This window comes from Bradyrhizobium sp. AUGA SZCCT0177 (assembly GCF_018130125.1).
Lineage (GTDB): Bacteria > Pseudomonadota > Alphaproteobacteria > Rhizobiales > Xanthobacteraceae > Bradyrhizobium.
Map to the genome: position 1 here is coordinate 1 of NZ_JAFCMA010000004.1, position 57671 is coordinate 57671.

Annotated in this window: 46 protein-coding genes and 3 pseudogenes; 36 read left to right on the forward strand and 13 right to left on the reverse strand. The window is 57.9% G+C overall.

Annotation, left to right across the window (positions count from 1 at the left end):
- Positions 1-377 precede the first annotated feature (377 nt).
- The 3 genes from pdxR to JQ597_RS38230 all read right to left on the reverse strand — a co-directional run bounded on the left by pdxR (position 378) and on the right by JQ597_RS38230 (position 3726).
- Entirely contained in the window at positions 378-1844 is a 1467-nt protein-coding gene (pdxR, locus tag JQ597_RS05610) for a MocR-like pyridoxine biosynthesis transcription factor PdxR (RefSeq protein ID WP_212263257.1), read from the reverse strand.
- Positions 1845-2016: 172 nt separating this feature from the next.
- On the reverse strand, positions 2017-3360 hold the full coding sequence (locus JQ597_RS05615) for an FAD-dependent oxidoreductase (protein WP_249147521.1): 1344 nt from the start codon (positions 3358-3360) through the stop codon (positions 2017-2019).
- 57 nt (positions 3361-3417) lie between these two features.
- A complete protein-coding gene (locus tag JQ597_RS38230) occupies positions 3418-3726 on the reverse strand; it encodes a ferredoxin family protein (RefSeq protein ID WP_212263258.1) in 309 nt (102 codons plus the stop codon).
- A gap of 356 nt (positions 3727-4082) precedes the next feature.
- Between JQ597_RS38230 and JQ597_RS05625 the strand changes: the two genes are divergently transcribed.
- The 12 genes and pseudogenes from JQ597_RS05625 to JQ597_RS05680 all read left to right on the forward strand — a co-directional run bounded on the left by JQ597_RS05625 (position 4083) and on the right by JQ597_RS05680 (position 17460).
- Positions 4083-6284, forward strand: coding sequence for a molybdopterin-containing oxidoreductase family protein (locus JQ597_RS05625; RefSeq protein ID WP_502754265.1), 2202 nt, complete (start codon positions 4083-4085; stop codon positions 6282-6284).
- Positions 6285-6824: 540 nt separating this feature from the next.
- Positions 6825-7280, forward strand: coding sequence for an SRPBCC family protein (locus JQ597_RS05630; RefSeq protein ID WP_212263260.1), 456 nt, complete (start codon positions 6825-6827; stop codon positions 7278-7280).
- Positions 7281-7476: 196 nt separating this feature from the next.
- Positions 7477-7725 carry a molybdopterin converting factor subunit 1 gene (gene moaD / locus JQ597_RS05635; RefSeq protein WP_212263501.1) on the forward strand — a complete coding sequence of 83 codons (249 nt, stop codon included), beginning with the start codon at positions 7477-7479 and terminating at the stop codon, positions 7723-7725.
- Complete coding sequence (locus JQ597_RS05640) at positions 7725-8207, forward strand: molybdenum cofactor biosynthesis protein MoaE (protein WP_212263261.1); 483 nt, start codon at positions 7725-7727, stop codon at positions 8205-8207. The genes moaD and JQ597_RS05640 overlap by 1 nt, the downstream gene beginning before the upstream one ends.
- Before the next feature lie 819 nt (positions 8208-9026).
- Entirely contained in the window at positions 9027-9512 is a 486-nt protein-coding gene (locus JQ597_RS05645) for a (2Fe-2S)-binding protein (RefSeq protein ID WP_212263262.1), read from the forward strand.
- 88 nt (positions 9513-9600) lie between these two features.
- Positions 9601-11940 carry a xanthine dehydrogenase family protein molybdopterin-binding subunit gene (locus JQ597_RS05650; protein ID WP_212263263.1) on the forward strand — a complete coding sequence of 780 codons (2340 nt, stop codon included), beginning with the start codon at positions 9601-9603 and terminating at the stop codon, positions 11938-11940.
- A gap of 14 nt (positions 11941-11954) precedes the next feature.
- Positions 11955-12749 carry an FAD binding domain-containing protein gene (locus tag JQ597_RS05655; RefSeq protein WP_212263264.1) on the forward strand — a complete coding sequence of 265 codons (795 nt, stop codon included), beginning with the start codon at positions 11955-11957 and terminating at the stop codon, positions 12747-12749.
- A gap of 785 nt (positions 12750-13534) precedes the next feature.
- The gene (locus JQ597_RS38450; RefSeq protein ID WP_212263265.1) at positions 13535-13771 is read left to right on the forward strand and encodes a hypothetical protein; all 237 of its coding nucleotides are present in this window, start codon (positions 13535-13537) and stop codon (positions 13769-13771) included.
- 698 nt (positions 13772-14469) lie between these two features.
- Positions 14470-14940 carry a DUF1097 domain-containing protein gene (locus JQ597_RS05665; RefSeq protein ID WP_212263266.1) on the forward strand — a complete coding sequence of 157 codons (471 nt, stop codon included), beginning with the start codon at positions 14470-14472 and terminating at the stop codon, positions 14938-14940.
- Positions 14922-15618 (forward strand): annotated as a pseudogene (locus tag JQ597_RS05670) (molybdopterin cofactor-binding domain-containing protein); the annotation flags it as partial. The gene JQ597_RS05665 and the pseudogene JQ597_RS05670, both read left to right, overlap by 19 nt.
- Before the next feature lie 429 nt (positions 15619-16047).
- Positions 16048-17043, forward strand: coding sequence for a SphA family protein (locus JQ597_RS05675; protein ID WP_212263267.1), 996 nt, complete (start codon positions 16048-16050; stop codon positions 17041-17043).
- Positions 17044-17247: 204 nt separating this feature from the next.
- Positions 17248-17460 carry a TOBE domain-containing protein gene (locus JQ597_RS05680; RefSeq protein ID WP_212263268.1) on the forward strand — a complete coding sequence of 71 codons (213 nt, stop codon included), beginning with the start codon at positions 17248-17250 and terminating at the stop codon, positions 17458-17460.
- A gap of 59 nt (positions 17461-17519) precedes the next feature.
- Here the strand turns inward: JQ597_RS05680 and JQ597_RS38455 are convergent, their stop codons facing one another.
- From JQ597_RS38455 to JQ597_RS05700, 4 genes and pseudogenes are all read right to left on the reverse strand, one after another.
- Entirely contained in the window at positions 17520-17852 is a 333-nt protein-coding gene (locus JQ597_RS38455; RefSeq protein WP_502754267.1) for a hypothetical protein, read from the reverse strand.
- A gap of 363 nt (positions 17853-18215) precedes the next feature.
- Entirely contained in the window at positions 18216-18734 is a 519-nt protein-coding gene (gene moaC, locus JQ597_RS05690; RefSeq protein WP_212263269.1) for a cyclic pyranopterin monophosphate synthase MoaC, read from the reverse strand.
- Between the two features lie 3 nt (positions 18735-18737).
- A pseudogene (locus JQ597_RS05695) lies at positions 18738-19112 on the reverse strand (beta/alpha barrel domain-containing protein); the annotation flags it as partial.
- A 45-nt stretch (positions 19113-19157) separates the two neighbouring features.
- A pseudogene (locus JQ597_RS05700) lies at positions 19158-19457 on the reverse strand (aldehyde dehydrogenase family protein); the annotation flags it as partial.
- A gap of 181 nt (positions 19458-19638) precedes the next feature.
- Between JQ597_RS05700 and JQ597_RS05705 the strand changes: the two are divergent.
- Positions 19639-20523 (forward strand): LysR family transcriptional regulator, encoded by an 885-nt coding sequence (locus JQ597_RS05705; RefSeq protein ID WP_212263502.1) that lies wholly within the window; start codon positions 19639-19641, stop codon positions 20521-20523.
- A 532-nt stretch (positions 20524-21055) separates the two neighbouring features.
- Here the strand turns inward: JQ597_RS05705 and JQ597_RS05710 are convergent.
- On the reverse strand, positions 21056-22570 hold the full coding sequence (locus tag JQ597_RS05710; protein ID WP_212263271.1) for an aldehyde dehydrogenase family protein: 1515 nt from the start codon (positions 22568-22570) through the stop codon (positions 21056-21058).
- 133 nt (positions 22571-22703) lie between these two features.
- Here JQ597_RS05710 and JQ597_RS05715 point away from each other — a divergent pair, with 133 nt between their 5' ends.
- The 18 genes from JQ597_RS05715 to JQ597_RS05800 all read left to right on the forward strand — a co-directional run bounded on the left by JQ597_RS05715 (position 22704) and on the right by JQ597_RS05800 (position 46065).
- Entirely contained in the window at positions 22704-23156 is a 453-nt protein-coding gene (locus JQ597_RS05715) for a winged helix-turn-helix transcriptional regulator (protein WP_212263272.1), read from the forward strand.
- A gap of 812 nt (positions 23157-23968) precedes the next feature.
- The gene (locus JQ597_RS38460) at positions 23969-24088 is read left to right on the forward strand and encodes a hypothetical protein (protein WP_212263273.1); all 120 of its coding nucleotides are present in this window, start codon (positions 23969-23971) and stop codon (positions 24086-24088) included.
- Positions 24089-24190: 102 nt separating this feature from the next.
- Positions 24191-25036 carry an IclR family transcriptional regulator domain-containing protein gene (locus JQ597_RS05725; RefSeq protein WP_249147558.1) on the forward strand — a complete coding sequence of 282 codons (846 nt, stop codon included), beginning with the start codon at positions 24191-24193 and terminating at the stop codon, positions 25034-25036.
- A gap of 685 nt (positions 25037-25721) precedes the next feature.
- On the forward strand, positions 25722-26852 hold the full coding sequence (locus JQ597_RS05730) for a cytochrome-c peroxidase (protein ID WP_212263275.1): 1131 nt from the start codon (positions 25722-25724) through the stop codon (positions 26850-26852).
- Positions 26853-26874: 22 nt separating this feature from the next.
- Positions 26875-27207 (forward strand): plastocyanin/azurin family copper-binding protein, encoded by a 333-nt coding sequence (locus tag JQ597_RS05735; RefSeq protein ID WP_212263276.1) that lies wholly within the window; start codon positions 26875-26877, stop codon positions 27205-27207.
- A 35-nt stretch (positions 27208-27242) separates the two neighbouring features.
- Entirely contained in the window at positions 27243-29951 is a 2709-nt protein-coding gene (locus JQ597_RS05740) for an EAL domain-containing protein (protein ID WP_349628789.1), read from the forward strand.
- A 211-nt stretch (positions 29952-30162) separates the two neighbouring features.
- Positions 30163-31035, forward strand: coding sequence for a hypothetical protein (locus tag JQ597_RS05745; RefSeq protein ID WP_212263277.1), 873 nt, complete (start codon positions 30163-30165; stop codon positions 31033-31035).
- 192 nt (positions 31036-31227) lie between these two features.
- On the forward strand, positions 31228-32103 hold the full coding sequence (hchA, locus tag JQ597_RS05750; protein ID WP_212263278.1) for a glyoxalase III HchA: 876 nt from the start codon (positions 31228-31230) through the stop codon (positions 32101-32103).
- A gap of 735 nt (positions 32104-32838) precedes the next feature.
- The gene (locus tag JQ597_RS05755) at positions 32839-34809 is read left to right on the forward strand and encodes a methyl-accepting chemotaxis protein (protein ID WP_249147560.1); all 1971 of its coding nucleotides are present in this window, start codon (positions 32839-32841) and stop codon (positions 34807-34809) included.
- Between the two features lie 703 nt (positions 34810-35512).
- A complete protein-coding gene (locus tag JQ597_RS05760; protein ID WP_212263279.1) occupies positions 35513-36163 on the forward strand; it encodes a DsbA family oxidoreductase in 651 nt (216 codons plus the stop codon).
- Positions 36164-36354: 191 nt separating this feature from the next.
- Complete coding sequence (locus JQ597_RS05765) at positions 36355-37332, forward strand: NAD(P)H-dependent flavin oxidoreductase (protein ID WP_212263280.1); 978 nt, start codon at positions 36355-36357, stop codon at positions 37330-37332.
- Between the two features lie 253 nt (positions 37333-37585).
- Entirely contained in the window at positions 37586-38257 is a 672-nt protein-coding gene (gene acuR, locus JQ597_RS05770; protein ID WP_502754272.1) for an acrylate utilization transcriptional regulator AcuR, read from the forward strand.
- Between the two features lie 195 nt (positions 38258-38452).
- Complete coding sequence (locus JQ597_RS05775) at positions 38453-40360, forward strand: propionyl-CoA synthetase (RefSeq protein WP_212263281.1); 1908 nt, start codon at positions 38453-38455, stop codon at positions 40358-40360.
- Between the two features lie 570 nt (positions 40361-40930).
- Entirely contained in the window at positions 40931-41914 is a 984-nt protein-coding gene (locus JQ597_RS05780; RefSeq protein ID WP_212263282.1) for an MDR family oxidoreductase, read from the forward strand.
- Positions 41915-42055: 141 nt separating this feature from the next.
- Positions 42056-42568: a cupredoxin domain-containing protein gene (locus JQ597_RS05785; RefSeq protein WP_212263283.1), complete on the forward strand. Its 513-nt coding sequence runs from the start codon at positions 42056-42058 to the stop codon at positions 42566-42568.
- Positions 42569-42578: 10 nt separating this feature from the next.
- On the forward strand, positions 42579-44039 hold the full coding sequence (locus tag JQ597_RS05790) for a cbb3-type cytochrome c oxidase subunit I (protein ID WP_212263284.1): 1461 nt from the start codon (positions 42579-42581) through the stop codon (positions 44037-44039).
- A 3-nt stretch (positions 44040-44042) separates the two neighbouring features.
- Positions 44043-44645 carry an SCO family protein gene (locus tag JQ597_RS05795; protein WP_212263285.1) on the forward strand — a complete coding sequence of 201 codons (603 nt, stop codon included), beginning with the start codon at positions 44043-44045 and terminating at the stop codon, positions 44643-44645.
- Between the two features lie 619 nt (positions 44646-45264).
- Positions 45265-46065 carry a formate/nitrite transporter family protein gene (locus tag JQ597_RS05800; RefSeq protein WP_212263286.1) on the forward strand — a complete coding sequence of 267 codons (801 nt, stop codon included), beginning with the start codon at positions 45265-45267 and terminating at the stop codon, positions 46063-46065.
- A 257-nt stretch (positions 46066-46322) separates the two neighbouring features.
- Here the strand turns inward: JQ597_RS05800 and JQ597_RS05805 are convergent, their stop codons facing one another.
- From JQ597_RS05805 to JQ597_RS05825, 5 genes are all read right to left on the reverse strand, one after another.
- Positions 46323-47171, reverse strand: coding sequence for a lanthanide ABC transporter permease protein PedC (locus JQ597_RS05805; protein WP_212263287.1), 849 nt, complete (start codon positions 47169-47171; stop codon positions 46323-46325).
- Positions 47168-47917 (reverse strand): lanthanide ABC transporter ATP-binding protein PedB/LutE, encoded by a 750-nt coding sequence (locus JQ597_RS05810; RefSeq protein ID WP_212263506.1) that lies wholly within the window; start codon positions 47915-47917, stop codon positions 47168-47170. The genes JQ597_RS05805 and JQ597_RS05810 overlap by 4 nt, the downstream gene beginning before the upstream one ends.
- A gap of 65 nt (positions 47918-47982) precedes the next feature.
- Entirely contained in the window at positions 47983-48969 is a 987-nt protein-coding gene (locus tag JQ597_RS05815; RefSeq protein ID WP_249135775.1) for a YVTN family beta-propeller repeat protein, read from the reverse strand.
- Positions 48970-48992: 23 nt separating this feature from the next.
- A complete protein-coding gene (locus JQ597_RS05820; RefSeq protein WP_212263289.1) occupies positions 48993-50174 on the reverse strand; it encodes a lanthanide ABC transporter ABC transporter substrate-binding protein PedA1 in 1182 nt (393 codons plus the stop codon).
- Positions 50175-50219: 45 nt separating this feature from the next.
- Positions 50220-50852 (reverse strand): response regulator transcription factor, encoded by a 633-nt coding sequence (locus tag JQ597_RS05825; RefSeq protein ID WP_212263290.1) that lies wholly within the window; start codon positions 50850-50852, stop codon positions 50220-50222.
- A gap of 1495 nt (positions 50853-52347) precedes the next feature.
- Here JQ597_RS05825 and folE point away from each other — a divergent pair.
- From folE to JQ597_RS05850, 5 genes are all read left to right on the forward strand, one after another.
- Positions 52348-52974 carry a GTP cyclohydrolase I FolE gene (folE, locus tag JQ597_RS05830; RefSeq protein WP_212263291.1) on the forward strand — a complete coding sequence of 209 codons (627 nt, stop codon included), beginning with the start codon at positions 52348-52350 and terminating at the stop codon, positions 52972-52974.
- A 245-nt stretch (positions 52975-53219) separates the two neighbouring features.
- Positions 53220-53576, forward strand: a complete 357-nt coding sequence (locus tag JQ597_RS05835; protein WP_212263292.1) for a dihydroneopterin aldolase — start codon at positions 53220-53222, stop codon at positions 53574-53576.
- The gene (locus tag JQ597_RS05840) at positions 53573-54340 is read left to right on the forward strand and encodes an SDR family oxidoreductase (protein WP_212263293.1); all 768 of its coding nucleotides are present in this window, start codon (positions 53573-53575) and stop codon (positions 54338-54340) included. The genes JQ597_RS05835 and JQ597_RS05840 overlap by 4 nt, the downstream gene beginning before the upstream one ends.
- A 66-nt stretch (positions 54341-54406) precedes the next feature.
- Positions 54407-55603 (forward strand): MFS transporter, encoded by a 1197-nt coding sequence (locus JQ597_RS05845; RefSeq protein WP_212263294.1) that lies wholly within the window; start codon positions 54407-54409, stop codon positions 55601-55603.
- Between the two features lie 1392 nt (positions 55604-56995).
- Positions 56996-57631 (forward strand): glutathione S-transferase family protein, encoded by a 636-nt coding sequence (locus tag JQ597_RS05850; protein WP_249135774.1) that lies wholly within the window; start codon positions 56996-56998, stop codon positions 57629-57631.
- Positions 57632-57671: the final 40 nt, after the last annotated feature.

Sequence of the window (57671 nt, forward strand, 5' to 3'; positions counted from 1 at the left end):
CGAAACTATTGGTTGGTTTCGCATCCCGACACCCATCATACGCGCAGAGTGTCGGAGGTGCATGCGCACATCGTGGCGACCGTGCGCTCCGCCCGTCGTGAATTCACGAGTTGACTGCTATTCTCGTCCCACGCATTCCGTGACCGCGCACCGTTCCGATTTCGCTACACGTCGATGTCGGCCAGGGTGCCGGTCACCGATCAGAATAGAGCGGCGGCGGCGCCGCTGCTCCTCCGGCCCCGCGTAGGGATCGATAACGCCGCCAGCACACCTCATGGCTACCCGAATGCCTTCGTCCTCGATCCGGCGGCCGGCTGGAATTGAATACCGGTTACCGCGAGTCTCCGGTGCCAGCCTTAGGCTACGGGATTGAATCGTCAAAGCACCTTGGCGAGCCTTGAGATTCCCTCCTCGATAGCTGGTTCCGTCAGCGCTGCGAATCCCAACAAGAGATATCGATCGCAATTCTCCAGATAGTCCGCATCCCCGATATTCTGGTCGCGCAATGTATAGACGGCGACTTGTTGTTTCAGCATCAGCGTCTGCAATTTGACTGCGCTGGGAAAATCTGGCGGCAGCTCCCAAACCAGATGCGTGCCACAATGCACCGGGTTTATCAGTGCGGATCCGACATGCTTCTGAAGTGCCGCGACCAGACAGTCGCGCCGTGCCATATAGGTTCTGCGAATTTTTCTAAGGTGCTTTTCAAAAGCGCCGGTTTCGATGAAATCATTCAGCACGGCCTGTTCGAGCCACGGAACGCCGGTGCACGGAAAGCCGTGATCGAGCAGTGAAGCCGCCTGGACGGCGGGATCCACCAAGTGGGGTGGCAGGACCATGTATCCCACCCTCAGGCCCGGACCGATGGAAGCTGCAAAGGAGCCGACGTAGACCACCCGTCCGTTGGTATCGAGGCTTTTCAGGGGGGGCGGCGGTGAACCCTGATAGCGAATCTCAGTGTCGAAATCGACCTCGACGACGTGAGAATCTGTCCGATTTGCCCAGTTCAGCAAAGCCCCGCGCCGGGAAGCTGACAGCATAACGCCCATCGGATACTGACGGGCCGGAGTGACGAAGGCGACGCAGGTGCTCGATTGCGGCAAGTGCTTTACGACGATGCCACTTTGATCGACAGGAACCGGCGCGATATTTGCGCCATAGGCCCGGAAAAGATCCGCAGTTGCACTGCAGCCAGGTGCTTCCATTGCCACCGTCGTACCTGCGCGGACAAAGAGGTGAGCCGCGACGTTCAGCGCCTGCTGAACACCGGTGACGATTACGATTTGATCTGGACTGCATGAAATGCCGCGAGAAGCGCCCAGATGCCCGGCGAGGGTTTCCCTCAGTTCCCGAAGTCCCTTCGGTGTGCCGGAATACGTCAAGTTGAATTTTGAGGATTGCATCCGCCAATTAGTCAGCCGACGCCAAACGCTGCGCGGAAAGCAAGCGGGATCGGTGCCCTCAAGCGCAAAGTCGCAAGCGATTTCATTGGGGAATTTGGATGGCTTCGCTTCCTCGGCGACCGGAACGAACAAATGGATCGGTTTGGTGTGGGTGGCGTTCCTGGCGCAAGTGTCCGCAACCGATAACGAGTTATCGGGAAGCGCATTTGACACGTATGTGCCAGCTCCCTCCCGGGACTCCAGATACCCTTCGGCCGTCAATGTTTCATAAGCGAGTATGATCGTATTGCGTGACACCCCGAGCTGCTCGCTCAAGGAGCGGCTGCCGGGAAGGCGTGCACCGGGCCGCAGGCGGCCAGACACAATCAATCCGTGGATTTGCTTGAAAACCTGTGCTTGCAGTGACGCAGCCGAAAGGTCAATTTCAAGAGCTAACTGCATATGCAGCTCCTATCATTCGACAGTCGATACTTCGCGAAATTCGCCAAGCCGCGACTGCGTTGTTACTCCCGACCTAATAGCGATCAGAGAGCGTTTCGTCAGCAATTCGAAACGCAACTGCCGCACCCCGAAATCTCCGGCAATTCCCAGGATGTGCCCAAAAAATATACAGCTAGGTGCTGCTGGCCGCAAGCATTTCAGAAATCCTGGTGAATTTCTCTCGCGGCTTGCCAAGGGGCAGGCCACGGGCCTTCTCCGCCTGATCAATCGTTTCCCAATCATGGAACGATACTGAACGTACCGACCGTTGCGCTAACAGGGAAACCGACGCTTCGCGACCAGGCCTGGGTTGAGAGTTAAAGTTCGGGAGGTCTGCGAGAAGGGTCGCAACGGTTGCCATGCTATCAGCTCGGTTCGTCCCGATGATTCCAGTCGGCCCACGTTTGATCCAACCAGTGACATAGACTGGAAATCCGTTCGACGATGTCATCGTCGCGCGGCCGTCCTTGTTGGGCACCGTGCCGAGCTTCTCATCAAATGGAACTCCTTCCAACGGAAGTCCGCTGTAGCCGACACTGCGAATCATCAGCCCGGTCTTGATAGACACCGTCTTCCCGGTGCCGACCGCTTCTTGACGACCGGCGGCGCCAGCGAGCCGGGTTCGCTCAAGAACCAGCTCCTCGAGCCTATGTTCTCCACGTGCTTCCCGTGGGCTCAGGAAGAAGTGGACGCGGCAGCATTTCGGCTTTTCCTGCCGGCGGGAGGCGAAGGTTCGGAATATCTCAAAATTGCGTGCGCGCGCCGGCTCGCGGACGTCGCTCAGTTCGGACTTGCACGTCTCGCTCAACAGCAAATTATCAGGATCCACAAAAGGATCGCATTCAGACAGTTGACCGAGCTCGCGCAGCTCTTTCGTGGTAAAGCGTGCCTGAACCGGACCTCTGCGCCCAATAAGATGAATCTCGCGGATGCGGCTATCGGCCAGGGCGTCCAGTGCATGCGATGCGATATCGGTCTTTCGCAATTCATCCGTTGACTTCGCCAGGATCCGGCAGACGTCGATTGCGACGTTGCCCTGGCCAATGATGACGGCGGATTCACCTGATAAGTCGAACTCGAGATCCCGGTAGTCGGGATGACCGTTGTACCATCCCACAAAGGAAGTAGCGGCGTGGCTCCCCTGAATATCCTCGCCAGGAATGCCAAGCTTCCGGTCCGTTGCCGCCCCTGTGGCAAAGATTACCGCGTGATAACAATCTGCCAACTCTTTGAGGGTGAAATCCTTGCCGAATGACGCGTTACCGATGAACGAAAAGCGTGGATGCCGAGCGATCGCCGCGTACGTATCCGCGACATCCTTTAATCGCGGGTGGTCAGGTGCGACACCATAGCGCACCAGCCCGTAAGGGACGGGGAGGCGTTCGAGAATGTCGACCTCGGTCGTATGTTCCGATTGCAGCAGGGCCTCAGCCGCGTAGAAACCGCTGGGCCCGCTTCCAACGATCGCAACACGCAAGGGGTTATCGGCTGTTCCAATTGTGTTCACAGGTAAGCCACTACGGTTTGATGTGTTTTAGGAAAAACCCAAGGCGGCTCGTCGTTCCTCTGCACCCGGCAGCGGCGTTTGCTTACTCCGGATCACGGGTGTGCTGCTCGATTTTTCGGCGTTAATGTCAATCCACATTCGCTGGTCTTCCGAAAGATCCGCAATTTCGCTGATGGCCTGAACAGGGCAGGCTGGGATGCATGCAGCGCAATCGACGCATGCTACCGGATCAATGTACATACGCTGATCGTCGCCATGGAAACACGCCACCGGACAAACGAGAACGCAATCCGTGAATCTACAGTCGCTACAGTTCCCAGTAACCACATGGGGCATCGTCGTTCCTCACTCCAAGATCATGGTGGTAATCGATTAGCCGCCCGTTGCGGCCATGATTCGAGAAATTTTCTCAGGGTTTTCTAATGATGATGCTGCCATGTTTTGTCGACACGCAAAGCGCACGACCAATGCTCCATTGATAATTCGACCCGAAGGCCGGGTCGGTGAAGTACCGGTGCAAATGAAAGGCCTGAGTCCGGCCGGACTCCAAAGCCAAGGTGGCACCAAGAGATTCGCGGCAACCGGTACTCAATTCAAGCGAGTCGTTGGATTTAACTGCGAAAGGGCGCTCTTGGCGACCGCAAGTCCCAAGCGCAGATTTCCCCTGACCGAACGGTAGAAGGAATATGTCGATGTCTGCCAGCACTTCAACGACGAAGGCAAATACGAGGGAGTTTTTTGGCGGTTGCCCCCACGATTGTCCCGACACCTGCGCAATGCTTTATACTGTGGAAGGCGACAAGTTAGTCAACGTTCGTGGGAACCCCAAGCATCCGATCACGCGTGGCGGGTTATGCGTGAAACTCAACGATTACTCGGATCGCCATTACAACGCAGATCGCGTGTTGTACCCGCTGAAGCGTAACGGGCCAAAGGGTAGCCGGGCCTTTCTGCGGATCAGCTGGGAGCAGGCGCTGGCGGAAATCAAGCAGCGCTGGACGAAAATTATTGCAGGCGATGGCGCTGAAGCCATCATGCCAGTCAGCTATCTCGGCAATGAGGGTCTCGTACAGGGCCTGACGGTCGGCGATGCGTTCTTCAACAAACTCGGCGCTACGGTTTGCGAGAAGACCTATTGCGCCTCGGGCTCTTCCACCGCATGGCTTCTCACCGTTGGCCCCACCAATGCGCTGGATCCGGAGAGTTTCGCACACTCGAAATATATCATCATCTGGGGTTGCAACTCGCTCAGCACCAACCTGCATCACTGGCCCTTCGTCATGGAGGCGCGCCAAAAGGGTGCAAAAGTCGTTGTGATCGACCCGTACAGGTCGCGCACCGCCAAGCAGGCTGACTGGCACATCGCACCCAAGCCGGGAACCGACGGCGCTCTTGCGATGGCCATGATCCAGACTCTGATCGCCGAAGACCTCGTCGATCGCGACTATGTCGACAAGTACGTATTAGGGTTTCCGGAGCTCAAGGAGCATGCCGCCGCCTGCACACCGGAATGGGCCGAGAAGATCACTGGAATCCCGTCCGGCGACATACGAAAACTGGCGCGTGAATACGGTCGGTCGCGAAACGCCTCAATTCGTATCGGCGTAGCGCTTGAGCGTACTGCGGGCGGAACTCAAGCCATCCGCGCCGTCATTGCGCTTCCCGCCCTGACAGGTGCCTGGAAAGACGTGGCTGGCGGCATTTATCAAGCGCCCCTGTGGGAGTTCCCCGTGAACTTCGGAGCGATCTGCCGACCGGACTGGATAAAGCCGGGCACGCGCGTCGTGAATCTTCTCAAGTTGGGAGAGGCGCTGCTGGGCGAGACGAAGCTTGATCCGCCGATCAAATCAATAATGGTCTACAATACAAACCCAGTGACCCAGGCGATGGATGTCGACAAGATCGTCAAGGGACTTCAGCGGGAAGATCTATTCACCGTCGTCGCAGATCACTTCATCAGCGATACCGCGGCATACGCCGATATCATCTTGCCGGCGACGATGGCCGCCGAACACGATGACATGATGTTCTCCTGGGGGCATTTCTACCTTACGCTCAATCAAAAGGCGATTGAGCCGCCCGGTGAAGCTTGCTCGAACGCGGAGATTTTCCGCAGGCTTGCGAAAACGATGGGCTTTACCGATCCTGAGTTCATCAAATCGGACAAGGAGTTGGCGGAAAGCACGATAGACTGGACCGCGCCGCAGGTGCAGGGCATCGATATGGACCTCCTTCGGGCGCAAGGCTATGCGAAACTGAACTTGGGAGCGGCGGATACGCGGACGCCTCACGCAGAGGGGAACTTCAAGACCCCGTCCGGCAAGTGTGAAATCCTGCTCACCGACGCGAAAAATTTCGTGGCACCGCCATTTCGTCAATTGTACAACGAGATGCAGAGTGGTGAGCCTATCGAGCCGCTTCCCGGTTACACCAGGCCATTCGAGAGTGCGGCTGACGAGCCCGAGCTTGCCAAGCTCTATCCTCTGAGCATCATAGCTCCGAAAAGCCACGCGTTCTTGAACACGAACTATGCCAACGAGCCCAAGAAGCGGAGACTGCAGGGAGATCAGTTTGTTCTCCTTAGTCCGCAAGATGCAGCTGAACGTATGATCGAACACGGTGACAAGGTGAAAGTGTACAACCGGACGGGAGGATTCCAGGGCGTCGCCCAGGTGACCGACGACGTTCAGGCCGGGCTGGTTGTTACTACCGTCGGATATTGGCGGACTCACAACGAGGAGGGCACCGTCAATAGCGTGTCCGCGGCTAGGTTTGGAGGGATGGGAAACTGTCCCACATTCTCGGACAATCTCGTTCAAGTGGAGCGGATTGTAGGCAGGAACGCAGCGCGGGGCATGCATGAGCCAAAACCGGTCGCGTTAGTGACGGCCTAGGTATTCGACGTTAACTTAACTGGTTGCGGGCCTGCAGATGAGAGTGCAGGCCCGTAGGCGTGAATGATCACCGTGGTCTCGAGCGTCCGCCAGAGCCCCCGTCTACTTGAAATTGTTAGATCCAAGCAAGGGGCGGCTGATGCTTGGCGGCCGCCGCGCTCCTCTGAAGCACTGGCAATATATATTTCAGGCGGATCAGTGCGAGCGAAAGCCGCGTTGCGTCTCTCGGGTCTTTGGACTGATGGGCGGCGAAACCTTCTACCAACGGTCGCTTACCAGCGTGGCCGTGAATGATGGACTTAAATTCATCATCGTGTTTCCCGATCAGACGTTGTTACGCCAACGCCGCCTGGCTAGGGCCCGCTGCTCACGAACGTCTGCCGTCGGTTGCGCCGCAATTTTTGGAATAAGCAAGACCCAAAGGTATGGCACCATTAGATACAAGCTAACCGGTACTCTGCACTTCACGTTGGTAAACTATAGTGCAGCGAAAGAGTTGAACTGCTGATAGTTTTCCGACCAGCATGGAATAGAAGCGCAATGGATCTCACGGGAAGCTATACGATTCCGGCGAAGCAAAGTGCCGTGTGGGCCGCACTCAATGACTCAAGCATTCTTAGAGAGTGCATCCCGGGTTGTGAAACTCTCTCGATGCTTTCCGAGACTGAGTTTGCAGCGGCCATTCTCGCCAAGATAGGTCCGTTGAAAGCGCGCTTCACCGGAAGAGTTGAATTGAGCGAGATCAATCCCAATAACGGCTATCGGATTCAGGGCGAAGGATCAGGGGGTGTTGCGGGCTTTGCCAAAGGCGGCGCACGTGTTCATCTCCGAGAAGCGGGGGATAGCACCGTGCTAACGTACGAAATAGAGGCTCAGATTGGTGGAAAGCTCGCGCAGCTTGGGTCTCGCTTGATCGTAGGTGTGGTGAAGAACATGGCCGAAAAATTCTTTACTACGCTGGTATCCAAGGTAAGCCAGAGTCCATGCTGCAGGTAATCAAAGTATCTCGGCACGGGCCGCTAAGGGCGGGCTCAGCCCAGCGGCTATCGGCTGGACGATCAACGATCGCGAACCAAGCAGAGATTTCCATGCCTCGCCGCTGTTGCGCGCTGATCTCAATGCCGTGCCAATCGATCGAGGCCTCCATGCGATGGCCGAATCCGTGTTTGTAGCAATCTGCTTGCGAGGGTCGATGAAGGTTATTTATTTTGCATGGGTGCGTGAGCGCGTGGGTAAGACGGAAGAGACCATCGACCCGCCGCCGTCGGTGCGGACGATTAACGACCTGATACAATGGCTGGTTGGTCGTGGTGAGGAATATGCCTACGCTTTCGAGAAGGCGGTCGTTCGAGCCGCGATCGATCATACCCATGTCAAGCTCGACGCGAACATCGAGGGCGCCGGCGAGATTGCATTCTTTCCGCCCATGACCGGCGGCTGATGCGTGCCGTGCATACGACTATTCCCATTACCATTCGCCTGCAGCAAGACGATTTCGACGTCTCGCGGGAAATCCGTTCACTCACGCGCGGACGGACTGATATTGGCGCTCTTGTTAGTTTTAACGGCATCTGCCGTGGCGGCGGGGAAGGCGGCATCATTACCGGGCTGACGCTAGAACACTACCCCGGCATGGCGTATACGGAGATCAGGCGCCATGTTGATGAGGCGATCACACGCTGGCCGCTCACCGGCGTCACCGTCATCCATCGTTACGGCCGCTTGGCGCCGGGAGACAATATTGTGCTGGTGCTGACGGCCTCGGCCCACCGGCAGGCAGCCTTTCTGAGCGCCGAGTTCCTGATGGATTATTTGAAGGTCAACGCGCCGTTCTGGAAATCAGAACAGTACGCGCGAGGGGCGTCGTGGGTCGATTCCCACGGCCACGACGATGATGCCATCGCCCGCTGGAACGCTTCCTGATTCCTAAACGCGCAAAAGAGTGCTGCGGGGGCAGTAAGGCTCGCGCTCGGCGCCTAGCTCGCCAAATGCGATGATTGCTGATCTTTGTTGCGGCCGGCGTTTAGAATCGGCGTGTTTCGTTCGGCTGGTTGTGCGCCGCAAGCCAATAGGCACTTTACAATAGTTGCAGGATCAGTAATCGCACCGTTTTTCGTGCCGAACGGAAGTGGCGTCGTGACGCTCTGGCTGGTCGAGGATCCGGAGAATGCGCGCCATTCCACCACCCGTCGCAATGTGGTTTTGGATCATAGACTGAAGGTTGTGGACCGCAACGCGCTAGAGATATCGCACTTGAGCATCGCGGCATAACCCGGACAAATCATGATTGAGTTTGCGCCGGAATGATCGGGCGAGACAGCCAAAGTACACTTTATATGAGCCTGGCGGTACGCTGATCGAGGGCGTCTGCCTTTATCCCGCGCCGAATAACTGAGCACGCTGTTCCTTGCGCACTGCCTCGCGGTAATGGGGCTGTCAGTACGGAAGCCTCGTTGCCGTTCGCATCGTAGGATTCATCCGATGCGCTGGTACCATCCGTTTTATTTTGACCGGTGCTATGACGAGCTTTTGTCGCTTGGTTAAGTAGGAACAGTGACAACGTCCGCCGAAAGAATAAGCTTCTAATGAAGCTCGAAGTCGCAACTGGAGCGTGAACTCGTTGCGATGGGTCTGGCTTGATCGTTTGATACCTGGTTGCGTACCGGCCATTGAGAAGGGCGATCTTAGTGGGCACTGCCGTTGATTTGGACAAAGTTCCTGAAAAATGCCGGGAGGTCGGGTATGTCGAGAGTCGAACTAAAAGTGAATGGTAACGCTGTCTCTGCAGATATTGACGACAGAACCCTCCTCGTCCATCTGCTCCGCGAAAATCTGAACCTGACCGGCACCCATGTCGGCTGCGATACCAGCCAGTGCGGCGCCTGCGTCGTCCATATCGACGGCCGGGCGGTCAAATCCTGCACCGTGCTGGCCGGCCAGGCGGCCGGCTCCAACGTGACCACGATCGAGGGTATCGCCAAGGGCGACGAACTGCACCCGATGCAGGCGGCGTTCCGCGACAATCACGGCCTGCAGTGCGGCTATTGCACCCCGGGCATGATCATGTCGGCGATCGATATCGTGCACCGCTATGGCGGCAAGCTCGACGAGGAAACCGTCCGGCACGAGCTGGAAGGCAACATCTGCCGCTGCACCGGCTACCACAACATCGTCAAATCGGTGCTCGACGCCGCCGGCCGCATGAAGGTCGCGCAGGCGGCCGAATAGCTGCCCCAGGCCACCGCTACCCTAATCCAAGACCGCCTCGTTTCGATGGAAACGGCGGAAACAATAACTCCGGTTGGGAGGACAGGACATGGGCGTTGAAGGCATTGGCGCAAGCGTTGTGCGCAAGGAAGACCGCCGTTTCATTACCGGCAAGGGCCGTTACGTCGACGACGTCAAACTGGTGGGCCTGACCCACGCCCATTTCATCCGCAGCCCGCACGCGCATGCCAAGGTAAAAGGTATCGATTCATCCGCCGCGATGAAGATGCCCGGCGTGGTCGGCGTCCTGACCGGCCAGCAGATCGTCGACGACAAGGTCGGCAATTTGATTTGCGGCTGGGCCATCACCTCCAAGGACGGCACCCCGATGAAGATGGGCGCGTGGCCGGCGATGGCGCCGGAAGTCGTGCGCTTTGTCGGCCAGGCGGTCGCGGTGGTGATCGCCGAAACCAAGAACCAGGCCAAGGACGCCGCCGAAGCGGTCGTCATCAATTACGAGGAATTGCCAGCGGTGGCCGACATTGCCGCCGCCATCAAGCCGGGCGCGCCGCAGCTTCACCCTGAGGCGCCGGGCAATATGATTTACGACTGGACCATCGGCGACGAGGCCGCTGTCAACAACGCCTTCGGCAAGGCCGCCAATGTGGTGAAACTCGACCTCACCAACAATCGCTTGGTGCCGAATCCGATGGAGCCGCGCGCAGCGATTGCGGAATATGCTGAAGCCGAAGAGCACTTCACGCTTTACACGACATCACAGAATCCGCACGTCGCCCGCCTGGTGCTGTCGGCGTTCTACAACATCGCACCCGAGCACAAGCTGCGGGTGATCGCGCCCGACGTCGGCGGCGGTTTCGGATCGAAGATCTACATCTATCCGGAAGAAATGGTGGCGCTGTGGGCCTCCAAGAAGGTGGGGCGGCCGATCAAGTGGACCTGCGACCGCACCGAGGCCTTCCTGACCGACGCGCATGGCCGCGACCACGTCTCGAAGGCGGAGATGGCGTTCGACAAGGACAACAAGATCCTCGGATTGCGGGTCAAGACCTACGCCAATCTGGGCGCCTACATGTCGCTGTTCTCGGCGGCGGTGCCGACCTATCTGTATGCGACACTGCTGTCGGGCCAGTACCAAATCCCAAACATCTTCGCCGAGGTGATCACGGTCTACACCAACACCACGCCAGTCGATGCCTATCGCGGTGCGGGCCGGCCGGAAGCCAGCTATTTGCTCGAACGCCTGATGGAGACCGCGGCGCGGCAGTTGAAGGTCGATCCCGCCGAACTGCGGGCCAAGAATTTCATCACGCAGTTTCCTTACCAAACGCCGGTCATCATGGCCTATGACATCGGCGATTTCGGCGCTTCGCTCGATGCCGCAATGAAGGCGATCGACTATGCCGGCTTCGCGGCCCGCAAGGCCAAAGCCAAATCCGAAGGCAAGCTGCGCGGCCTCGGCGTCTCCTGCTACATCGAGGCCTGCGGCATCGCACCGTCCAAGGCGGTCGGCAGCCTGGGGGCCGGCGTCGGCCTGTGGGAGTCGGCCGAAATCCGCGTCAATCCGGTTGGTACAATTGAAGTCCTGACGGGATCGCACAGCCACGGCCAGGGCCATGAGACCACGTTCGCACAGTTGATTTCGGAACGCCTGGGCGTGCCGATCAGCCAGGTGCAGATCGTCCACGGCGACACCGACAAGGTGCAGTTCGGCATGGGCACCTACGGCTCGCGCTCGCTCGCGGTCGGCGGCACCGCCATCATCAAGGCGATGGAAAAGGTCGAGGCCAAGGCAAAGAAGATCGCCGCGCATCAGCTCGAAGCGTCGGAGAACGACATCGTCATCGAGAATGGCGAGTTCAAGGTCACCGGTACCGACAAGTCGATTGCGCTACCGATGGTCGCGCTCGCCGCCTACACCGCGCACAACCTGCCTGACGGCATGGAGCCCGGCCTGAAGGAAACCGCGTTCTACGATCCTACCAACTTCACCTTCCCGGCCGGTACCTATATCTGCGAGATCGAAGTCGATCCCGCGACCGGCAAGACCTCCTTCATCGACTTCGTCGCGGCGGACGATTTCGGCCGGCTGATCAATCCGATGATCGTCGAAGGCCAGGTCCATGGCGGTCTCGCCCAGGGCATCGGCCAGGCGCTGCTCGAAGGCGCCGTCTACGACTCGAGCGGCCAGCTCATTACCGCGTCGTTCATGGATTACACCATGCCGCGCGCCGACGATCTGCCGTCGTTCAAATTGTCGCATACGCCGACGCTCTGTCCGGGCAATCCGCTCGGCGTAAAGGGTTGCGGCGAGGCCGGCGCGATCGGCGCGTCCGCCGCCGTGATCAATGCGATCACGGATGCGATCGGCAACAACAAACTCGAAATGCCCGCGACGCCGAGCCGCGTCTGGCATGCGATTCACGGTTGAGAGGGAGCACAATCATGTACGAGACCATTTACCATCGTCCCTCCTCGGTCGACGAAGCCGTTGCACTTTTCGGCAAAGGCTCGGAGTCGAAATATCTCGCTGGCGGCCACACGCTCATCCCCGTTATGAAGCAGCGGCTGGCCTCGCCGTCTGACGTGATTGATCTCGCAAAGGTCAAGGATATGATCGGCATCGAACCAACCGGCGACGGGATCAGGATCAAGGCCGCGACGACTCATTACGACGTGGCCAACAGTGGCGCCGTGCAAAAGGCGATCCCAGCACTGGCTCACTTGGCCTCGTTGATAGGCGATCCGGCCGTGCGGCATCGTGGCACGATAGGGGGCTCGCTCGCCAACAACGATCCCGCCGCCGACTATCCGGCGGCAGTGTTGGCGCTCGGTGCTACGATCAAGACCAACAAGCGTTCGATCTCGGCGGATGATTTCTTCAAGGGCTTGTTCGCGACCGCCCTCGACGACGGCGAAATTATCACGGCGGTATCGTTTCCCGTCCAGGCCAAGGCGGGATACTCTAAATTCCCCCACCCCGCGTCGCGCTTCGCCCTGACCGGCGTATTCGTAGCCAAGAATCCGGCAGGTGACGTCCGCGTCGCGGCCACCGGCGCATCGCAAAACGGCGTTATACGGATTCCGGCGATCGAGGCGGCGCTGAAAGCGAATTGGTCTGCGACTGCACTCGACGGCGTCAAGATTTCTGCCGATGGCTTGATGAGCGATCTTCATGGCTCCTCGGATTATCGCGCCCACTTGATCAAAGTGATGGCTCAGCGGGCGCTGACAGTTTGAACGGTGTCTTGTCTGGTCATGCCGAACCAGTATTTCGCACCAATCCGTACGTTTGCTGTTGAGATGACCTCTAGATATCATCAGAATTGCGGCCTCTCCCCAAACTTGCCGGGGTCTTCTAGAGATTCCGGCGCACCTTTCAGGCTGGGTCGTAGGCAATGATGCTGGGCCGAACCGTACCCAACGCACGTCGCTATCTTCGGCGGCGCGATGAATTTCTTACGAAGCCCAGTCCAGTTGCGAAACCCCGTCTCTATCACGAAGTCACAAGTCGTGAGCGCCATGAACAATTCTCGAGTATTTCAGGTGCCGCGATCGGGCCGGGATGCTGAGATCGGTCGATTTGAACTGAGGCTTCAGACGCGGGTCGATTGCTAGGCACTGCAAAAAAGGTCGCAGCACAGATGCTGATAATCACGCGACAGATTAAGGCGGCAAGATCCCTGATCGGGTGGGAGCAGCATCGACTAGCCTCCAACGCCGGCGTAGCAATCTCGACCATTAGGCGTCTTGAGGGACTTGACGGTCCCATCGGAGCGCATTTCGAGACAGTCGAAAAAATTCGACGGGCATTCGAAAGCGCTGGTGTTGAATTTTTGGGCGAGCCGGCACCTGGGGTGCGTCTCAAACCGTTCTAAAGCACAATATGGCGGAAAGACCCGGGTCTCTGTCAAGATCAAGAAGGTACGCGGACAGGCGGTCGTCCACGGTGGAGCAGGGACCGCCACGCGCACGGTGGGTCTGCTCAGGTGCATGCTGACTCACGCCGTCGAGAGCGGCATTATTTGAGTAACCCGGCCCATGGCATTCGCAAACCAAAGGACAACGTGCGTAAGCGCCGCATCTCTGCGGTCGAGTATCATAGCCTAGGACGCACGCTGCGCGAGGCTGCCGAGGAAGACAAATACGAGATGACTATCATCATCACTCGCCAGATTGCGCCCACGGGATGCCGGCGTAGCGAGATAATCAGTCAGAAGTGGACCGAAGCCGACATCGAGGCAAGCTGCCTGCGCGGATAGCAAGGAGGAGGAGGAGTCCATCCGCGTCGCTTGCCCGTCGTTTAGTCATCTCGAGCGGCGCCGCGTGGAACCGTCGGTACATGAATTTACTCGTCACCCACCCTTTTGAATGGCCCACCAAGGCTACGATTGTCACTTCCAGCTATAGTCGTTGGCGATGCTTGCGAAGCTAAGACGTGACATGGGGCGTTACGTCTGAAAGTCCAGGATTCTTGACTTCATCCACACGCTCGACACTGCGCTCATCTTGGCTGCCGACATGGTCGCCGGGGTACATCCAAGGTCAAGCAACACCTGATCGAGACTCGCGACGGGTCGCGCTGGCAATTTTTCTTCGCCAAGCTACCGGTCAATCCGCCACAGCTGCAGGTAGCGGACGACACAGGCACAAGTCCGGTCATTTGACGGCCGACTTCGCAATGCATTAGGTGCCATTCGACGCTTCCACTCATGGGCGGGGAGACCGCCAATCGCTCAACGCGCGCCGTCTGCCGTCTTCGGTAGGAGGCGCCGTGCGGTGCGCATTTCCACTATCTGGTACCATTCATTTCATTTCGAGCGGTGCTATGGCTTCTCTCAGGGCTAGGCTAGAGACGGCATTAGAATCACAGCGGCCTCCGCGCGTATCACCGAGAGATCATTGCGGGGTAGCGCTCCTAAAAGATTTAGACGCAGTTTAACTCGTTGGGGGATTGGATATGAAAGCCATCTATGCGCTTGCGATCAGTTCTGGGTTGTTGGTGGGAGCGTGGATCTATCTCGGCGGTATTACGGAGCTGCATATCACCCCATGGATAGGATTGGTCTCGACTGCTGCATTGTTTTTTTGCGGAGGAGGGCTCGACGGCGCTAAGAAGGTTCTCGGAACCGGCGTTGCGGGAATTTTGCTCGCTGCTCTAACGGTTCTTGCTATCACCAAAGTTGGTGGCGGCCTTCCAGTTACCGCTATTGCAATCGGGATTCTTGCTTTTGTGCTCGTAGCCATGAGCGCATTACCTGGCTTGTCGGCGACTCCCGCAAGTTTTTTGGGTGGATGCGTTTTTTTTGCTGCGGGCGCAAAGTTAGACGAGACCATTTTATACTTGATCTGGTCGTGGGTTTTGGGATTAGCGCTGGGTTACCTCGTGGGAGCGTTGGGTAAGCGGTTCGAGGCTGCGCCCGAAGTTTGAGTTCGTCGCCTTTGCCAAGACCCGCCCCAACCTATCTCTACGCGACGCTGCTGCCCGGGCAGTATCCCGGCGATCTACGCCGAGATGATGGGCGTCTACACCAACACCACGCCGGTCGATGCCTGTCGCGGCGCAGGCCGGCCTGAGGCGAGCTATCTGATCGAACGGATGATGGAAACCGCGGCGCATCAGCTGAATGTCGATCCCGCGAGTTGCGCCGCAAGAACTTCATTACGGCGTTTCCGTATCAGACGCCGGTCATCATGACCTCTGACATACGCGATTTCGGTGCGGCGCTCGACGCTGCGATGAAGGCGATAGACTATGCCGGTTTCCCCGCGCGTCAGGCCAAGGCGAAGTTCAAAAGCAAGCTGCGCGGCATCGGCGTCACCTGCTACGTCGAGGCCTGCGGCATCGCACCGTCAAAGCCGGTAGGCAGTCTGGACGCCGGCGTGGGCTTCTGGGAATCTGCGGAGGTCCGCATCCGGTCGGCACCATCGAAACCCTGACGGGATCGCACAGCCATCGCCAGGGACACGAGATGACATTTGCAAGCGTATCGGCGTGCCGATCAGACAGGTACAGGTCGTCCATTGCGATATCGACAAGGTGCAGTTCGGCATGGACAGCTACGGTTCGCGCTCGCTCGCGGTCGGCGGCAGCGCCATCATCAAGGCGTAGCAATCTCGACCGTTAGGCGTCTGGAGGCGCTTTGAGAGACCCATCGGGGCGCATTTCGAGACGGTCGAAAAGAAACGACGGGCGTTGAACGCGCTGGTGTTGAATTCATGGGGAGCGGCGCCTGGGGTGCGCCTCAAACCGCAGTCGTGATCAGAGCAATTGGTGGGGAGGTCTGTTGACTAGATTCTCGACATAGCAAAGTATTCAACTCAAGCAGTACTAAGTATAAGTTCGTGTATCTAAAATACAATTACTTGTAGTGATGTCGCGATATTGTAACAATGAAGGATATTAAAGTAATTCGAAGAGTTTATACATTGATCCCAACCTCAATTCGTATGCCACTGCCACCGCCATCGTTAGCTCAACGGGGACGAAGCGTCGGGTGGATTCTCCGCCGACGTGATCAACAGGATTGGGGTCACCATGAAGATGAGAAAGCAGGCCATCGCGGCTGGGGCGCTGGCATTGTCGGCGTTCGCGACCGCGGCAGACGCATTCGAATTCGGAGCGCCAGGGTGGCTGCAGAAGCCCGGTGTCGTGCTCGGCGCTGCCGCAGCGGCGCCACCGCCGGGATTGTACGGCTTCAATCAGGTTTTTACCTACCAATCTCACCTCGTCGGTCCCGGCGCGCCGATCAACGCAAACGGGGCTGCAACCGGCGTGAAGGCGGACTTGGCCGCGCAAGGATTCCTCTATGTGCCCGGTTGGAATTTCCTTGGCGCTACGTACGGTTTCGTTGCCGTGGTGCCGTTCATCTCTGCCAGTGTTGGCCCTCCAATCAACGTCAATCCGGCCGGAATGCACAACGCGTTCTTCGCAAACGAACTCAGCTGGAAGCTTGGCGACAGCGGCTTCTTCGTCAAAGCGGGCCTCGGCATATACGCGCCGACCGGCACCCAACAAGGTCCCAACGGGCTTGGGAACGTCGGCAATCCTTGGTGGACATTCCAACCTAACCTTGTCGTCTCTTACCTAAAGGACGGCTGGAATCTGACCGTCAACGTTTTCGATGAGATCAATACGACAAACACCGTCACGAATTATCGTAGCGGCGACGTTTTGCATGCCGAATTTACGGCCACGAAAACGATGGGTAACTGGACGATCGGCCCGGTTGCCTACTACGTAGGTCAGGTGACGAACGATCGATCGAGCGGGTTTTACGGAGGAGCTATCAACGTGAACCGCTACGACATCTGGGCCGCCGGCGGCATGTTTGCTTACAACTTCGGCCCTGCCCAGGTTAGTGTTTGGGGCACCCAGGAACTGTCCTCAACGGCTAGGGGCGGAACGGCTGGACTTCCCGGTCTTGATACAGCTGCCATCACGAAGGGCTTTTCGGTGTTCGCCCAACTCAATTATCGCATTTGGGCGCCGGATCCACCGGCCAGTCAGACGGTTCCCCGCTATCGCAAGTAGAGGCCTTAGCTCCGACTTGCGGTGGCGTCGGAGATCCGACGCCACCGCAAGAGCGGTGAACTCCAAGGTGGCACTCTCGAAGGATCGGCAATCACGCTGGGTAGAGTAGCCACAACGGGGCGGGCTTGCCGAGCACCTATCGCGCACCCTTTGATATTGGGGCTACATGCATCCGCCCCAAGCTAAACACGAATGGACAGCGTCATGAAAATCAGCGCGCGCAATCAACTCAAGGGGACCATCGTCGATGTCGTGAAGGGTGCGACTACATCCCATGTTCGAATCGATATCGGTGGTGGCGCAATCGTCACGGCGTCCATTACGAATGAGGCGGTTGATGAGCTTAAGATTACTAAAGGCAAGCCGGCGATAGCCGTCATCAAGGCCTCGGATGTTATGGTCGCCGTCGACGTTTAAACTCACCAATAGACCGCCGTTGCGCCGAGACCGAAGAAGTTGATGACGTTCCTAAGGCGTTAGACCGCTACCCCGAAGTCGAAACTCACGAAGCCGATCAGCAAGCCGAAGGCGACCTGGGTCGAGCCGAGGTTCCTCGCCGAAGTGGAGTATCGCGATATCACCAGCGACGGGCTGCTGCGGGCAAGCTCGTTCAGGGGATTGACGAAGGCATGAACCCGGCTTGTCCGATCTGCAAGGGTCGGCTGGGTGTGCGAGAACCATCCCGACAGACCGTGGGATGCCGATCTTGGCTGCGGATGCGGAGCGGGCGCACCCTGCGAGTGCAACGAAACCGGGGCATCGACGAGCCCGACGTCAGCCAGGTGATCGTCGAAGAGCCCTCGGCCCAACGCGAGACCGCTTCGATGCCATCGACCGGGAGGCCGGGATAATCGCGGAAGATCTCCTGGGGCGAACAGCCCGCCCCGAGCTCAGAATAGTCTCTGCCAAGATGCGCGTGCCGAGCTAGAGGCGCTCAGCCCTTGTTCTCCATTGGCTGGTTCGTAACCCAGTAGTGCGGCTCAATGCCGGGTCCAATCCAGCTAGAGTCAACAGCGTAGCTCATGCGGACTCCCGGAAAGTCGTGGAAACGGAAGTGACCTCCTGCGCTTGCGCGTGCTGCAGCCTACAACGCATGGGACCTTCATCTGGGGCGCGCTTCTAGCAATGCAATCGCTGTGGTCACGCGATGATCGACAAGCGGGCAGGTTCGTCTAATCCTCGGCGCGGTAATGCCCGGACTTGCCACCCTTTTTCTCGACAAGATGAATCCCTTCGATGCGGACGCCGCGTTCGACCGCCTTGATCATGTCGTAGATCGTCAGGCACGCTACCGACACCGCCGTCAGCGCTTCCATCTCGACGCCGGTCGGTCCGGTGACTTTGACCGCGGCGCGGACGATGCAGCCGGGCAGCCTCTTGTCGAGCGTGATGTCGATCGTGACCTTCGACAGCGCCAGCGGGTGACACAGCGGGATCAAATCCGACGTGCGCTTGGTTGCCATGATACCGGCAATGCGGGCAGTGCCGAGCACGTCGCCTTTTTTGCCGTTGCCGGAGACGATCAATTCGAGCGTCGCCTTGCTCATGACCACGCGGCCTTCGGCAACGGCGCTGCGTTCGGTTGCGGGCTTGGCCGACACGTCGACCATCCGCGCTTCACCTGAGGAATCGATATGAGTGAGGGCGGTGCCGTCCTTGGAAGCGTTGCTTTTAAAAGTCTTGCGCGCCATCGCCTAGCGGGTCCCGGTCGCGCGGGGCGTGTCGGTACGGGCCTGCAACGCCCGCGTGGCAGCGATGACGTCTTCCTGGCGCATCAGGCTTTCGCCGACCAGGAAAGTCGCCATGCCAACGCGCTCGTGGTCCGTCCGTGTAAAGATGCCGCTCTTGTCGACCATCAGGCGATCTTTGGGGATCAGCTGTGCCAGCGTCTCGCTGGTGGCCAGCGTGGTCTCGAAGGTGTGAAGGTTGCAGTTATTGGCGCCGATCATCCGCGAGCGAAGTCTTAGCGCGCGATCGCGTTCGGCGCGGTCATGGATTTCGACCAGCACGTCCATGCCATGCGTGATGGCAGCATCTTCCAAATCTCTGGCCGTGGCGTCGTCGCTTGCATGGATGTGCATGGGCTTCCAGTTGAGTTCTCACAGTCGTTGTGATCAAGACATGGTGGGCATCACGAATTCGGCACCAGCTCGAATGCCGGTTGGCCAGCGACTCGTGATCGTTTTCAACCGGGTATAGAAGCGAACGCCTTCCGGGCCGTGCATGTAGTGGTCGCCAAAGATCGACGCTTTCCATCCACCGAACGAATGGAATGCCATCGGCACAGGGATCGGAACGTTGATTCCGACCATACCGATCTTGATTTGGTGCGCGAATTCCCGAGCCGCGTCGCCATCGCGCGTGAAGATCGATGTACCGTTGCCGAATTCGTGCTCGTTGATCATCCGTGCGGCGGTGCGGGATTGAAGACGGACGACGTCCGCCCGTTGCGACCAGGCACCTGCTTGCCATTGATGTAATGCTTGACTTGCGTGACCACGACTATCTCCTTGTTTGCACAAGTCCGGTATGAAATGTTAAAGTCTGCACATCAACGAGAACCATCGCGGATTTGTTGTGCAGAAATTGAAGTCGATGGATTGGGATCGTATCCGCATATTCCTGGAGGTCGCCCGCACCGGTCAGATTCTCGGTGCCGCTCGGCGTCTGGGCGTGAACCATGCGACCGTGGCGCGGCAACTCACCGCCCTCGAGCAGGAATTGAAAACCCAGTTGGTCGAACGGCGTACGACGGGCTGCGTCCTGACAAGCGCAGGCGAAGCCCTCGTTGCCGCAGCGGAGCGGGCTGAATCGGAGTTCCTCCAGGTCGGCGCTCACCTTGGCAGATCGTCGGAGGCAATCTCAGGCACTGTTCGCGTCGGCGCTCCCGACGGACTGGGGAACTACTTTCTCGCCAGCGAGCTCGGTGCGCTTGCCGCGCGGCATCCGGACTTGCTCATTCAGCTTGTTCCCCTGCCGCGGACATTCTCGCTGTCGAGGCGGGAAGCCGACATTGCGATTACGTTGGACCGTCCGAAGCAGGGCCGGCTTATTGTCAAAAAGCTTACCGACTACACCCTCAGCGTCTATGGCGCAGAAAGTTATCTGAAGCGCTTGGGACCAATCAGGAAACAGGCCGATCTCGCCGGCCATCTCTTCGTCACGCATGTCGAGGATTACGTCTATAGCCGAGCGCTCGACTACGCGTCCGCGCTCGGAAAATTCATGAGCAGACACTACGAGTGCGGGAGCGTGGTGGCACAGATGGAGGCGGTGAGGGCTGGCCACGGCGTGGGAATACTGCACGACTACGTCGCACGACGGTTTCCGGAGCTTAAGCGATTACTACCAGAGATCCGCTTCGTTCGAAACTATTGGTTGGTTTCGCATCCCGACACCCATCATACGCGCAGAGTGTCGGAGGTGCATGCGCACATCGTGGCAAGTGTACGCTCAACCCGCCGAGAATTCGCGAACTGACGCAGTTTTGCGTAGCCCATCGCGTCTAGAGGGTGAGCGACCCGCACTACTCGATCGGCGAGGACGAGGCGTTGGTGCGGCCAGATGTCAGCGATCACGTCAGGCAACACCAATACGCCGACAATCATGGTTGCGGATGGAGGGTCGCAGTTTTGTGATGTCCCCCCTTCCTGTTGACAGTTTGCTTACCGGAATCCTGGTCCATTTTCGGTAAGGGGCCCAGCCTCTGGCTGGGCCTAGTAACTCTGGTCGGGAGGAAACACCAAATACGCCAGAGGGAATGATTTGGAAGCGCGACCACAATGGTTGCGGGGCCATGCTGCGAGCGATGGCTCAGGATCGATTGGATTGGCGAATCTTGGATACCCGCCCTGACGCAGGCTTCGGTCCTGCGACGCTTGAATGAATCATACTAGACTCGCGAAGCTGGACCCATGGCATCTCGTTGATTGTCCGTCCGGCGCTTCTCTTCATCCCGCGCGCGCCCATCAGGGCGGACCCTTGCGGAGTCCGCCCCATCAGTTATGAGAAGTCAGAGGGCCATAGTGACGGCCTTAGTCTCAAGATAGTTCTCGATCGCCTCGGCGCCATTCTCGCGACCCCAACCGGACTGCTTGTAACCACCGAACGGCAGGACGGGATCGAACACATGGTGGCAGTTGATCCAGATGGTGCCCGCCTTGATGCGCTTGGCCATCTTGTGCGCGATGCTGGCGTTCTGTGTCCAGACGCTCGCGGCCAGGCCGTACTCAGTGTCGTTGGCTTCAGCCGCCAATTTGTCGAGCGCGGTGTCGTCAAAGGCTTGCGCTACGACGACCGGCCCGAAGATCTCCTCCCGCACGACTTTCATCGCCGGATTGGCATTGGTCAGGATGGTGGGCTTAAGGAAGTAGCCGTCGCTGCCGGTAAGTCCTTCGCCCCCAACCTGGACATGGGCGCCTTCGTCGCGGCCGGACTGCACATAGCCGGAAACACGCTTTAACTGCGTGGCACTGACGAGCGGACCCATCTGGGTTGCAGTATCGAGTCCGGGTCCCACCCTGATCTTCGATGCCGCATCCCTCACGCCCTCGATGAGCTTGTCGAAGATGCTCTTGTGCGCATAGATGCGGGTTGTTGCCACGCAGACTTGGCCTTGGGCAAAGAAGCTACCGAGTGTGACACCGGGGATGGCACGGTCGAGATCGGCATCCGGGAAGACGATTGTCGGCGCTTTACCGCCGAGTTCCAGCGTGACGCGCTTCAGGCTGCCGGCCGCCGCTTTGACGATCAGCTTGCCCACTTCGGTCGATCCGGTGAAGGCGATCTTATCGACCTGGGGGTGTGCGGCGAGCGCCGCGCCCGCTGTCTCGCCATAGCCGGTCACGATGTTGATGACACCTGCGGGGAAATCCGCTTCGTCGACAATGAGCTGCGCGAGCCGGAGTGCCGAGAGCGGCGTATCTTCGGCGGCCTTGAGCACGACTGTGCATCCGGCGGCAAGCGCCGGCGCCAATTTCCAAGCGGCCATCATTAGCGGGAAGTTCCACGGGATGATCTGGCCGACCACGCCGATCGGCTCGCGCAATGTGTATGCGTGGTACTCACCGGCGTTGGAAGGCGAGAGGGTGGCCCCAGCGATCTTGGTCGCCCAGCCAGCCATATAGTAGAAGGTGTTGTAGGCAATCGGCAGGTCCGCAGCACGGGATTCCGAGATTGGTTTGCCGTTGTCGAGTGCTTCCAGCTGTGCGAATTCCTCGGCGTGGCGTTCGATGATCTCGCCGAGCTTATAGACGAGCTTGCCGCGTTCAGCCGGTGTCAGGCGGCTCCACGGGCCTTGGTCGAAAGCTCTGCGGGCTGCCTTGACGGCCAGGTCGATGTCTTCGGCCCGGGCCTCGGGCACCTTAGCGACGACCTGTGCGGTCGCGGGATTACGAATGTCGATGGTTGCACCCGCCTGAGCTTGGACGAGTTTGCCGTCGATCAAGAATTTTGGACCCGCATCGAGAAATTTCTGTATCGCGGGATCCAGCGCGACCGCGGTCGAAGATGGGACATGCAGATTCATAGCCGACTCCTTGGGTTGGCCAGCGGCCCGAGAAGCGCGCTGGCGTTGTTGCGCTATCCCCAATATGCCCACTACTATCCAGATGGAAGTATGCACGATATGGTGCGATACGCACCGTTTGGTAGGAATTGAAATGGTTCAACGGCCAAAACAAAGCACGCCGCGCTGCGGAAACAGGCGAGCCCGATCGGCTTCTATTGCAGCGGCGCCAGAGACGGATTCTGACTCCGCCCTGCGCAGGGTTGGGGAGATCAACGTATTCAACATCGAATGCCCCGCGCATAAGGTGGTCGCCCGTGTCGGAAACAAATGGACGCTTCTGGTGCTGTACGCGCTCAGCCAGCGCACAAAACGCTATACCGAATTGCAGAAGCAGATCGGACGAATCTCTCCTAAGATGCTGACGCAGGTCCTGCGCAATCTGGAGAAAGACAGGCTGATCTCCCGCAGGGTGTATCCGGTAGTCCCGCCGATGGTGGAGTATTCGCTCACACCCTTAGGCCTTAGCCTCGCCAAGACCTTGGCTGGGCTCTGCGTCTGGGCTGACGATAATTACTCGAAGATCAATGATACCTGGCGGCCCTGAGACGCATCGGCAAGCGCCAAGGCCACATGCTCGGAATGTGCGATCCTTGGAGTCGCCGAGCGGCGATCGGAGACAAGGATTGGCGCGAGGCGCTTGGGCTGGCTCCAATCCGCTTTTAAACAGAATCCTCGCAGTCGGACATATCCGACTATCAGGATGCGGGTGTAACCATGCACGCCAACGCAACGCCAGCTCCGCGGTACCGATAGCGAGCCTGCGCACCGCCGAGTTGTCGCTCCCCCTTTAAAAAAGAAGGGAAGACGACGCGACAGACGCTCCCCCGCGCAACAAAGAAATGTCGAGATACGTGTGGACCCGGAGCGGACGGTCGGGGCGCCCGTTCGGCGAGTGGTGAAAAGTGTATGTGCGCATCACCGCAACAATGGGACGGCTCGCGTGGTCGCGCTCGCTACCTGACGCTCGAGTTGGTCGGATATTTTGCTGCAATCGGTCGAACTTCCGACCTGCACATCGCTGGGCACGCGCTATCGAGAAGGAAGAGTCACGGTGAGTTGGAGTTCTTTGTCTGTCTGGTACCATTCATTTTGGATCGACCGGAGCTATGATCGCTCCTGCTCGCGTAGTTAAAGACCTAAGAGCGGTTGCAGCTATGTCGATCAGATTCGCTGCCACCGGTACTTCGTGACTTTCAGTGTCATCGTGCGGGAATTGCTGTCGGCACGTGTCGGCCTCAAGCAGCGTGCGTCTCGCTCTGTAGCAGAATATTCCTGGACCGTCCGGCTTGGTCGAACGACACATTTGCCGGCCGTCGTCAGGGATACGATGGGAATGCTGCGCCGCGGATCGCCCTGTTGTCAGACACCAATTCAGGGATGCTTCGGCTTCTTGCCACGGCTGACGGGTTTGCCGTCATTAGCTCAAATCTTGGAATTGTTCGTCCTGGCGATCGAGTCGATTGGTTTTCATTGTGATGAAATGAAAGTGGCGATCATGGTGTCAACGTCGCCTCTCGCTCCACGTGTCAATTCTAGTTCCATGACTGGGCCCGGGTTCAGCTGGATTACTCCATCTTGATGCGAGGAACGATATTGCCGGGTGGAGACGACGAAAACGCAGCGAACCTGACCAAAAGTGGTCCGCCAGAAGAGCGCAAAAGACAGGCTGCAGATCCGAATTTCATGATGTCGCTCGCGCGAGGGCTCATCGTTATTCAGGCATTGAACCAGCAGCGTCGCGCACTTTCGGCTTCGCAGATCAGTCAAAGGACCGGGATCCCGCGTGCCGCGGTTCGCCGCTGTCTCCTTACCCTTATGCATCTTGGCTTCGTGGCATCAGAGGGCGAGCGCTGCTATGCTCTACGGCCTCGCGTCTTGTCATTGGGGTCTGCATATCTAGCTTCATCGCCGCTCGGCAAGGTCGCGCAGCCGATCCTCTCGAACGTACGCAATCGGCTACAGGAGACCGCATGTATAAGTGTGCTCGACGGCGATCAAATTCTCTGCATTGCTCGCTCACCGGCCAAACGTCTGATGACGACCAGCCTTGACGCCGGGAGTCGCCTTCCCGCCAGCTGCACGTCGATAGGACGAGTACTAATCAGCCAATTCAAAGACGAGGCAATCGATTCCTACCTCGACTCGGTCAAGTTGGTCGCCCACACATCGAAGACAATCGTCGACGTAGCTGCGTTAAGGGCGGAGTTGATAGAGATCCGTCAAGAAGGATTTTGCATAGTCGACGAGGAATTGGAGATAGGTCTTCGATCCCTCGCCGTTCCGGTCATCGATGAGGCTGGTGCGGCCATCGCTGGCTTGAGCGTTGGAGTTCACACCGCGCGAGTTTCGGTAGCGGATTTGATTGATAGCTTCCTGCCGGTGCTAAAAGAAGCTGCGGTGGAAGTCGGAATGCTCGTGCGCTGATATGAGCTCCTCGCTCTGCTTGTCCTTGTCGATCCGCCCCGCCTCGTCAATTGGTTCGATTATCGCACCGAGAGTTTCCGTCAGACTGACGTCCTCATTTTGAGGAAAATAGCGCTGTCCTTACATTGTCCCACCTCAGGATCACAAACTTAAGAAACAAAAAATCACGGCGCCGATAAGAGATCTTGCCGATGCGTTCCATCTTCGGCTCTGTCGTTGAGCTGGCCTCCACAGGCGTTTGCGCAAGCGATCGTCGATGTCGACGGCTATTCATCGGAGTCCCATTCAGAACGCTCAGGAGCGACACGGTCACGCGCCGCCTCCTAAGTGCGACCCAGAACTAGATTGGCTCCGGCCCAAGCGTCGCAGCCACGCATGCGGAAGTATGGCGTAGCCTGCGGACTCTGATGTGCGATAATCGCCCGGTAATTTTCGTCTTGACCTCCGGCCTAGGCCTCACTGCTGCCGCCCAACCACAATCATTTTACCTTTTTCGATCAGTCTTAAGCACGCATTGCCCGCCACCTACATCATTCTCATATGCTGCGGTGACGGACATCAGAGTGCTCTAACTGTTGTATCAGCAATTGATTTGGCAGCGAATTTTCATGGGTGTTTCGCTATGTCGAAAAGCGGACGAGCCGCAGTATTGACCCGCAGCAGCGTGCGAGGCGCTCTAATCGCGATGATCGGAGCGCTGCAATCGTCAGTTCGTGAACATTCGCGAGGTGCGGGCGCGCGCGGGTTTCGCCGGTCAGTCCTATTCAGTTCTGCGGTCGCGACAGTTTTCGTCGGGATTATCGGCTTTGCAAGCATCACCTTCGGTGCTGCAATCGTCGGACGAACCCGCCACGTCGGGTTGAACCCGCAACCGGCAATGGAGTTGGATGCACTGAAGGCTAAGTATCGACGTCCTGCGTTTATTCCATTTCCTGGAGAAAATCCGTACACGCCAGAGAAGGCCTCGCTCGGAAAGCGGCTCTATTTCGATACGCGTCTCTCTCTCAGTTCATCGCAATCTTGCGCGAGCTGTCATAGTCCAGGTTTTAGCTGGGGCGACGGGTTGTCGGTTGGCGTTGGTCACGGAATGGCAAAACTCGGGCGTCGATCCCCGAGCATCGTCAATACAGCATGGGCAACGACTTTCATGTGGGACGGCCGGTGGGCAAGCCTCGAGGAGCAGGCTCTCGATCCGATTCAGTCAGCTGGCGAATTGAATATGCCGATGGAGCGGCTCATGGATCGACTCGCATCCATCGTTGGTTACAAGCTTCTCTTCGCGGCAGCCTTCCCCGACGAGGGAATGAATCCGAAAACGGTCGCAGATGCAATCGCGACCTACGAGCGGACGATTGTCTCAGATCACGCGCCATTTGATGCTTGGATCGAAGGAGACGAAGGGCCGATGCCCGAACAGGCAAAACGCGGCTTTGTCATCTTTAACACCAAGGGACGATGCGCATCTTGTCACGAGGGCTGGAACTTCACCAATGACGGCTTTCATGACATTGGCCTTCCTAGTGACGATCCCGGACGCGCACGAATGCTGCCTCAAATCACCAAGATGAATCACGCTTTCAAGACGCCCGGGTTGCGTGAAATCTCTCGGCGAGGTCCGTATATGCACGACGGCTCGATCGCGACACTCGAAGAAGTGGTCGAACACTATGATCAAGGAGGAATCGATCGACCCAGTCGATCGGACCTTATTGGGCCGCTCGGGCTCACGTCGCAGGAAAAACGCGAGTTGGTCGCCTTCCTTAGCACATTGACCAGCAATGCCGTTGCAACCACCGTGCCGGCGCTTCCTCGCTGAAGTCAGATACAGGGAATATCCAATGCCTAGACTTGCTCTGGTCGTCCTTTCAGTTTCTGGCGTGGTTCTTGGCGCTCTCTCGGCCGTGGCACTTGTTGCCGACCATACGGTTCACCAACAAGGACGGAAATTCTCCTTCCAGAGCGTCATCATCAAGAAAGGTACGCCACTCACTTTCGTGAACGACGACACCGTTCCCCACAACGTGGCGTCGACCACCAAAGGGAACGAGTTTGACCTCGGATCACAACCCCCCGGTACGTCGACGGACGTGACTTTCACGGAAGCTAGAGAGGTACAAGTGATTTGCGCGATCCATCCGCGGATGAGGATGATGGTTAGTGTGAGAGACTAGTCTTTACAGCAGATGTGATGTGCGGAGTACACGCAGTGTCTATTCGTTACAAGTTCTTCGGTATGTTCAGCGTCGTCATTGCCATCGCCTGCGCACTGGCATTGTACGGAATTTGTAGCGTCTCCGTGATAGGAAGTTACGCTATTCGCCTCTACGACGGGCCTTTCCAAGCTGTCAATCATGCGCGTTCGGCGCACGCAGAATTGAACGAAGCTCGCCGGCTCATGCAATCCAGCCTCGTCGACCGGATGCCGAGGGACAGCATCGCCAAATTTGAAAGAATACTTGCTAGTATCGCGGATGAGTTGGAAGTGGTTCGCGAGCGGGTCGATGACCGTACCGTGAGTTTGGCGCTACAGCGAGCCGAAAGCCGGCTTCGCGATTGGTCAGAAACTGAGATAAGTATCCTCAAGCCTCCATCCGGCGGGCTTACGATGGTTCCAATATCCTTCTCTATCAGGCAGAAGGAAGATGCCGCGGCTGCGGCGCTAGACGATCTCGTCGAAACCGTTGCCGCATATGGCTTCAATTTTCGCATGGCTGCCGAAGCCTCTGTGGCGTCGACGACTGCCAACATGTTTGCGCTCGCTACCAGCGTGACGTTTATCAGCCTGATTGTCGCAGCGGTCTTTGCGTACTCTATGACCAAACCGATCTCCGCGGCGATGCAGGTTGCGGGACGAGTAGCTGCGGGCAACTTCGTCGACAGGATCGAAGTGCGGCGACGCGACGAGCTTGGTCAATTATTGAGATCTCTTGCCGTCATGCAGACGAGACTGGAGATGCGTTCTGACGAGGACCATGCTCTGATGGCATCCAAGGAGCGGCTGACGAGAATGCTCGCCGCGCTCAGCGCGACGAATGAAGCCATTGTTCGAGCAAAGACGCGGACCGAGCTGTTTGAACTGACTTGCGACGCTGCCGTGAACGGAGCCCAATTCACTTGGACGACCATCGCGCTTGCGGAGCCTGGAAGCGACTTTCTTCGCATCGTCGCGGCGAGCGGACCGAGGGCGGAAACGGCAAGGTCGTTGAAGGTCGCGGTTTCCCCCGCGTACCCCGAAGGTCGGGGACTGACGGGTACGGCATTTCGTACCAAGCAGCCATGTATCAGCAACAATTATTTGGCGGACCAGGAACGGAGTGCCTTTCATGACATCGTTCGCCGCACCGGCTCCAAATCCGGAGCAGCATTGCCGTTGCTTAGCCGCGGTCACGCGGTCGGTGTTCTCCTTTTCATGGCGGCGGAGGAGGGCATATTCACCTCGGAATTCGTCGAGCTCTTGGAACGGCTGGCCACGAATATCTCGTTTGCACTGGAGAATTTCGATCGAACAGATGAAAAGGCAATGGCCGAAGAACGGATCAAGTACCTGGCGACGCACGACAGCCTAACGGATTTGCCGAACCGTGCGATGTTCAGCCAACTGCTGAATCACTCGGTAGAGGTAGCAGAACGTCAACAGCGGCCATTCGCTCTTCTCTTCATTGATCTCGACAGGTTCAAGATCATCAATGATTCGCTCGGCCATGCAGCCGGCGACGCGTTACTGGTGGAAATGGCCAAGAGGCTTCGCGGCGGCTTGCGTGCGAACGACGTCGTTGCGCGGCTCGGCGGCGACGAGTTTGTGATTCTTCTGAACGACGTTGCCGAGCAACAACATGCTGCAACGGTGGCGCATCATCTTTTGTCGATCATCAGTGAGCCTCTAGAACTTGGTGGACACGAGTGTCGGGTAACCGCGAGTATCGGGGTTGCCATCTTTCCGAAAGATGGAAACGATGAGCGCGATCTCATGATGAAAGCCGACAGCGCAATGTATCTCGCCAAGCAAGAGGGCAAGAATGATGTGCGGCATTGTTCGGACGAAATCAAAACACAGTCCGTCGATCGCCTGATGATGGAGGCAGGCCTGCGCCGCGCGCTCGATCGGAATGAGCTTTGTCTGCACTACCAACCGAAACTGGACATTGCGACAGGACGCGTTGTCGGCGTCGAGGCGCTGCTGCGGTGGCTACATCCGGATTTCGGGCTCTTGCCTCCCTTACGTTTCATTCCGTTGGCAGAGGAGACTGGCCTGATCGTTCCAATTGGCCGATGGATCATGCAAACGGCTTGTGCGCAGAACGTCGCTTGGCAACGTGAGGGGCTTCCTCCGATTTCCATGGCTATCAACGTCTCGCCACGGCAGTTCTCCGACGAGAATCTTCTGCGGGATATCGATGACGCCCTTGCTGCCAGTGGAATGGAGCCGCAACTGTTGCAGATTGAGGTCACGGAGAGCATGGTTATGCTCAATATTGAACGAGCTGTTCACTTGCTTGATTCGATTCAGAGCCGCGGCGTGCGGCTCGCAATCGACGATTTTGGCACGGGTTATTCTTCGATGTCCGCGTTGAAGCGGTTTCCCATCGATACGATCAAAATAGATCGTTCTTTCGTTCGTGAGTTGCCCCATAACCCGGAAGACAGGGCCATCGCACGGGCCATCATCAATATGGGCAAGGCTCTCGGGCTGACGATTGTGGCAGAAGGCGTTGAGACGATAGAACAGAAGGAGTTCTTACGCGAGCATGCTTGCGACGAAATTCAGGGGTTTCTGATCAGCAAGCCCGTTCCTCCCGAGAACGTCACTGCTCAATTGTTGCTTCCGACCCTCGCTTCTCCGGACTTGCAAATGCAGTGCACGGACTCCCTCAGTGATACAAGAGCTTGCGCCGTTTTAGCCGGCTTTAAGCTCTAGCCGAATATCCTAGCCACGTTGGTGCATGGCTTGCGAGATATTCAGAATCTGAAGAACGACATTTGCTTTTCTCGATAATCGAAGTCCATTGGACCAAATGCCATGGGAATGAGAGAAAGAAATCATGATGAGTCAGTCCACCAAACCACTGCACGTTGGTGACGAGTCAGCGTCGTCGGTTCACGCTATCACTCCTCCTCCCGGGAGGTCGATGGACGTCGGGGCGACAAGCCGCGCAGCTATTCAGACCTGGACGGGGAGGGTCATCGGGGAGCAAATTCATTCGAAGCCGCTTAATGCGGCCTATCGGCAGTGGCTTTTCCATAAGGCAAGTCGACAACCACGCTTACGCGATATGTTCGTGCAGTCGTCGAGTGCGTTCGTCGACACGCTGCTGAACCTCAGGGTCGGGAACGACCATCTCGTCGTCGCCCAGAGTGAAAGCTACATCGCAAACTTAGGAAGAGACTTGCGCGGAACGTTGGCTTCCGAACTCAAATTCGCCACCGCCAATAGTCTGCGCGAACTTTTCGACGATTGTCTCGCCAGAATGCAGCCGACTTATGCGCGCTATATCTCGTCGCTGTCCGAAAGGAACGTTTATTGGGAGACGCTGATCCTGCCACTTGCTGCCGACGCGCACAGCGAAACGGTGTTCACCATGTGCTACATGGCGTGTCTCAGTGAACAGGTTGACGTCCTTCAAATCCTCTATGATCGATCTCCGGTCGGCATCGTTGCAGCGGTCCCGATTAGGAACGGTCTCAACAAGACCGATGATGCCCGCATTTTGACCATGAACACAAAGGCCCGGCAGATCTTGAAGCAGGACAGGGTCACCAACGAGTTTCATTCGGTCGGAGAAATGATTCGGTTCATCAGCAACGGCTTGCACTGGACTGGGATCAACAGCTCTTCGGAAGATCATCTGACGCGGATCGACTATCGAGATCCCGCCGGCGAGGAGTTTTCTCTGACCATTGAATTGATTAATCAGTTCGTTTTGGTCAGCATCAATGAGCGTAGTCGGCCGGAGCCCCGCGTCACCGGCCGCTTCGCGCGCCTGATGGGATTTGCCAGTTAGGCGCGGTGTTGGCCACGCAAAGCTCAATAAGGCAGGCCTTGAAACGTACCGTAGATCCGGCATCTAACATGCTGCAAGCCGCGTCTATCTGGCCAGCATCGGCCCGAAGCTTCAGGCCGTCTTTAACAATAAAAATCTCCTGCTCCCGCCGCTTGGCAACACGATCTATTGGAAAGGATGGAGGACATCACGATGACTGAGAAAACGGAAGACAAGCGCCCAACACCGGATGTTGCTGAAAATAATGCATTCTTTCCTTCGCCTTACTCATTGAGCCAATTTACGTCGGCCAAGTCGGACCTCGACGGAGCGGACTATCCGAATGCTTACCGCGGCGGCAAGTGGAAGATATTGATGATTGCTGCCGACGAACGCTATCTTCTGATGGACAATGGAACGATGTTCTCGACTGGAAATCATCCCGTCGAAACGCTGTTGCCGATGTATCATCTCGATAAGGCTGGCTTTGAGTTTGATATTGCCACTTTATCGGGCAACCCGGTCAAATTCGAACTCTGGGCGCTACCCCGGCAGGACGAAGCTGTTATCGGCTTTTATCAGAAGTACATCAACAAGCTAATGAGTCCGCTCAAACTGTCGGATGTCGTTGAGAAGAATCTCGGTGACAATTCGAACTACATTGCGGTCTTTATTCCTGGTGGCCACGGCGCGCTGATCGGAATTCCGAAGAGTCTGGACGTTAAGACAACCCTGAAGTGGGCGATGAGCCGGAACAAATATATCATCTCGCTCTGCCATGGCCCAGCTGCCTTTCTCGCTCCAGGCGTGAATGAAGCGAAAGATGATTATATCTTTAAGGGCTACAAGATTTGCGCATTCCCTGATGCCATCGACAAGAAGACTCCGGAACTCGGTTACATGCCAGGCCAGATTCCATGGATGTTTGGCGAGGAGCTTAAGAAGCTGGGTGTCGAGATTCTGAACACCGAAATTAATGGCCAGACGTTTCAGGACAGAAGATTGATTACCGGCGATAGTCCGTTCGCGGCCAACAATGTCGGCAAAGCGGCCGCTAAGGCGCTGCTTGCCGAGGTTGGTCAGAGTTAAGCCGTCATGCGGGAGCGGCATTAGCGATGATGCCGCACCTGCGATCCCGCGAGTGTGGTCAACCGTGCAATTGCCGACATCCTGGCGCTTTACGAAGCCGGCACCGATCTGCAACGTGATCCAGGAATCCGATCGCGCAAGGAGCGATTAAGAATGTACCCAACGTTCACAAAACCGTGCAGCTACGTTTGGCATGATACGTCGTATTGGTAAAACTATGATCTGCGGAGGACGGTTCCGTTTAGCCAAACGCTAATGTCAGCCGCTCCTGCATCGGCTGGTCATCCTGTTTGGAGATGACCATCATCTGAATAAGTAATTATTCCTCGCTCGTTTCTTCGTATACGATCAAGCCGCGTGGCGTGTTACGCACGCTTCGAGCGTGCTCGTTTTCTCAAATCTTGAGTCTATCAGTGACGCTGCCAAACATGCGCAGCGCATGCACCGAAGCGCGTGAAGGCAATCTTTATCATTGTGCGATAACTAACATCCGAGCCGGATCAGTCGGCGCGCTATGATCTCAAAGGTTTCACGATGCTCGGTAAATTCAAAATCTCGCTGAAGCTCATGTCAATAATTGGCCTCCCGATAGTGGACACCATTTCAGTAGCCGGCGTTGGTCATTCGGCGTTGAAGAGTAGCCTACTTGAGGATCGCAAGGATACTGTGGGGCTTAAACGTCGTTCCGGGTCGTGGCTATTGAACCTACCCGTCCTCCGATTCCGTGCAAAGATCATGCTCGGCTTTGCCGTCACATTGGCGATCTCGGGAGCCAGCATGGGCTTTGCCTTTATGGGCTTCGAACGAATCTCTGCGGGCGTCGCATCCTACCAACAGAGAGTGACGGAAGCGGATCTGGCGCGCAACATTGACCGCGAGCTAGTCTCCTATCGCTTGCTTGCGCGTTACTTCCAGGAAACAGGCAAGCAAGAAGATAGCAAAGCGGCGCTGGCAGCCGAGGCAAGCCTGAGAGACGCCATTCTCCAATCCATGAAGATTACGGTCAATCCGGCGCGGCTCGACCAGCTTACCAAGCTAGAGTGGGAATTCCGCACTTTCTCCAAGATTTTTGCCGAAATCGTGAGCATCAGGGAAGACAGCGCGCAGATCGCGCAGAACAAACTCACTCGCAGCGCTTTTTCATTGCGTTACAAGCTGGACGATCTCTCCAGTAAGGCCGACGATTCGGAACTACAGACGATTCAAGATGGCGTCAGAAAGGTAACTGACCAATTCCAAGCAGCCACGGCGCTTGCCAACATGTTCGTGGCAAATGCCGACAAGACCGTCGCGACCAGCGCAATGGCGCGTCTTAAGTTCGTCGAAAAGTCACTACGCGCCATCTCGTCAAAGAATGAGGGGATCAATCAAGGTTTAAACGAAACTTCAGCTATGCTGGAGGATTACCGGCAGGCCCTCGACAAACTGATCGACAATGCGAAGGAAATCGACCGGCTGAGCGTCGAAATGACGGGAGCCGCCGCTACCATCAGTCAAGGTTCGATCGCGATAAAGTCCGACTTGCTCTCCGACCAGAAGCGCCTTGAGTCGGAGTCGCAGGGGACAATCAGAGAAACAAAAGACCTGATTTTGATGCTCGCTGCGGGCGCCTTCGTGCTCGGGTTGATCTGGGCCTTCCTGCTCGGCAATGGTATCTCCAGGCCAATCGCGTCCATGTGCCTTGCGATGCGCAAGCTCGCGGCCGGCAATTTCGAGGTCGTCCTGCCCGGTCTAGGCCGTAAGGATGAGCTGGGCGAGATGGCAGCCGCGGTCGAGGAGTTCAAGCTCCAGGCGGTGGCGAAGGCCGAGCGCGACGCCGCAAATCAAGAGGCGCGGAATAAGGCAAGCGCCGCGGCGCGCCGTGCCGAATTGATCCGCTTTGCTGACGAGTTCGATACAGCGGTAGGCTCGATCGTGACTAACGTGTCGGCTTCGGCCGTGCGGATCGAGGGTGCGGCCGGTACATTGACGCAGACCGCGGACACCACACGGACTCTATCAAGCCAGCTGGCGGGTGCTTCCGAGAAGGCCTCCAGCAACATGCAGTCGGTGGCTTCCGCCATCGAGGAGCTCTCCGTGTCCGTCAACGGGATCGGGCGGCGTGTCAACGAATCAAGTCGGATTGCGGATCAGGCCGTGCGACAGGCGGAACAGACCGATGCGCGCATCGGCAAGCTCTCGGGGGCAGCGGAGGAAATCGGCGACGTGATCAAGCTTATCACGGCGATTGCCAAGCAAACCAATTTGCTGGCGCTGAACGCGACGATCGAGGCCGCGCGTGCCGGCGAGGCAGGGCACGGCTTTGCCGTGGTGGCATCGGAGGTGAAATCGCTTGCCAGCCAGACAGCGCGGGCAACCGATGAGATTTCCAATCATATCTCAGGCATGCAGGCGGCAACCCAGGATTCAGTTGCCGCCATCAAGGAGATCGGGGGCACCATCGGCCAAATCTCTAACATTGCGACGACTATCGCGCGCGAAGTAGAACAGCAGAGTTCTACGACGCAGGAGATTACTCGCAGCGTGCAAAACGTCGCGCAAGGCACGCAGGAGGCCGCCACCAGCGTCATGCTGGTCAATCGTGGCGCCACCCAGACCGGCTCGGCGTCGGAGGAAGTGCTGAATTCGGCGCGTTCTTTGTCCGCCGAAAGCACGCGACTCCGCGAAGAGCTCGACCGCTTTATGGCGAATATCCGCGCGGCTTAGCCGCAACACCACGGGCGATGTCAGAAACGGATCAAGGCGAACGTTCGGAGTATTTCCGCTACTGGCCGATTATGTTGAAAAACTTGGCTGCTGAAATCGGGATGGATCGCTGAGTCATTCCATCCCGTCGGGCAGGAGGTTGGAATCGATGATGGAGCCGGAGGTTGACCCGGTGGCGCTGTCTATGAGTTCTCACGATCGACCGCTTCGTTGAGTCGTCAGACGTTCGGGGCCACTTGGCGACATCTTGCAACTCACTGGTCGGCGTTCGATTGATCCAGGCTTCGGTCTGGCGATGTCGCGGGCGCTTTCGTGGATCGAGCGCGGGACCTTCCGGGCGAGCATCTTCGGCGACAACGTGGCTTGAGCTCGCAGGTGTCGCAGTCACGTTTGATGGCCGCGATGGAGCAGGGTAGTCCACCTCATTTCGGATGGAATACGCCGTCCGAGTTCGCCTTCACGTGCCACCCGCGCCGGGAGCTGGCGCTGCGCTATGCCGAGGGCTCCGCGCCAGCAAAACTTGGGGGCAGGGTCAGTGTCAAGCTGGCCGACAGTGAGGCCGCGAGCCGCATGATTGTTCCGATATGCGAAAGAGTGCCTTCCTGCCAGCGGCTGTTCATCCGGTGGTTAAGTCGCCCCATCTTCCCCATAAGTTTAGGGGGTGCCTGGCGTGCCCAAACGTCACCAAGCGAGTAGCCTTTCCATGACAAATACGGTCAAAATCGACTTTATATCTGATGTGTCATGCCCCTGGTGCGTCATTGGGTTGGGAAACCTGGATGCTGCGCTGAAGCGCTTCGAGGGGCGATTGACGGCCGACATCCATTTTCAGCCCTTCGAACTCAATCCGGGCATCCCGCCGGAGGGTGAGAGCCGTTTCGACAACGTGGCACGCAAATACGGCGTCGGGCGCGAGCAGGCGATCGCGAACCGTGAACGCCTACGCGTCCTGGCCGCGCAAGTGGGCTTCGACATGGTGACTACCGACGAAAGCCGGTTCTACAACACATTTGACGCGCACCGACTGCTGCACTGGGCCCGGATCGAGGGACGACAGGAAGAGCTGAAGCGCGCGCTGCTCGCCGCCTACCATACCAAGATGCAGAATCCCGGTGACCACGATGTGCTCGTGGCCGCTGCTGAATCTGTTGGCCTTGATGGCGCTGCTGTGCGCGATGTGCTCACCTCAGGACACTACGCCGACGAGGTGCGCGACGCCGAAGAGAAGTGGCATCGAGCGGGGATAAGCGGCGTTCCCGCCGTGGTGGTCAACGATCGCTACCTAATCACAGGGGCCCAGCCGCCGGAGGCGTTCGAGCAGGCCATCCGCAGGGCCGTCTCCGAAGTCGCCTGACCGTGCGGCGCTGTCCATCGCCCCGACCAAAGCCCCAGAATATTGGGCCGACTCACATCGGATGATTTTTTCTGCCTAGCTTGCGTGAAAGCCGTAGACGAGGTGAGGCACCCGGACGGCTCCTCTCGCGTTGACCCGTGACGCCTACAAAGGTTGACTTCCTGTCAGCTACGGAACCGAAGGAGAAAATAATGGCCGTAATCGAGACAGCCCTAACAAGGTTGCTGCAGATCAAGCATCCGATCCTGCTCGCTCCCATGGGCTCGGCATCGGGAGGCAGGCTCGCAGCCGCCGTAACGCACGCCGGCGGTTTGGGGATTATCGGTTCTGGATATGCCGACAGCGTAGCCATCAAGAAAGGACTCACCGAAGCCGGCAATGCGCGCGTTGGTATTGGTCTCGTCACTTGGGCGCTCGATGAGAGGCCGGGGGCCCTCGATGCGGCCTTGGCAGCGCATCCGCCAGTGCTCATGCTCTCATTCGGCAGTCCCGTGCCCTTTGCCGACGCTATAAAGCGAGCCGGCTGTCTATTGATGTGTCAGGTCCAAACGCTGGCTCAGGCCAAGGAAGCTGCCGTATCTGGAGCTGACATTATCATTGCCCAAGGCCGCGATGCCGGCGGCCACGCCGGCATGACGCGAGGAACGATGGGTCTCGTTCCAGCGATTGTGGATGCAGTCGGCCCCATCCCTGTTGTCGCCGCTGGCGGAATTTCAGACGGCCGCGGACTTGCAGCCGTCCTCGCTTTAGGCGCCGCTGGGGTACTGATGGGCACGCGCTTTGCGGCGTCAGACGAGTCACTCTGGAATGGTGCCATGAAGGACCGGCTGATCGCGGCCTCCGGAGATGAGACGGAGCAGACCAGGATATTCGATATCGTGCGCGGCTCTGCCTGGCCGCAACAGTATCCCGGCCGCGCCGTTAAGAATGCGTTCCTAGACAAATGGCAACAACGGGAAGAGGAACTCCGCTTGGCGCGGCCCGAGGAAGAAAAGATTTATATGAATGCTGCACCAGATGATCTCTCCATCCGTGCCGTCTGGGCCGGCGAGGGCGTCGACTTGGTGCGCGATCGATTGCCCGCCGGCGACATCGTCGAGCACATCATCGCGCAAGCAATCGAGGTACTACAGCGTGGCGCGACCATCGTGAGAACCAGCATCACATAACGCTGCGACGCGTGCCAACATTCACGTATGAGCTGCAGCGCAGTCAATCAAATCCGACAATTCTCGCCATCGAATCGCGGTGCCATGGCTTGGGATCTCGCTGGCGGGCCAGGCTGTTGAAAAACGACATCGGCGGAACGGACGCTACTGAGCGACCGCCTCGGCTCATTGCTCCTCTTTGAGAAGCCGCGCGCTGCGGCTTTCGCCCAACGCTCCTATTGTATCCGCGAGACGACCGGTCTATTGTTGCCTGATGGGATCAGTCGTACACATTAAGCGTCGCCCGGGACGACCACCAAAGAACGAAGGCGTTTCGAACGAGTCGAAAGCCGTGCTGCTGAGAGCAGGTGTCGAAAAGCTGTGCGAGTTCGGCTTCTCTGCCGTCGGTCTCGACGAAATTCTGAAATCGGCCAATATCCCGAAGGGATCATTCTATCATTATTTCAGCAGCAAAGAGGCATTCGGGTTGGCGTTGGTCGACGAATACAACAGCTTCTTTGTTTCCAGGCTGGAAAAATACCTTAAGGATCGAAACCTACCTCCGATGCAGAGGTTCGATAACTTCATAAGATCTGCGCGCGACGGTATGGCGAAGTACGATTTTCGTCGCGGATGCCTTGTCGGGAATCTTGGCCAAGAAATGGCATCGCTCCCAGGCTCCTTCCGTCAAAGGCTCATAGATGTGTTCGAGCTATGGCAGAAGAGGATAGCCGAATGCCTGGACGAGGCTCGGTTGCGCGACGAGATTCCTCAGCGAGTCGACTGCCGCCAGATGTCCGAGTTTTTTTGGATCGGGTGGGAGGGCGCGATTTTGCGGGCGAAATTGGAGCGCAACGCCGTCCCTCTAGACAAGTTCGTCGACGGATTCATGAAAACGGTTGGTCGGAAAAACTGGGATGGAAGCGAGTATCGGCCGGTCACGTGAGGCGTAGACGGGAATGGGTGCTCTACGCCGTCAGGGCTGCTCGTTTGGCCAAAGCCCGAGACTTTAATCGAAACATGCGGCGCTCAATGTCCAACCAAAGGCATCCCAGCCGGCAAGCGGCTGGGCAGATGCCGCATGGCACCAACCGCCGACAACGATGTCGCCGTGCAAAGAATGACTGGGGAGGAGAGGGGCATGGCATCGGACTATCATGAGATCTACGCCAATTGGAAGCTTGGTCCTGAATCATTCTGGGCCGAGGCGGCGCATGGAGTTGACTGGTTCACCCAATATGACAGGGTTTTTGAACCTGGGGTCGGCGTTTACGGGCACTGGTTTCCAGGAGGAACCTGCAATACCTGCTACAACGCCGTGGATCGGCACGTGGAGGCAGGGCGAGCAGACCAGATCGCCCTTATCTACGACAGCGCTATTTCCGGCACCGTCCAAAAATTTACCTATGCGCAGTTGAAGGACGAGGTGACCGCGCTTGCAGCGGTGCTGAGGCGCATCGGTGTTCGCAAAGGTGATCGAGTTGTCATCTACATGCCGATGATCGCTGAGGCTGTTTTCGCCATGCTCGCGTGCGCGCGTCTGGGCGCAATCCACTCGGTCGTTTTTGGTGGCTTCGCCGCACGCGAGCTCGCGACCCGCATCGACGATGCGCAACCTAAGGCGATCATCTCGGCTTCCTGTGGCCTCGAGCCCAACCGCACAATCGCCTACAAACCGCTGCTGGATGGCGCAATCGACCTTGCCCGACATAAGCCTTCGCATTGCATCGTCGTCCAACGTGAGCAGCTGAGCTGTGACCTCATTGATGATCGCGACATCGACTACGCCAAGGCCGTCGCCCAGGAAAAAGCGGCGCGAACCGACATAGAATGCGTTCCGGTCGCATCGACCGACCCCCTCTATATCCTCTACACGTCAGGGACGACTGGCCAGCCAAAGGGCGTGGTTCGTGACAACGGCGGACACATGGTCAGACTGAAATGGTCGATGCAAAACGAATTCGGGATCAAACCGGGAGAGGTATTCTGGGCGGCTTCGGACGTCGGCTGGGTCGTCGGACACTCGTACATCGTGTATGCGCCGCTCGTGCACGGGTGCACGACAGTCTTGTTCGAGGGAAAGCCCGTAGGAACGCCGGATGCTGGAACGTTCTGGCGAGTCATCGCTGAACACGGCGTGGTAGGGCTGTTCACCGCGCCAACAGCGTTCCGCGCCATCAGGGGGCAGGATCCCGCCGGCGATCACATCCGAAAATATGACATCTCGACGCTGAGGGCGCTTTTCTTGGCGGGCGAGCGCGCCGACCCCCAGACAATCAAGTGGGCGGAAAAGCAACTAGGGGTCCCGGTCATCGACAACTGGTGGCAGACCGAAACAGGCGCTCCAATCACCCATAATCCGCTAGGGCTCGGCGCGTTGCCGATAAAATACGGCTCCCCTGGCGTCCCCATGCCTGGGTATGAAATCCGAATCCTTGACGATGCAGGGCACGAGACGCCACCCGGGACCCTCGGCAATGTGGTGTTGAAGCTCCCTCTGCCGCCTGGTTGCCTGCAGACTTTTTGGAGGGCCGACAGCCGCTTCCGGCAAGCTTACCTCGATGAATTCCCCGGTTATTACAAAACGTCCGACGCCGGCCTCGTCGACGGGGACGGTTACGTGTTCATCATGGCCCGTACAGACGATATCATCAACGTTGCCGGCCATCGCCTTTCGACTGGGGCAATGGAGGAGGTTCTCGCGGAGCATCCGGACGTTGCCGAATGCGCGGTGATTGGCGTCGCCGACGCAATGAAAGGCCAGATCCCCCTTGGATTCGTCGTGCTGAGCGCTGCGGCGTCGCGCGATGCGGCGGTGATTGAAAATGAGGTCATGCAGATGGTGCGCGACCGTATCGGCGCAGTGGCGGCATTGAAGACGGTCGTGACCATCAAGCGCTTGCCCAAGACTCGTTCCGGCAAGATACTGCGCGGGACCATGCAGAAAATCGCCGACGATGAGGAATGGAAACTGCCCGCCACTGTTGACGATCCAGCCGTCTTCGACGAGATCGCCGAGACGTTGAGAGCTCGCGGGATCGGAATCTGACCACATTGCCAAAAGAGGTCGCTTCCGACGACGCGGCGGGCGCCTGATTGGGTAGTCGGCTCGTAGCGCTCCTGACGGGCCAACCCCAGTGCAGCCCCACGCGCGCAGCCTAGTGTCCAGTCCATTATTCGCTTCCGCGGGTCCCGGTGGCGCCTGTGAATTGCGGTTCGCGGGTTGCCGAGCGGCGCCTTCCGCCATCGAGAGGCAGCACGCGGCGGAGCAATATGCGCCTACGATCAGTGATCAGTTCACAAACGCGCCGATCGGGTCGACAATCTTGCTTGTATTTTTGAGACGATCGGTCTATTTAAAACAATACACAATTGGAGCACTCAAAGGGGAGCCAAGCTGGATGCCTCTGCGGCATGTAAGTGCCTGCAAAGGCGGGACGGAGCGGATCCGTTCCGGACGATCCGGACTGGGCGCGGGCACAGCATGAAGGTGGCGCAGTCGCGGCACTGACCGAACTCGATCACTACGTCCACGAGCAATAGGCAAGGGCCGAGCAGCGCGCGTGTCCGGGCGCCGCCGACGCGCCTCCGTGCGTTGACCAAGAACAGGAGTTAGCGAGTGAGCAACACCTTCCGCGCCCTTGTGGCAAGAAAGCGCGATAGTGGACACGCCATTGGCATCGAAGAGATCACCGAGCGCGATCTCCCCGAGGCGGACGTCACTGTCGACGTGGAGTTCTCCTCCTTCAATTACAAGGATGGCCTTGCACTGAAGGGGCTGGGCCGCATCCTGCGCACCTTTCCGATGATTCCTGGCATCGATTTCGCTGGAACTGTGCGCGCAAGCGCCAGCCCGTCGTTCCGGCCCGGCGACAAGGTGGTGCTTACTGGCTGGGGTGTCGGAGAGAGTTGGTCGGGCGGATTCTCTCAGCGCGCCCGAGTGAAGAGTGAATGGCTGGCCAAGCTACCGAAGGGACTGTCGACTAGGACCGCAATGGCGGTTGGTACGGCAGGGCTCACTGCAATGTTGTGCGTTATCACGCTTGAGCGGCATGGCATCAAGAAAGGCGGGGACGTCCTCGTGACAGGTGCAGCCGGTGGTGTTGGCAGCGTTGCGGTGCGTCTCTTGTCTCGGCTCGGCTACCGCGTGCATGCCCTCACCGGACGTGCGTCCGAGGAGACGTTCCTTAAATCCCTTGGCGCCACGGACATCGTGGCCCGTGATGCCTATCAGCAGCCGGGTAAACCGTTGCAAAGCGAGGTTTGGCATGGGGCGGTGGATACTGTCGGTGGAGCGCTTCTCGCTAATGTCTTAGCTTCGACCGCTTATGGCGGGGCGGTAGCAGCTTGCGGCCTGGCCGGCGGCGGCGATCTTCCGACGTCTGTCTTCCCTTTCATCTTGCGCAATATCGCTCTACTCGGAGTCGACTCCGTCAACTGCCCAGCGGGTCGTCGCGCGGAGGCCTGGGGACGCATCGCGGATCTCTTGACGGAAGAGGACTTCGCGCGCGTAACGCAAGAAGTCCAACTCGACGACTTGCCGGCACTCGCCGATGCGATTCTCGCCGGCCAGGTACGTGGCCGAACCGTCGTCAGAGTATAGCCTGAACGTTCAGCGGCGCGACCCGGGGTTATCGAGGTTGCAACCATACGGCCACGCCACACCAATGTCTTCGGCGCAATTCTGGACGATCGCTTGGTGCGTGTTAGCGGAATGATTAATCGAGTTTTGGAGGCAGGCGGCATGCATCAAACAGTTCTCTTCACGAGTTTGGTTCTAATGATGGCGGTGGCCGCCATCTTTCTCTTCTCGTTGAGTCGATCCGGCGCGGGGGACGGTAGCAAAAAGGCGCCCAAGCTCGGGGCGCTTCGCTTCGTGCTGTTCATCGGCGCTCTCGTGCTTGGCGCTGCCGTATCAATTGGTTCGTTGAGGCCGTGGCCGAGAGCGGTAGCTGCCGGCGCGGATGTGGTCAGCGTCAAGGTAACGGGCTCGCAATGGAGCTGGGAGATTGACCGCAAGACAATCCCCGTAGGCAAGCCAGTTACCTTCAACATTGCGACGACCGACGTATCGCATGGATTCGCAGTCTACGACGCTGGCGATCAGCTCCTCGTCCAAAGCCAGGCCATGCCGGGCTACATCAATCGAGTCAGTTACACATTTCGGACGGCGGGAAAGTACCGGATCTTCTGCATGGAGTATTGCGGGGTCGCTCATCACGACATGACAGATGAAATACTTGTGGTCGCGCAATAGGGAATCGAAAATGGCTCAAGCGAATGCACCTGGTACGATTTCTGCACCTTCTTGTCCGGCCGATGGGGCTGTCAAGCTGACGATGCTACTGACAGTTGCCGTGCTCCTGTTGATGATGGCGTTCGGGCTGACCATGCGCATGGCTCAAGGGGCGCTTATCCAAATCGATCCAACGATATTCTATCGCCTTATGACGGCGCATGGAATCGGCATGGTTGGGATCGCCGGAATGTCCGGATCTGCGATCATGTGGTATTTCTTGAGTCGCCACGTCTCATTAGCTGGGTGGGTGTTTTGGATTCACCTTGGCTTATTCGTCGTCGGTGTCGTGGCGATCCTAGGCTCAATCTTCATCGGCGGATACGCCGGAGCCTGGACGTTCTTGTTCCCCCTTCCGGCAATATCCGGTGGCGTCTGGGACGTGGGTGCGGCCGCGACCTATCTCATTGGGGTAATACTCGTCGGAGTTGGTTTTCTCGTCTACTTGGTTGAGGTCGGTAGAGCTGTAATTGAGCGTTACGGCAACTTCGCGAACGCGCTCGGATGGCCGCTCCTCTTCTCAGGGAAGCAGGATGATGTGCCGCCCCCGACTGTAATAGCTGCCGCCGCAATCGTCGTGTTCAACGGAATAAGCACGGTCGTGGGTGCTGCGGTCCTTATCATCAGTCTGATAAATCTCTATCTCCCCAGCTTTGCATTGGACGCGCTGCTGGCGAAGAACATGATCTATTTCTTTGGCCACGTCTTTATCAATGCGTCGATCTATATGGCCGTCATTGCGGTGTATGAGATCGTACCCGAATACACACAGCAACCATGGAAGGTCTCTCGATCGTTTGTCGCCTCTTGGAACGCAGTAGTGTTTCTGGTGATGGCAGTATACACGCATCATCTCTTTCAGGATGGCGTTATGCCTGCGTGGGCGTTGGTCATGGGGCAGATTATTTCCTATGCGAGCGGGATTCCCTTACTCGTTATCACGACGTTCTCGCTTCTCACCTATTTATACAGATCTGGCATTCGCTGGGATCTCGCATCGGCGCTCCTGGTCACGGGAATCTTCGGTTGGTCAATCGGTGCAGTACCCGCGATCATCGATGGAATGATTTCAGTCAACAACATCATGCATAATACCCAATGGGTTCCGGGTCACTTCCACCTTTACCTTCTGCTTGGCCAGGTTGCGTTGACGCTCGGTTTCTCGGCGTGGCTGACGAGGACGGGGGTTCACGCATCGCTTTCTGGGTGGAATGCTCGTGGCTTCACCATATACCTGCTCGGTGGAATGGGCTTTGCCATCGTGTTCCTTGTCTCTGGCGCGAGCAGCATACCGCGGCGTTGGGCGACACACCTCCCGGAATGGCATTTGCAGGATCAGGTCGGCAGCTTGTTCGCCTTGGCGGCGATTCTTGGGGTCGGAATCATCGTCCTTCCGATAACAAAGCGGTTGGTCTTGTCGATGAGAGGCTGAATCATGCGGCGCACGCTATTCGCGACCTGCTTGGTGCTGGCCTTCGGTGCCGCTGTGCTGTGGTGGGCTACCAGCGGGCTCAGAGCGTTTACCGCTGAGACGGCCCGCCGAATTGCGGTCTTGGCATCGCCAGAACCCATCCCGGACGTCGAGCTCGTTGATGGTAGCGGACGGTCGATCCGTCTCTCAGACTACACTGGCCAAGCGGTAATCGTGGACTTCATCTATACTCAGTGTCCCACCATTTGCGTGTCTCTTGGTGATAATTTTGGTCGGCTGCAGGAGAGGATCAAGGCGGATGGCGTGCCTGCCAAATTACTCAGCATCAGCTTCGACCTCGCCCAAGATGGTCCGCGAGAGCTTTCTGAATATGCGAGAGTGCACGGCGCCGACGCAAGTATCTGGAAACTTGCGCGTCCTCGTAACGCGGGAGAGTTGCGCCTGTTGCTTGAAGCTTATGCGGTTATCGTTCTGCCGGACGGTATCGGGGGCTTTGTACACAATGCCGCTTTGCACGTCGTGGGACCCGATGGAAAGCTAACCGGGATCTATGATCTGGACCAGCACAACGCGGCATTTTTGGCTCTGCGGAGTTTTATCAAATGACTGAGCGTCTCGCTTTCTATGCAGCTGTGCTAATCCTCGTTACCGTCTCGAGCTCGCCAGTGCGTTTGCTCCTAGAGCAAAGTCTCGTCAGCCACCTTCTAATCCAAATGCCTGCGTTGGTCCTTTGCGGTTGGACCATAGCGCGACGCCATAGGGACGCGATCAATCGCGGCAGAGAAAGCTTTAATGTCGGTGGTGCCACTGGCCTGTCATTTGCGCTGATTGTCTTCTCTTTCTGGATGCTTCCTCGTTCCGTTGATGGATCGGTTCAAAATCCACTGTACGAATTCGCGAAATTTGTAACCCTGCCATTCGCCGGAGCCAGTCTAGCTCTAAGCTGGCCGAAGCTTCCCCCCTTAGCTATCGGGATCCTGAAGTGTAATCTTGTCTCCATGATGCTCGTATTGTCCTGGATCTATACGACATCGCCGAGCAGGCTCTGCAACAGTTACCTGCGTGATGAACAGGATATGCTCGGCCAGATAGTAGCCGTACTTGCTATTGGGCTAGGCTGCCTGTTCGGAGGTTCGTTGTTTTGCGGAACAACGACGATCGTCCGCAGAAAATCAGCCACCCCAATTGGGTCGGGAGGTCGCGAATGATGTCTTGCGAGACATGCATGTACTTCGCGCGCCTTGCGGAAGAAAAGACAAGGGTGATCAACCAAAGGCCATTGAGCTTTGTAGTTGGAGCGATGTTCGCGGGTGCCTATGTAGGAATAGGGATCATCCTGATATTTTCGGTAGGCCAAGTTGTCGACCCACCGTGGCGACCGCTCGTCATGGGGGCCAGCTTCGCGATCGCGCTGATTCTGGTCATCTTCGCAGGATCGGAACTATATACAGGTCATACCATGTACATGACCATTGGAAGACTGGCGGGGGTTGTCGATCTTGCCGGACTCGCTAAGGCTTGGCTGCTGAGCTGGGCAGGAAACCTCGCTGGTGCAGCCGTCCTGTCGGGATTGTTCGTCGCGGGTGGAGGAGGACATATTTTGAAGCCGGGCGCGGCATTGTTATTCGAAACAGCTATACACAAGATCGATTCGACGCCGGTCGAACTGATATGTCGCGGAATGCTTTGCAACTGGCTCGTGTGCCTGTCGGTCTGGATGGCTGCTAGGACAAAAAGCGACGCAGCCAAATGCATCGTGATCTTCTGGTGCCTGTTTGCATTCATCGCGAGCGGCTTCGAACACTCCGTCGCAAACATGACGGTATTCTCGGTCGCGCTTATGTCGAAGCACCCCGACACGATCACGGCTTCCGGCGCGCTGTACAACCTGTTCTGGGTAAGTCTCGGTAACGCTGTTAGTGGTGCTGGCGTAGTTGCTGCGGGATATTGGTTCATCTCGATCCTAACCTCCAAGCAGCTTACCGAATTGGAGAAACCAGTTCCTTCACCATTGCCAAGGAAATGACGGCACTCAAGTGATGGGACTGCTCAAGACTTGAAGGCCCTTGTTCGTCGACGTCTGTATTCCCTTTCCATCTTGCACAATGTCGCTCTACTTGGAGTCGACTGTGTCAACTGCGCAGCGGGTCGTCGCGCCGAGGCATGGGGACGCATCGCGGATCTCGTGATAGCGTGGATCGGCGGCAACGCTGCATTCGGTCGCTGCGATGAAGAGGAGCGCCCCGATCGCGATCTGCCATCTGATGTTTTGCCTCCGGCGGTTCATGTCTCGCCTCCAGCGGGCCCGCGGCGGACCAGGCCGCGCGATGGATCATAGGCGTAAATCGCACCGATCATGAAGGCGGTCGTGCAGCAAAAGACAACCGCCAGCGAAATCCAGTTTGTCTGTCCATACAGCGCGAAGCGTATCAGTTCGACGGCGTGGGTAAATGGATTGAACAGGCAGACATAGTAAAGCAGGGGGCTCCCCTCCTGCACCCGCCACAGCGGATAAAGCGCCGACGAGGCAAAGAACATCGGGAAGATGACGAAGTTCATTACGCCGGCAAAATTCTCGAGCTGCTTGATGCCGGAGGAGATCAGCATGCCGAGCGCGCCGAGCATCAGGCCCGACAGCACCAGCGCCGGCAGCACCGTGAGATAGCCAATCGTTGGCGGCGCGATGTCCCAGAACCACGCGATCAAGAGGAAAGCGTAGACCTGGAGCAACGAGACCGCGGTTCCCGCGACCAGCTTGCAGAACAGCAGATACCAGCGCGGCAACGGGCTCACCAGCAGGGTGCGCATGTTGCCCATCTCGCGGTCATAGACCATCGAGAGCGATGACTGCATGCCGTTGAAGAGCTGGATCATCGCCATCAATCCGGGCGCGATATAGACCTCGTAGAGGATGTAGGTTTCGTATGGCGGGATGATGGAAATGCCGAGGACCTGCCGGAAGCCGGCGGCGAAGATGAACAGCCACACCAGCGGCCGGACCAGCGCCGAAACAAAACGTTCGCGCTGGTGCACGAAGCGCAAGGCTTCGCGCCACACGATGCCGTTCAGGCAGGTGACGTATTGCGCGAGCGAGAAGCCGCTCTGGTCTCGGTTGACGGTCGTGGAGCTCATGGCGCGGGGCTCCCGGGATCCGCCGCCGCTCTGGTCAGGCGCATGAATGCGGAATTGATGTCACGGGCTCTGGCGTCGGCGATGATATTCTCGACCGGGCCATGCGCAAGAACTTGGCCTTGGTGCAGGACCACGAGGTCATCTTCGGGCATGATCTCGTCGAACAGATGGGTGGCCCACAACACGCCGATGGCTTGCTCGATGACGAGTTGCCGGACGTGGCCGAGGATATCGGCGCGGGCCTTGACGTCGAGCCCGACGGTGGCCTCGTCCAGCAGCAGCAGCCGCGGGCGATGCAGAAGGGCGCGCGCGATTTCCAGCCGCCGCATCTGGCCGCCCGAGAGCTCGCGAACCTTGCTGCCGGCGCGGTCCGCAAGCCCGATCCGCGTCAGCACCTCGTCGCTGCGCAGGCGTGCTTCGCGTGTCGCGATGCCGTGCAGGGCGGCGTGATAGAGCAGGTTTTGCGTCACCGAGAGGTCGAGGTCGAGCGTGCGGGACTGGAACACCACGCCGAGCAGCCGCAGCGCATCGCCTGGCGCAAGGCTGATGTCGTGGCCGAAAATGCCGATGCGGCCGGCCTGAATGCCGAATAGCCGCGTGATCAGCGCGAACAACGTGCTCTTGCCGGCGCCATTGAGGCCAAGCAGCGCCGTGAAGCTTGCCGGTGCAACCGCAAAGCTGACATCGATCAGGGCGCGCCGTGGGCCGTAGGAATGGCTGACGCAGCTGATCGACAACGCCGATATCCCAGCGGGATCTGGGCGGGAATGGACGTCCGGCGCGTGGCCGGCGGCGGATGCGTCGGTTGCCGTCACGGCTGAACCAGTGTGATGCCCCAGGGAAGTTCGCCGACCTGAATGGTCTTGATGACCTTTTGCGCGGACACATCAATCACGGAGACATCGTTGGATCCGCCATTTGTCACCAACAAATATTTTTCGTCCGGGGTGAACGCCATGTGCCAGACCCGCTGGCCGACCAGAAGATATTTCGTGACTTTATGGGTGGTGGCATCGACGACGGCAACGCGGTTGGCGGGGCCGAGCGCAATGAAGCCGGTCTTGCCGTCCTTGGTGATGGAGATGCCGACCGGCTGGATCGCCTCGCGCCGCAGGCCGGGAATGCTGAACTCAATCTTGCCGGTGATGGTGCGTTTGGCGGGGTCGATGACCGACACAGTGCCGCCGATCTCCGACGATACCCACAATTCGGAGCCGTCGCGCTTGAATTCGGCGAAGCGCGGCCGCGCATCGACCAGCACATTGGCGACGATCTGGTGCGTCGTGGTGTCGATAAAGTGCGCCATGTTGGTGGTCTCGGAGGTATTTATCAGGATCTTGCCGTCCGGGCTGATGGCCATGCCTTCAGGTTCGACGCCAACCTGGATGTCACCGACCCGCACACGCTTTTCGAGGTCGACGATCGTAACCGCGTTGTCGTTCTCGTTGGCGACGTAGAGGATCTTGCCGGCGGCATCCTGGGTGAATAGCTCGGGATCGGGACCGGAGGGCAGGCTGTCCACCACCTCCTGGGTCGCGGTATCGATCATCTCGATCTTGTCGTCATCACCGACCGCGACCAGCACGAAGTTGCCAGTCTTCGTGAATTCAATACCGCGCGGGCGCTGACCGACCTTGATGGTCTTGGTGACGGTCCACGTGTCGGTGTCGATCACCGATACCGTGTTGCTTTTCTCGTTCGATACATAGGCGATGAAGGCCATGGCGGGTGCTGTGGCTGCGAGCCACATGGTCATTCCGGAAAGCAGACACCGACGCCACATCGGCGATCTCTCCATTCTCAATACAGCTTGCATTATTCTCAATGTAGCTTGCATTTGGTTTCTGACCGGTCGACGCCGAGCGTATCGAGTTCCGAGACCTGATGCAGAAAGCCCTCCTGCGGTGAAACCGAAACGACCATGCGGCCGTCAACCAGCAGGATCGGTTGGCGAAGCTGCAGGTTCCAGGGCCGCAGTGTCAGCCGCTGTCCCTTGAATGCCGCAACCGAAAAATCCGGCCCCTTAAGAAAATCGGATACCGATTTCGGGTCACCGGAGTTAATCCGCGATGTGGCTTCGCCGATCATGCGCGCCGCGGTCCAGGCCTGCATGTCCCGTGCCGTCATGCGCCGCGAATTCAGTTTGATGAAGCGGTTTTGGATCTGGATCGCGCCCCATTGATCCTGCGCGGCATCCCAACTCGTCGGCACCAGGCCCGCTGAGCCGGCGACCGGTCGGGGGTCCCAGGTCCGATAGGGTAGGTAGGAAGCGAACACTTCGCCTTCGTCCGCGGCGACGAGAACGTCATAGGCCGGCGCTTGCTGCGTGAACACCGGCATTTGACGCTGAATCAGCGTTACACCGCTGTCGGTGCGCCGCGCGCCGCCGGTATCTTCGAACACCCGTTCCCCGACAATTTTGGCGCCAAAGCGGGTCGCTGCGCGCCGCAGCGCATCGGCGTAGAGCTTGTCGGCTTCATGTGAGCCGACCACCAGCAGCCAGCGCTTCCACTGCTTCCACACCAGATACTGGGCCAGCGCGTCGGCGAGCATCGAGCGGGTCGGGGCAACATGGATCACACTGGCACGGCAATCCTGCTCGCGCAGCCGGTCGTCGGTCACTCCGGCGTTCAACAGCATGGTCGTGCGATCCCCCAGCGCATCGGCCGCTTTCAACAGCCCGTCGGCAGGCAGATCAACGATAATGAAACCATTGCGGCCGGCGAGGGCCGTCGCCGCCTTGGCGACATCCTCGCCGTCCTTCAGGCGAATTTCCTCCAGGAAGAAGCGCTGATTGAGGAACTTGCCGGTGGTGTTGTTGTCCTCGATCGCGAGACGCGCACCGGCGATGCCGTCATCTCCCGAGGGCTGCTCGACGAGCGACAATTTCGATTTGATGCCCGTATGGCCGAGATAGCCGATTCCGATCTCGATTCGGTCAGCCGCGAGCGCGTGAGTAGCCACGAGACTCAAACCGATCGCACCGACCAACCATTGGATCATACATCCTCCAGACACGCCTCCCCGACTCCACCGCAATGAAGGAATTCAATATTTATTTGCAAGGATGCTGCTCTCGATCGCAAACCGAACCAGTTCGGCCGATCTGCGCATGCCGAGCTTCTGGCGCATTATCGAGGCCGTATTGGCTACCGTTTTGTATGACGAATGAACCAGCCAAGCGATCTCCGAAAGACTCTTGCCGGCGCCGAGTAGGCGCAAGATCTCGATCTCTCGTGACGTCAGCTTCGACAACGGGCTCTTCGCGAACGCGGGCCCCGCAAATGCAATGCTTCGGGCGATCGCGGGCGGCAAATAGGTTCCGCCTTTGCCCACTTCGCGGACGGCCTCGACCAGGTCGTATGGATCTCCGGTCTTGGAAATATAGCCTTTGGCGCCGGTTTCGATCGCGCGGGCGACGAAGATCGGATCGTCGTTCATGCTGAACATAATGATACGCGCTGACGCGTCGCGACTGAGGATGCGCCGTGCCAGTTCAAACCCAGATACGGTCGGCAGGTTGATATCGAGAACGCAGATTTCGGGATTCTCGTCGACAAAAGCCCGCTCGCCACTCTCGGCGTCGGAAGCCTCCAGTATGGTGGTGTCGGGGTCGTTCGCGAATAAGGCGCGGCAACCCGAAGCTACGATGCGATGATCATCAACTATCAGAACACGCATTGTTATGTCAGCCTCGAACAGCCGACGTCAGGCATTGATATTGCATCGCATCTTCACAGCGCGGACGCCATCCCGTCATTGGATATCCTATCGCTCGATTCGAGATCGAGCTGCGACAGCCGGCGCTTCAGCTGTTGATGCAATCAGAGCCTACACTTGGAACAACGCGCACAACGCATGTGCTCTCCTGGCACTGTCATTCATCCCGAAACGGTCGGACGTTGGCCATTTTCATCCGAGTTGATTTTGAACATTTCAGCATGAAGCGATTCCAATTCGATGGATGCTCGCTCCACGGCCCATCGACTGAGACGTGACCGCCCACAACGCTTGATAGCAGCACAACTCCAAACTGAACAATTATTAGATTAGATCACACTCATCTCTACCAGAGATGATTGAGAACGCCCGCGTACAAGGCCTGAAGCGGCGACGCTTCGGAGCGCCGGCTTCGCGGGCGAAATGTATGGAAAGATCAGGCTTATTAAGCAAGCGGGGGTCCGTCGTTTCGATTGGAGTGCACGAAGCAATTCCGCGCAAACCCGTCCGCTGCAATCGTCTTTGTGGGACCTATCATTGTCATGAGCGAAAGCGGCGATCACCCTCGCTCGGTCTGCCTATCGCGTCGTTCTGCCTCTTCTCTCAAACCGCGCTAAGCAGCTGCTTCTACATCGAGAAGCTTACAGCTGACGCGCGCCGCATTGGATCGGATATCGGCCAGCAGCGCTGTTGGGCATGCTGAGCAATTATTGCTTTCCGCATCGGAGCGCCGAATGAAAGCCTCGCGTAGAAATCGCTATTGGCTGCCCTCGTCCTCGGTACCCTTTGGACGGCCATTGCATTCGATATGCCCAAAGCAACGAGCCTCGTCTTCGCAGATAGTCGAACTGGTACAACTTGATTCCATTGCTCGGAAAAGGGCCTGTACGTCGTTGCCGTCCAGAATCCTTTGATGTCTGTACCAACGATCCCGGTCGTTAGTCTGCGGCGACTCGCGCAGCAAAACACTCACGACAATCTTGCGCATCCCACGAAGGATCCAGCGATCTGCGCTACCGATCGGAATCGCTTCGGCACCTCGTTCCCTCAACTACCGCTATCGACACCGCACATCTTTGCGGCAACGTTCGTGGCCGAAACAGGGAGCATGTGCGTTCGACCTGTCTACATGTTACATTTTTTGGGGGGGGAATCATGACGGAACCGTCAAGGGCAGCGGACGTTGCTGGGCCCGGCGAACTCACTCGACATGTTTGGATCGGTTGTACGACCGATACCGGCTGTGCGCAGAAAAGAGCATACTGTGCTTAACGTCATTTCCAATCATGAAGCTGGGCGCGTTGCTCTCGCCGAAATAACGCGTGCTGGCGGCCAAGACCGTCGTCGGATGTTCTAAATAGAAGGTCAGCAAAACCGCGTTCTCAGTCGATCATCGGCGGAGCTCTCGACTCAATCAGTCACGCACCGCTAACGGCAAATTCCATCCGGAGAAGAGATGACCCAATTCTATTCGGTTGCGGTTGAGAAAAGTCAATCGCAAGCATCCGTCAAGCCACTTCCTGACGCACGAGAAAGGATCGCTGAGGCGGTCCGCAGTATTCTGCTCGCGATCGGAGAGAGTCCAGATCGTGAGGGACTGCGCGACACGCCGGCTCGGGTAGCGAAAATGTATCTCGAGGTTCTTGGAGGCCTTTATGACGATCCTGGCGTGCATCTAAAGACTCAGTTCACTGCAGATCAGCATGAGCACATTGTGATCGTGCGGGACATTTCATTCTTTTCCATGTGCGAACATCACCTGCTTCCTTTTCATGGGAAAGCGCATGTAGCCTACCTTCCGGAAGGCGGACGTCTTACGGGATTGAGCAAGATCGCTCGCGTCGTGCAAACCTTGGCGCGGCGACCACAATTGCAGGAGCGCCTCAGCTCCCAGATCGCCAATACAATCTGGGACTCGCTCGCGCCGCGGGGAGTCCTCGTTCGGGTCGAAGCCGACCATATGTGCATGGCAATGCGCGGTGTGCGGTCCCCCGACAGTCGAACGATAACGGTGGTGTCCCGCGGCGTTCTAGAAGCGGATGACGGGTTACGAGCCGAGACACTCAGGCTGCTTCGTGATTGATAATGAGAGACCCCGCCATCGCTATTCGTCGAAAACAGACGCAAATGCAAGGTCGAGGGAAGCGCAGCTGGCTGGCTTGCGCTTGTCCAGCACAATCACTGCGCCGTGGCGCAACGATTGCGGCCGACAACTAGGCAATCGGGACACGAGCTCGGATTGCCTTCGCCTGACTTACGAAGGAGCCAGCGTCGTCCATCTCGCCGCCGTGCGTCGCCAGAAATGAGTTTTTCCTTGTGAGTGGGTCCATGGAAGCAAAGTATCTGGTCCATGGCTATCGGGGGCAGGCAGCTATCGGTTGCGCTGAGGAAGAGCACGGCATTCGACAGGAGGTCGTCATTCATCTGGCCGTTTTCGTAGATCCGGACGACGATATTTTCGAAGACACCAGAAGCATGCCCTACGACTACCAGATCGCATTGGATGTCTTAGATAGCGCCTTCCAGGAAGGGCACTGGATTCTGCAGGAAGCGTTAGCGAAGGCGATCGCTGATCGCATTCTGGCCCATCCCCGGGTCACCAAAGTTGAGGTTCACACGATAAAAGTACAGCGCTACCCGAACACGGAGGGAGTTGGGTTTCACCTGACCGCCAGCCGGCCGTGATCGATCCGCCAAAGGTGGCGCTCGTCACGGGCTCGAAGTCGCGCATAGGCCTTGTTATCGCGCAGCTGCTGGCGGCGCACGGATGGTCAATCATCGTTCACACGTCAACCGACGAGGGGGAGGCCCGTCGAATATCGATGCAGATTAATGACCGTCCGATGCCGATCTGGCGATCTGACCTGACGCAGCTGGATGAAGCGCTGGCATCGTTTTCGAACGATATCCTTCCAGCCTATCCCTCAGTCGCCCTCGTTCTTAATGCGAGCATTTTTCAGAATGAATCGGTGAATAGAATTGAATCGGCGATGCTGCAGCGAATGATGGCAATACATTTTGAGGCGTCAGTCCTGCTAATGCAGGCCGCTGCAACGTCAAGGGACTCGGCGGGGCAGGCAGTTGTCATTCTCGACCAGAATGTTGAGAATCTGCACGGGGACTTTGTTGCGTATTGTCTGTCGAAGACTGCGATGTATGCGGCTATTCCCCGCATTGCGCTGCTCTGGTCGCCGTATCGGGTCAACGCAGTCGCTCCCGGCCCAACCCTTCCACTTGATGTTCCGGGCCATGCCGCCGCGTTCCACAAGGCGGTCCGTCGAACTCCGCTACGTCGCCCCGTAGCGCCAGCAGATGTTGCAAAAGCCGTCCTGTTTCTCCTGGAGGCTGACGCTGTCACTGGCCAAACCATTTTTGTCGATTCTGGCCAGCGACTGAAGCAGTGGCGTGAACCCTTCGCCGTCGGTGTGAGAGGCGACGGTCAAGCGTGAGCGGATCAGGTGGCCGGTGCGGAGCCCGGAATGTTGCAATGCGGATTGCCAAAAGGTGAACCTCCGATGAGGCTGATGCGCGACCCGTCCGCCGCCGTCCTGCTTCTAATCGGCGCTTCGCCAATCACCACATCCGTTGCAGTGTTGCCGATTCTACCAAACACTGTGGTCTGGTTTTCGGACTGGCCCGGCCCCGAATTAATTGCGCAGATCTACTTCGTTATACCGACGTTGATGACGGCCTTGATGGCCCTCATGCTCCGAGGGCGCCTGGCTCAAATTGACCAACGAAGACTTTTGGCCGTCGGTATTGCTGGCTTCGCTGCGTTTGGCGTCGGCAGTGGCTTCGTCAGCAGCGGCGAGGGTGCCATGCTGACCAGGGCAGGTGTGGGTGCGTCGGCGGCGCTCATCATCATGCCGTTCAACGTTCTTGCCAGTCGCGGGTTTGATGGTCCAACTTCAACGTGGCTCCTGACTTACCAGAGCCCGGCCACCAGCTGTTATGGCCTGCTTGTTACAGCGGCGACCACATGGCTTGCAGCTATCAACTGGCGATATGTTCACTTCTCATTTTCCCTTCCGTTGCTGTTGCTCGGCATGTTCGTACTCACGAGGTTTCTGACCTCGGCGCATCGTTTGCAGCGACCAATCGCGCCGTACTATGAAGGCGCGTCGACCCTGGATCGGCCGAGGCTGATCTGGCTTGTCGCCGTACACATGTTGGCTCAGATTCTCGTCTTTTTGCAGATCGGGGAAATAGCTCTGACCGTTGGCCTGATCGAGATCAGGAGCGCTGCAGCGATGACGTTCTATCTGGGTGGTCAGCTATTCGGCGCTGTCATCTATCGTGTCTTTGCTTCGTGGATCGGCAGTGTCAGTTCACATATCCGCGTTGCATTGATCGCATCCTTCGTTAGTACGGTTGGTCTCTCGGAGTCCGAAGGAACAGCATCTGTTTTGCCATGCCTCGTACTTGCGGGTCTGTCGTTCAGCCACATCATGCCCGCTGTCTTCGAAATGATGCGAGAATCGTTCCACGGCTGCATCCAGGAGCGGATGATCGGGAGCGTGATAGCCGCTTCCTTCTTCGGCCAGTTTGCTGCGCCGTTCGTCCCGTACTGCGCGTCTTTGCTGCTAGGATTTTCCGTGTCTCCGGCTACTGCGGCAGCAGCCGCCTCAACGTTGTTGCTGCCAACAGGGTGCCGAGTCAGTCATTGCCGGGATCGCACGATCGTTGCTCCGCGGAATGCATGCGTCCCGTGAGCTCAACCATCAGATCTCGGCGGAACGGTCTTGCGACTCACAGCCCCCGAGTTATGGCTTTCAGTGTGGCCGCCGCCCGTGTCGAGCAATCAAGCCTCCGGAAGATGCTCTCGACGTGGGTCCTTGCCGTGCTAGGGCTCAAGGCCAGCTTCCGCGCCACCTGGCGCCACGTCCTCAGAGGGAAAGCGCGTCTCAGACCTCTCGTCGGACTGCGGCTCGGAGCCTCCGCCGAGCGAACGCTTCGCAAAACGCGGGTCGGTGCGATCAGAAAAGCTGGACTCCGCCTCGTTCGGTCTGGTCCCTCGGGGTCGAAGGCGCCTCGGGACGGCCGTTGGGCCGGTCGGTGGACACCCGAGCTCTCCCTTGGAAGAGGAACTGCCGCCACGGGCGACGACCTGGATTCCAATATCGAGGAGGACCGCGTTCCTGGCGGATCAGCTGACGACGAGTGATATTATTGCGGTACTCGCGCATGAAATTACGATGCGCATGCGGGCGACAGAGTCACAGCCCTTAATAGATCCCCAAAAGGACCTGGCCGGCTGCACAGCTTCACCAGCTCAGATGGTTTGGATCGATCCACGGCTTGATTACGTTTGCGGTTGACGTTCTTGCTCGTCGTTTTGGATTTGGTCCGTTGGGAATCTTTGAACGAAGATGAAAAAGCACTGGGATCCCGCCAGTGTCGGCTTATGATGTTGGTTTCCGCCGGCGGGCTAGGCGGAGTGACGACAGGTGCGGTTGGCTCGATTGACTGCAAGACAGCTTGAGGCGGGGTTTCCTGACGCACGTAGTTGAACTCAAGCCGATCGGCCTTGCTGAGCGTATCATTGAGCGTTAGCAATACCAACCGTCGACTCGTCTGCCGATATCTCTGTGGCTCTAGGGCCGGCGGGCGTCCTAAGCGCCTTGCCGGCAGCCAAGGCGCTTACCAGCGCTAGACATACAATCGCAAGCCAGACCGTCCTGATCATCTTCTGCCCTAGACCGGTATCACCGGTGTAGCCTCAATATAGATTTTGGCCGTTAAAGGGCGGGAGACACTCAATGATCAGGATTACATCATCATCAGGCAGTGCTTCACGTTGCGAAAGCTACGTGAAGCGCTGACACCAACAACACTGCGAAGCACTATCCATGAGCAAGAGCGTCAAATTCTGACGATTGCGGTTACCGTTCGGTTACTGGTCGTGTGTCACGCACCGCGATTCGATGGCGAGAATTGTCGGATCTGATTGATTGCGCTGCAGCTTCTACGTGAATGTTCGTCACGCGTCGCAGCGCCGCCCAGGCGTTAGGCGGGCACGCCATCCCCGCCGAGTGAACAACCCCAACGGCGCGCCTTGACCGGCGCGCCGCCATTGCCCCACTATCCATCCAGTGGAGTTCATGATGTTGAAATTGCTCAGCGCGACCCCCAGTCCTTATGCACGCAAGGTGCGCATTGCGCTCGCTGAAAAAGGCCTGCCGTTCGAACTCATCACGGAAGTGCCCTGGGACAGCACGACCTCGACCCCGAAATACAATCCGCTGGAAAAACTGCCGGTCCTGATTCTGGAAGACGGTTCCAGCGTCTATGAGTCCAATTTCATCCTGCAATATCTCGAATGGAAATATCCGGAGACGCCGTTGCTGCCGGTGGATGTCGACGGCAAGATCGCGGCGCGGCGGCTGGAAGTGCTGTGTGACGGTATCTGTGACGCCTTCGTGCTGATGTTCTTCGAACGCCAGCGTTCGGAAGCGGCAAAAAGCCCGGAGTGGATGGCCCGCCAGCGCCGCAAGATCGACGGCGGCATGCGCGAGATGGCGCGTCTGGTCGGGGACCGCACCTTTGCGGTGGGGCGCGAATTCAGCCTCGGCGATATCGCCGTTGGTACCGTGATCGGCTACCTCGCGGTGCGCTGGCCGGACTACGACTGGCAGAGCCAGTATCCGAACCTCGCCGCCTTCAGTGCACGCGTCGAGCAGCGGCCGTCTTTCAAGGGCAGCGTCCCGGTGCCCCAGAAGATTTCCGACAAGGTAATGTAGATCAACAAACGAAACAGGAAAGTTCCATTCGTGTTGCGAA

Excerpts from the sequence above, each read along its gene's own strand:
- pdxR (WP_212263257.1), bottom strand. The coding sequence starts at position 1,844 with ATGCAGTTAGCTCTTGAAATTGACCTTTCGGCTGCGTCACTGCAAGCA.
- JQ597_RS38230 (WP_212263258.1), bottom strand. The coding sequence starts at position 3,726 with ATGCCCCATGTGGTTACTGGGAACTGTAGCGACTGTAGATTCACGGAT.
- JQ597_RS05625 (WP_502754265.1), top strand. The coding sequence starts at position 4,083 with ATGTCTGCCAGCACTTCAACGACGAAGGCAAATACGAGGGAGTTTTTT.
- JQ597_RS05630 (WP_212263260.1), top strand. The coding sequence starts at position 6,825 with ATGGATCTCACGGGAAGCTATACGATTCCGGCGAAGCAAAGTGCCGTG.
- moaD (WP_212263501.1), top strand. The coding sequence starts at position 7,477 with ATGAAGGTTATTTATTTTGCATGGGTGCGTGAGCGCGTGGGTAAGACG.
- JQ597_RS05640 (WP_212263261.1), top strand. The coding sequence starts at position 7,725 with ATGCGTGCCGTGCATACGACTATTCCCATTACCATTCGCCTGCAGCAA.
- JQ597_RS05645 (WP_212263262.1), top strand. The coding sequence starts at position 9,027 with ATGTCGAGAGTCGAACTAAAAGTGAATGGTAACGCTGTCTCTGCAGAT.
- JQ597_RS05650 (WP_212263263.1), top strand. The coding sequence starts at position 9,601 with ATGGGCGTTGAAGGCATTGGCGCAAGCGTTGTGCGCAAGGAAGACCGC.
- JQ597_RS05655 (WP_212263264.1), top strand. The coding sequence starts at position 11,955 with ATGTACGAGACCATTTACCATCGTCCCTCCTCGGTCGACGAAGCCGTT.
- JQ597_RS05665 (WP_212263266.1), top strand. The coding sequence starts at position 14,470 with ATGAAAGCCATCTATGCGCTTGCGATCAGTTCTGGGTTGTTGGTGGGA.
- JQ597_RS05675 (WP_212263267.1), top strand. The coding sequence starts at position 16,048 with ATGAAGATGAGAAAGCAGGCCATCGCGGCTGGGGCGCTGGCATTGTCG.
- JQ597_RS05680 (WP_212263268.1), top strand. The coding sequence starts at position 17,248 with ATGAAAATCAGCGCGCGCAATCAACTCAAGGGGACCATCGTCGATGTC.
- moaC (WP_212263269.1), bottom strand. The coding sequence starts at position 18,734 with ATGGCGCGCAAGACTTTTAAAAGCAACGCTTCCAAGGACGGCACCGCC.
- JQ597_RS05705 (WP_212263502.1), top strand. The coding sequence starts at position 19,639 with ATGGATTGGGATCGTATCCGCATATTCCTGGAGGTCGCCCGCACCGGT.
- JQ597_RS05710 (WP_212263271.1), bottom strand. The coding sequence starts at position 22,570 with ATGAATCTGCATGTCCCATCTTCGACCGCGGTCGCGCTGGATCCCGCG.
- JQ597_RS05715 (WP_212263272.1), top strand. The coding sequence starts at position 22,704 with ATGGTTCAACGGCCAAAACAAAGCACGCCGCGCTGCGGAAACAGGCGA.
- JQ597_RS05725 (WP_249147558.1), top strand. The coding sequence starts at position 24,191 with ATGCGAGGAACGATATTGCCGGGTGGAGACGACGAAAACGCAGCGAAC.
- JQ597_RS05730 (WP_212263275.1), top strand. The coding sequence starts at position 25,722 with ATGATCGGAGCGCTGCAATCGTCAGTTCGTGAACATTCGCGAGGTGCG.
- JQ597_RS05735 (WP_212263276.1), top strand. The coding sequence starts at position 26,875 with ATGCCTAGACTTGCTCTGGTCGTCCTTTCAGTTTCTGGCGTGGTTCTT.
- JQ597_RS05745 (WP_212263277.1), top strand. The coding sequence starts at position 30,163 with ATGGACGTCGGGGCGACAAGCCGCGCAGCTATTCAGACCTGGACGGGG.
- hchA (WP_212263278.1), top strand. The coding sequence starts at position 31,228 with ATGACTGAGAAAACGGAAGACAAGCGCCCAACACCGGATGTTGCTGAA.
- JQ597_RS05755 (WP_249147560.1), top strand. The coding sequence starts at position 32,839 with ATGCTCGGCTTTGCCGTCACATTGGCGATCTCGGGAGCCAGCATGGGC.
- JQ597_RS05760 (WP_212263279.1), top strand. The coding sequence starts at position 35,513 with ATGACAAATACGGTCAAAATCGACTTTATATCTGATGTGTCATGCCCC.
- JQ597_RS05765 (WP_212263280.1), top strand. The coding sequence starts at position 36,355 with ATGGCCGTAATCGAGACAGCCCTAACAAGGTTGCTGCAGATCAAGCAT.
- acuR (WP_502754272.1), top strand. The coding sequence starts at position 37,586 with ATGGGATCAGTCGTACACATTAAGCGTCGCCCGGGACGACCACCAAAG.
- JQ597_RS05775 (WP_212263281.1), top strand. The coding sequence starts at position 38,453 with ATGGCATCGGACTATCATGAGATCTACGCCAATTGGAAGCTTGGTCCT.
- JQ597_RS05785 (WP_212263283.1), top strand. The coding sequence starts at position 42,056 with ATGCATCAAACAGTTCTCTTCACGAGTTTGGTTCTAATGATGGCGGTG.
- JQ597_RS05790 (WP_212263284.1), top strand. The coding sequence starts at position 42,579 with ATGGCTCAAGCGAATGCACCTGGTACGATTTCTGCACCTTCTTGTCCG.
- JQ597_RS05795 (WP_212263285.1), top strand. The coding sequence starts at position 44,043 with ATGCGGCGCACGCTATTCGCGACCTGCTTGGTGCTGGCCTTCGGTGCC.
- JQ597_RS05800 (WP_212263286.1), top strand. The coding sequence starts at position 45,265 with ATGTACTTCGCGCGCCTTGCGGAAGAAAAGACAAGGGTGATCAACCAA.
- JQ597_RS05805 (WP_212263287.1), bottom strand. The coding sequence starts at position 47,171 with ATGAGCTCCACGACCGTCAACCGAGACCAGAGCGGCTTCTCGCTCGCG.
- JQ597_RS05815 (WP_249135775.1), bottom strand. The coding sequence starts at position 48,969 with ATGGAGAGATCGCCGATGTGGCGTCGGTGTCTGCTTTCCGGAATGACC.
- JQ597_RS05820 (WP_212263289.1), bottom strand. The coding sequence starts at position 50,174 with ATGATCCAATGGTTGGTCGGTGCGATCGGTTTGAGTCTCGTGGCTACT.
- JQ597_RS05825 (WP_212263290.1), bottom strand. The coding sequence starts at position 50,852 with ATGCGTGTTCTGATAGTTGATGATCATCGCATCGTAGCTTCGGGTTGC.
- folE (WP_212263291.1), top strand. The coding sequence starts at position 52,348 with ATGACCCAATTCTATTCGGTTGCGGTTGAGAAAAGTCAATCGCAAGCA.
- JQ597_RS05835 (WP_212263292.1), top strand. The coding sequence starts at position 53,220 with ATGGAAGCAAAGTATCTGGTCCATGGCTATCGGGGGCAGGCAGCTATC.
- JQ597_RS05845 (WP_212263294.1), top strand. The coding sequence starts at position 54,407 with ATGAGGCTGATGCGCGACCCGTCCGCCGCCGTCCTGCTTCTAATCGGC.
- JQ597_RS05850 (WP_249135774.1), top strand. The coding sequence starts at position 56,996 with ATGTTGAAATTGCTCAGCGCGACCCCCAGTCCTTATGCACGCAAGGTG.